Raw genomic sequence first — 56,350 nt, 5'->3', positions numbered from 1 at the left:
AACTCGATGACGTCGACCTCTACAGACCAACCCTCGAAATGTACATGTCGGCAATCAAACTGCCCTGACCCTCCGACATACACCATGACGGCGACCGACGAGCCAGATCGAGAACCCGCGTGATGGTCTCGCGAGACCGGTTCCGGCAGGAAGCCGCGGCAGCTCCGCCGGTCTGCCAGCAGCCGGGTCATGAAGGTCATCATCGGCCAGACAATCGGAGTGTGAAACGCCGCTGCGGTCGGTTTCCGCTAGCGGATCGATGAGCCGATACCCAAGCCTCCGTCGACGTCCAGTACTACTCCGCTGACGTATCCGGCGGCCGGTGAGCACAGGTAGGCGGCGGCCTCGGCGATGTCTTGGGGCTGTCCGGTCGTGCGTTGGGGCACTTTGGCGATCAGCTTTTCGCGGGCCGCGGTGTTCATCGAAGCGAGCATGGGTGTTTCGATGAGGCCGGGGGCGATGGCATTGGCGGTAATGCCCTGGCGGGCGGTTTCGAGTGCGAGGGTGCGGGTGAGTCCGACGATGCCGGCTTTGGCGGCGACGTAGTTGGCTTGGCCGAAGTTGCCGCGCCAGCTCATCGAGGAGAACGAGACGATCCGGCCGTAGTTGCGTGATCGCATGTGCGGCAATACCGCTCGGGCGCAGAAGAAGGCCCCCGAAAGGGAGACATCCAATACCGAGTGCCAGTCGGTGTCGTCGATGTCCTCGATCCGGTTGTCGCGGATGATTCCAGCGTTGTTGACCAGGACATCGATACGGCCGTGCGCACGGACGACGGCTTCGATCCAGGCGTTGACATCTTCCGAGGAGGTGACGTCGACCGGATTGGCCAGGCAGGTGCGTCCGAATTCCTTTTCCAGGCGGTCAGCGAGGTCGCGGGCAGCGACGTCGTTGACGTCGCCGATGGCTACGATCGCCCCTTCGGCCGCGAATCGCTCGGCCATACCCGCGCCGAGCCCTTGGGCTCCGCCGGTCACGAGGACGACTTGATCGGTGTAGCGGTTCATTGCACTCCCAGGAATGTGATGGTGGCTCGGCATGCCTTCAGGCCGATCGGCGTTGCAGGAATGCGGTCAGCGAGGCCGGTACGTCGTTGGTGTTCCAGTGCTGTTCGAAGTCGGCGAGTTCTCGGGCCAGTCCTTGGTTTTCGTCCATGGTGGTCAGGGTGTGCAGGAGGGCCTTGAACGCGGTTTGGGCCGGGCCGCCGGCTTCGGCCAGTTCGACCGCGGCGGCTTGTGCGCAGGCGTGCACTTCCTCGGCTGGCACCACCGCGTGCAGCCAGCCGGTGGTGGCGAGCCGCTGGGCGGGGACCAGTTGTCCGGTCAGGGCCAGCCACCGTGCCGTGGAGTCGCCGATTTTGCGTGGCAGTCGCACGCTCGAGCCCGCGGCCGGGAGCAGGTTGTTGCGGATGTGCCCGTCGCCGATCAGTGTCGTGTCGGCGGCGACGACCACGTCACAGGCCAGTGCCAGCTCCAGACCACCGGCCACAGCGTGGCCGTGCAAGGCGGCCACCACCGGCAGGCGGCTGGTCTCGAGCCGCGTGACCACGGCCGAAACCCGGCGCAGAAACCGCGTCGGCCCACCCGGGGTATCGGCCAGGCTCAGAAAGTACCGCAGGTCGGCGCCAGCGCAGAAGCTCTTGCCCGCTCCGGCGAGGACAAGGCACCGGGTGTGCGGATCGTGTTCGGCCTCGGTCACCGCGGCAGCCAGAGCATCGATCAGCTCGGGGTCCAAGGCGTTGCGGCGGTGGGGGCGGTTGAGTGTCAGGGTGCGGATCGGACCGGTACGGGTAACCAGGACCGGTGCGGGCAGGTTCATCGGGCACCCGCGCCCAGGCCGGCATCCTCGCGGCGCCGCTGCCGCAGCTGTGCGCGCTGGATCTTGCCGCTCGGCGTCTTGGGCAGGCTCTGCACGAAATGGATACGCCGCGGGTAGGCATGCGCGGCGTAGTTCTTCTTGACCCATTGCTGTAGCTGCTGGACGAGATCGTCGGAGACGGCGGCGCCGGGCGTGAGGACCACGAACGCCTCCACGACCTCGCCGCGCACGTCATCGGGACCAGCGACCACTGCGGCTTCGCTGATAGCGGGGTGCTGCAGGAGCGTGGACTCGATGTCGAACGGGCCGATGCGGTAGCCGGCCATGATGATGACGTCGTCGTCGCGCGCGGAGAACCGGACGATCCCGTCGGCGTCGATCGAGGCGATGTCACCAGTCAGGAAATAGGCGCCCCCGGCGCGGAATCGGTCGCTGCCGCACCCTCCGACATAGCCACGGAAGGTCATCAACGGACTGCTCGCGACCACGATCGCCAGCCGCCCGGTCTGACCGGACTCGACCGGTGCGTCGTCGTCCTCGCCCAGGACGGTGATCTCCCAGCCCGGCAGCGAAGTTCCCATCGCACCGGCCAGCACCGGCCGTCGCAGGCTGGGGTGGTGTGGGAAACCGATCGGCATGCCGAGTTCGGTCTGGCCGTAGTGATCGTGCACCTCGAGCCCGAGTGTGTCGCGGGCCCAGTCGTTGACCTCCGGGGTCAGCGGCTCCCCCGCGCTCGACAACCGGCGCAGCGCGAGCCCCTGGGGAACTGGCAGGCCGGAGGCGCGCAGGCCGCGGTAGACCGTGGGCGCAGCGGTGTAATCGGTGACCGCGCGATCCTTCAACACCGTCCAGGTGTCGGCGGCCGAGAATCCGCCGCGCAGCAGCAGCGTCGGCACACCGGCCGCCAGCGGAGCCACGATCGCGGTGTAGAGCCCGTAAGCCCATCCTGGGTCGGCGCCGCACCAGAAAACGCTGTCGGGCCCGACGCCCAGACCGAACTCGAGGTAGCTTTGCCACCCGGCGGCATAGCGCACCGGATGCACCACACCCTTGGGTTTGCCGGTGGTACCGGAGGTGAACATGTGCACCAGCGCCCCGTCTCCACCGACCGGCGTCGAGCCGATGTCTTGCCACGAGGCCGCGACGAGGCGGGCGCTCAACCCGTCGGGGGAATCGGTACCAGCGACGATCAGCGTCCAGTCACCTGCGGGCACTTTCGTCCGCTGATCCTCATCGGCCACGACGAGCCCGACCTCTGCGTCGGTGAGGCGGGATCGGATCGCATCCTCGGCGAACGCGGTGAACAACGGCACGTAGACCGCGCCCAAGCGCCAAATACCGAGCACGACCGCGACCAATTCGGCGCTCTTGCCCATCACGGTCGCGACCCGATCCCCGCGCCCCACACCGGCCGCGGACAGAACCGCGGCCGCTCGTCGTGACGCTTCGGCGAGCTCGCCGTAGGTGTATTCGATCGCGGCCAAGTGCTCATCGACGATCATCAGCGCTCGAGCCGATGCCGGATGACGGTCGCACAGCAACCAGGCCACATCCGCATCCGGCGTCCCGAATTGTTCGAGGAACTCACCGACACGTATTGCATAGTCAGGACTCACTACCGCTCCAGTTGGGTACGTTAAACAGTTCGATTGTACCCAAAAGAGTACTGTAGGAACGGTGACGAATAAAGCCCGCTGCTCGCAGCTGCCCGAGGACGGGTGTGAAACACTCGATCTCATGCCTCGTACGGCCTCGGCGCGTCAAACGACGGTCAACACTCCCCGTAAGCGACGCGTTGATGTGGCGCGGCGTGACGACCTGCTGCGTCAGGTCCAGGAGATCTTTCTCAGCGAGGGTTTCACCACCATCACCATCGGCGAACTCACCGAGCGCCTGCATTGCTCCAAGGCCACCCTCTACAGCGTGGCCGCAACCAAGGAACAGCTGGTGGTACTGGCGACCAAACACTTCTTCGGCGAATCGGCCGAACACATCGAAGCCGATGTGGCCACCCAGACCGACCCGCAGGCCAAGATCCTCGCGTACCTCGGCGGTATCGCGAATGCCATGCGGCGCAACTCGAATGCCTTCTACCAGGACATGGTCGCTTTCGCTCCCACCGCCGAGATCTACGCGCGCAACACCGCCCGCGCGGCCGAACGCGTCCATGAACTGATCGACGATGGGATACGGACAGGTCGTTTCCGCGCCACCGACGGCAGGTTCGCCTCCCAACTCGTCGCACTCGCCATCGAGGGAGTCCAGTCCGGCGTCCTGCTCGAGCGCACCGGTCTGTCGGCCGCGGACGCCTTCAACGAACTGGCGTCCCTACTGTTGAACGGGTTGCTCCACAGCCCCGACTGACCCGTTGCGGTGCCCGTCTGCCGGTATGGGTGCCCTCGCCGGGCAACACGAGACCCGTAGCCACGCCGACTCGGTCCCGCGTGCCGCGAAGATCTGGGGCTGACCGCAGACCTTCGCGGCGGCATTCTAGGCGGCGGGGATCACCGGCAGGAGCAGCCGGGAGGGCCGCGCGGAGTCGTGGAAGATCTTCTGGTGGGCGACACGGTGCTCGATGGCCACGGTCGGATCCTCTCCGGTGTTGAGGTTGCGGTCCCAGCGCGGGAAGTTGCTGGAGGTGACCTGGACCCGGAGCCGATGCCCTGCCTTGATCACGATGCTGGTCGACCACAGGTCGATGTCGTGCTCATCGGCGCGTCCGGGCTCGGTGGTGACGCGGGTGATGCCGTCGACGATGTTGAGCGAGATTCCTCGTTCGTCGACCTCGCACAGCCGCACGACCCAGTCCGTAGCGGGCCCGTCGGTGGCGGCGAACAGGGTCGCGGTGACCCGGCCGGTGATCTCGAGGTCCTCAGGGAGCGGGTCGCTGGTGAACACCAGCACATCCGCACGGGACTCCACTGCCTGCTGGTCGAGGGCTCCGGGGCGGAAATCACTCGCCATGATGAGCGCGCCGCCGGTGGTCGGCACAGGGTCGGCGGGATCGTAGACGTAGGACGAAGGCGCCTCGTTCTCTGCCGGGGCAGAAGTCGACAGATGACCGCCGGGATGGAGGAAGAACTCGGTGTCGCGGGCACGGGCGAGGGGCCATTGCGGCTCGTGTCGCCACTGATTCAGACCCATGACGAAGATGTCCACGCCCGGGTCCGGTTCCGCGTCGACCGGTTCGCCGGGCAGGAACTGGTCGAACCAGTCCAGCTGGATACCGGTCATGGTCCCGTCACAACTCGGTGGCGCCACCGAGGCCAGCCCGTAGTTCACCGCACCGACCTGCTCTGGCCTGGGGCTGAGGAGACTCAGATGCTCCCATGGCCCGACGATCAGTCGAGTCGTGTGGCCCTGTTCGCGTGCGGCGATGTAATTGTCGATCGAGCCCTGCGAGAACACGTCGTACCAGCCCGCGACGTTCAAGGACGGGACATTGACCTCACCGTGCCTGCCCGCGACCCTGGCCTCGGCCATCGAGGCGGGATCACGCAAGCCGCGCCGCACGCCGATATCCGGCAGGTTCGTGCGCACCAATGCCGGCGACGCGCCTGAGGGCAACTCCCGATATGTCACCTCGGCGAGCCGGTCGAAGTCTCGAATCGTGGTACCCAGCTTGGCGAACAGCTCCTCGGTATCCGCCGCCACCTTCGCATACTGGCCCGCCGAGACCATCAGCGACCACCACAGATTCAATCCGTGTTCGATCGCTCCACCACGGAAGAAGATTCCGTCGGCGGGCTCGCACCAGGTGATCTGCGGCGCGATGGCGCGCAGGTGCGGCGCCCCCGCGATGGCCGCGGCCCATTGGGTGTTGCCGGTGTAGCTTGCACCGAACATTCCCACATTGCCGTTGCTACCGGGCAGCGCAGCGGCCCACTCGATGGTGTCGTAACCGTCTTGCTGCTCATACGCCCACGGCAGCCACTCGCCGTCGGAAGCGAACCTTCCTCGCGTGTCCTGCTGCACCACGATGTAACCGCGCCGAACAGCTTTGAGCGTGTCGAGCTGGGCGGTCCCCTGCGGCGATGCCTTGTCGTAGGGGGTGCGCTGCACGAGAACCGGCCACGGCCCCACACCGACGGGCCGGTAGACGTCGGCCCGCAGAATCACCCCGTCACGCATGGGTACGGACACGTCGAACTCGATAGCCACTTGACTCATTGGATCCTCACTGATCACTCGGACACTCCATCACGACAGCCCGAAAGAAACTTAACTGGGTACCAGCGTATTCGATATAGTACCCATCGTGACCAGACACACAACCCTTACGCAACTCATCATGAGTAGCGGGGTCGTATCGCGCCGTGAGCCTACGAGTGCGAGGGTTCGGCTACCGGTCCGCATGCGGGTCATTGCGCGTTCGGGTGAATGGCCTCCTCCGTCGGGTTCTCCGGCGGACGGCTCGTTGCGAACTTCAGAAGATGCGCTCGGCTACCTTCACCCGTTCGCTCGCCTGCAACGCGGCGCGCAGTTCGTCGGCCGAGAGCGGCGCGGCCGGAGCTTCGAGCATGCGCTCGACCGGCACGCTGGGGTCGGCAAGGTAGATCCGGGTGTACGCACCGGCCTCGGGCTCGAAACGCCAAGTCTCACCTGGTGTTCCGGCGTCGACGGTATCGAATCCGAGCCGGTCGATCAGCTCGGCCGCCCGAGTCTTCGCCTCTTGGTCCGCGCCCGCGATGGGTAGAGCGCTGCGATCCGGCGCCCCGGCTGGGCGGGCGAGCTGCGGGATATGGTGGGCCAGGATGTTGTTGAATGCCTTGACCAGCAGGGCGCCCGGCAAGAGCTGCTGGGCCAATTCAGCCGTGGTCATCTTTTCGGCGTCGAGTTCGCCGATCCGACCGTCGCGGTGAGGATAGTAGTTGCCGGTATCCAGCACGGTCCGGCCCCGCAGTAGTTCAGCAGGCAGAGACCTGTACGCGGTCAGCGGGATGCTGAGCAGGATTGTCTCCCCGGCGCTGGCAGCCTGCTCCACGGTGCCTGCCGTGGCTCGCGAACCCAGTTCCTCGACGAGATCGGCCAGGCTCTGCGGCCCCCGCGAGTTGGCGATCACGACATCGATGTCCGCCGCGACCGCCAGCCGCGCGACCGCGGACCCAATATTTCCGCTTCCGATAATTCCCAGTGTCGGCATCGCATTTCCTCTTCCTTGTTGCGGGTCACCCAGAGCCATACGCCCCGTGGGCAGATAGGCCACCGGGCAGACGCTAAGACGTGACATCAGTGTCAGGGGCAAGTCGTTGACGCGTGAGGTGCGTCAAGGCAGACGAACTCGTCGACCGCCTGACCACCGGTCGCGACCACTGATCGGAGGTCGGAATCCGACGCCGACATCCGCTCGTCGGCTACTCGCGAGAATGGCGATAGGACCAGCGAGTAGCACGTGCACTGCCGGGGGTGCGCCCTCTCCAGGGTGGTCGAATGCCTTCCGAAAGATGATGTCGCGCATCGAGAGTTTCATCATCCTTTTGTCCTTGCTGCCGGTCGAGTTGCAGGTCTGGCGGGCAGTGCTCGAGGTGGACGGCCCGCCCGGCACCGGAAGCGCCCGACGGAGGCCGGTCAGGCTGGGCCGATCTCGGCCGCGGCGGACACCTCGGCCCACTCCTGCCAGCCCTTGACCCGGTCGGCGTAGAGCTGCGGGACCACCTGGAGAGGGAAGGTGCCGAAGAAGATCCGGGACGGTGGGTTGTCGGCGTCGACGACCTTCAGCAGCGCGGGGCCGACGCCCGCCGGGTCGGGATTCGGGAGGGTGGCGAAGCTGGCGTTGACCGCCTTCCGGAAGTCGTCGTAGGCGGACAGCGGTGCGGAATAGGCGGAGGACGTATTGAACTCGGTGCCGAAGGGGCCGGGCTCGACGACAGTGACCTTGATGCCGAAGGCCGCGACTTCCTGGGCGAGGGAGTCGGAGAGTACCTCGACGGCTGCCTTGGTGGCGCTGTAGCCGCCCGTGGTGGGGTAGGCGGCGAGGCCGATCAGGCTGGAGACGTTAATGATGTGGCCGCTGCCCTGCGCGCGAAGGTAGGGCAGTGCCGCCTGGACGACCCACAGGGTGCCGAACAGGTTCGTCTCGAACTGGGCGCGGACGTCGTGCTCGGTCAGTTCTTCGACCATGCCGAACAGCCCGTAGCCGGCGTTGTTGACGACGACGTCCAGACGTCCGAAATGCTCGTGGGCACGCTGGACGGACTCTGTCACGGCGGTTTTGTCCGTGACGTCCAGGGGCAGCGGCAGTATCGCGTCGCCATGGGCGGCGACCAGGTCGGCCAGTGCGTCGGTGTTGCGGGCGGTCGCTGCGACCTTGTCGCCGCGCGATAGCGCGGCCTCGGTGAACCGGCGGCCCAGGCCGCGCGAGGAACCAGTGATGAACCAGATCTTGCTCATAGGAAGCACTCCTCAAAAAGGGAAACGAAGACAACATAAGAGACCATATACCTATATGGGACTGAGTATCATATAGGGTCTGTGTACTACACTCATGGCATGGCTGAGACATCCAGGACCATGGCCTCCACGCTGCGGGAGCGGACACGAGCCGCGATGCGCGATGAGGTCAGCGAGGTCGCGTTCCGGCTGTTCTCCGAGCAGGGCTTCGCCAACACGACGGTCGAACAGATCGCCGCCGAGGCGGGCTTGTCGCGCACCACCTTCTTCCGGTACTTCGGCACCAAGGAGGAGCTCGTCCTCGGCAGGATGGGTGAGTTCGGCCATAAGATGGCCGCCGCGCTCGCCGCCCGGCCCGCCGACGAGCGGTCCTGGGAAGCGTTGCGCCGCTCGTTCGACGTGATCACCGAGGCGAATGCCGACGAGCCTCAGCCATTTCTGAACCTGATGCGGTTGCTCGACGACGCCTGCGCCCTGATGACCCGTCAGTGGGAGAAGACGCAGGGCTGGCAGAGTCTCCTGGTTCCGGAGATCTCCCGTCGGCTCGGCGGTGACCCGGAGTCCACGAACAACCTCCGCGCCCAGGCCCTTGTGGCGTCGGCGATTTCCTGCCTCGACGCCGCAACCGATGCTTGGAGGGCAGCCGACGGGACCACTCCGTTGTCCGAACTCCTCGACGAAGCCATGGACGTACTGGTCGAGCCGACTGCATAGCCACAGGGCGAGGTCCCCTCGACCGACCGTATTCGACGCGTTGTCGCTTCATCCAGGGGCGGCTGACGGCTGTTCCGTGGAATCGCCGAGACGGGCAGCCACTATTCAGTAGAGGTAGATGGCGAGCATGGTGATCCAGATGACAGCCAGCCAAGTATCGGTGGTGACTTTCAGCCAGGTCGGGGCGTGTCGGATTTCCATGAAGTAGCGGATGATCAGGCGGCATTTGATCAGTCCGAGGACAACCACGGCGATGATGAGTCCGGTATCGAGCCCGGTGGTGTCGGCGTGGCCGGGGGCGAGTCGCCAGGCGAGAAGGGTGATCGCCGTGAGTGCGATCCATGCGTAGATGATGCTGCGTTTGTCGTGTCGGATTCGGTCGGCGGCGGTTCGGGTCGTCATTGGGTTACCTCATGAGGTAGATGATGGCGAAGATGACGACCCAGAGCAGATCGATCATGTGCCAGAACAGGGCGCCTTGTTCGACGATGCTCACCCGTTGTCTGCGGGGGTTGCGTAGCTCTTGGACGACGATTCCGAGGATGAGCATGCCGAGTAGCAGGTGTGCGAGGTGGATGCCGGTGAGGACGTAGTAGAAGCTGAAGAATTCGTTGGCGACGGTATAGCCGTTGGTTAGCTCGTGGTGCCATTCATAGATTTTCAGGGCGATGAATACCAGTCCGCATGCGCCTGCGGCGAATACAAGTCGTCGCGCTGTCCGGATTGCTCCCTGTCGGGTCGAGATGACGGCCAGGGCGACGAACATGGAGCTGGTGAGCAGCACGACGGTGTTGGTGACACCGATGCCGATGTCGAGGTGTTGCTGGGCGGTGGAGAACTCTTGGGCCGATCTCGCCCGGAAGACCATGTAGACGATGAAGTAGCAGCCGAAGAAGAACAGGTCGCCCAGGATCATCACCCACATGTCGATATCGCCCGGCATGTGTCGTGCGCGTTCAGCTTCGGCCGAGAGTGGTTCGGTCTCCGGGGAGATGCCTCGATCGGAGATGGTCATCGCGTGGCCCCGGCGGGGTAGAGGGGTGGGGTGTGGGTGGTCTCGGCTTTTGTGGCGTTGCGCAGGATTGGTAGCAGGCACACGACCCACAGTCCGAAGACGACTACCGCGATGTAGAAGGTGATCATCCCGTTCCAGGAGAACGCCCCGGAGCGGAAGACCCACATCTGGGTGGCGAGGACTTCGGTGACGATCTGCCAGATGGAGATGTAGGCGAACCATTTGGGGAAGATGTGGTTGCGGTCGTAGAGGATCGCGATCGCCAGCACGGTGTAGGCAGCGGTGAAGCAGCCCAGGGATCCGTTGTAGGACAGCATGCCCAGGTCGTAGAGCAGGTGTTGGATCCCGGGATCGCGGTCGGGGCGGAAAGTCGCGGTGAGCCAGCAGATGAGCAGCACGTGGAACCCGGGGATTGCGCCGACTCCCATTCCAGCGATGTAGGCGTAGGCCAGCAGCGATCCCGAGGACATGCGTTTCATGAAGTAGCCGATGATGCCGTTGGAGACCGCCGCTCCGCCCGCGAGAACCAGTAGCGCCGCGAAACCGGCCTGGATTCCCCACTGATGCTTCTCGAACCACAGCGCCACTTGCAGATCGGTCACGTCCGGGCGCGGTGGTGGTGTTGCCCTGCCGAAGAATACGACCCCTACCGACAGGGCGGTGTAGAAGGCGGCGAACAGCCAGTAGGTGATCCAGACATCGAGCCCCGCTCCACTTTTCGGGGTGGCGCTTCTTGCTGTACCAGAGGTGTTGGTCACGGCGGTCACGACGCGATCCCCTCCTGCTGGATCTGGCGTCGGAGCGCGGATCGCACGAGGAAGAACATCACCGCGACGAACAGAGCCAAGGCGCCGTTGCGGAGCCAGAACGACACGAAGCCGTCCCACGCCAGCGGCCCGTCCCGGAACACCGCGGCACCGGCCGAGGGGGCCATGGCCAGCGCCGTCAGAAGTGAGTAGGGCGAGACCCATTTCGGGAAGACCGGTTGCGGTTGTTCATCGAAATACACTGCCAGAGCGAGCAATACGAATTGGGCGACCAGCATCCCGATCGGCGCGATGAAGATGATCCAGGCGAGGTCGTTGAGTACCTGAACCAGTTCCGCGCCCCGGTCGGGGCGGAAAGCGGCGACGGCGAAGAAGATGTTCGACAACGCGAACAAGGTCACTCCGGCGACGATCGCGGTGAGGTAGGAGAAGGCGAAGATGTGGCTCTGGCCCCTCATGCGCAGCATCTGACCCATGATCAGCACGAAGAACGGCACGATCATGACCCCGCACAGGTTGAAACCGACCATGCTGAATCGGATCAGCGGTGTGTTGTCGGCGTAGAACTGCGCTACCTCCGTCGCTGTCATGTTCGGCGACATCGGTGGGAAAAAGCCGGGAAACGCAACGAACAGCGCGAGCAGCACCAGCGCGACCACCGGGGTCGACCACAGGATCACCTGTTGGGCTCTCAGATTCGTGGCAGTCGATTGCTCCTCGTCCTCGGTGAGCGTCTGCATGTCGTGGACTCCCGTCGGATGAATGGGTTGTCGAGGTCGGACCGGCCACCTGGCGGATGACTGCACCGCTAGGGCTCATAGGGAGGAGCATCGCAAGTTTTCTGACTATGGTCAATAATTGTGGTGCGGTAAAATACCTGCTATGACGAAAGATTCACACAGGACAAGAGGTGACGATCGTCAGAAAAGGGCGACACCGCTGCGGGCCCGATCCCATGCCAGCCGGGAAGCGATCATGCAGGCGGCCATGGCGTTGTGGCGCACCAAGGGTTTCGCCGAGACCACGGTCACCGACATCTGCAAAGCCGCCGGTGTGTCGAAAGCGCTGTTTTACGTGTACTTCTCACGCCGAGAGGACGTACTCCTCGCAGTGGAGGTGTTCACCATGCGCGACGCGCATCTGGCCGCCGAAGCTGTCTTCTCGAGCCCTTACGAACTGGTCGACGTGATCACCGCGGTCATCGGCACCCTCGAACAGCGTGCCCACCACTACCCTCCAGAGCTGGTCTTCGAAGCGGTCTTGGAAACCTACCGGCTCGAACGACAGGCCCTCGCCGAGGGCGCCACCCAGGCCGACATCGCCTACCTGTTTCTCGAACCCTTCCGGCAAGCCCACCGCGACGGCCGCATCGCCGCCGAGGTCGATGTCGTGCGCACGGCCCGCATCGCGCAGATGCTGGTGGCCGACGGTATCCGCTGCTGGGCGGCCGCAGGCTTCGATGACCCCGCGCTCACCGAAACCCTCGCCGCCGAGATCAGCACCCTGCTCACGGCGGCCCCCACCACCATTCGCGTGCCGAGCCCGGGCGCATAGCCGGGGCTGCAGCTCGGCAGCCGCGGCGCGGCTCCACCGCCTTGGGAGTAACCCCGGATGCCAGCGGGCGACGGCGGCGAACGCGTGCTGCGGCGGCGAGTTGGGAATGGTGAACTGTCGGCTGAACACGAAGTCGGTGAACGAGCCGGTCGCCGGGTAAACGGCAGCGGCGATGCCGCCGACGCCGTAGGTGCGGCCGGTTGCGGCCGCGATTTTGCCCTGCATGGACTTTGCGATCTGGTCATGCTTGTCGGCATGGGCGGCAACGGCACCGACGAACCGGCGCTGGTTGCAGCAGCCACCGAAATGCGCGATCGCCACCTGCCGCCGCTACCGACGCGAGCACGGCCTTTGTCATTCCCACGCACACCGCTGGCAGCAACAGGGCCGCGTCGACCTCACCGCTTGGATCGCCGAAGGCGGCGGTCCACCACTTCCGGACTTTCATGCAGCGCGGAATGCCTGCGACCGCTCGATAAGCGGCTATGAGCGTGCATGCTAGGCCGCAATGAGCGACTGTGCAGTCCGACGCTCAGGTCTGCCCTCGGGGTGACGGATGAACAGACGGTCAGCAGGCGCGAGTGGAGGTGGTCAAGCATCGCGGGAATGCTGTCTCGGTGCGGCCCGCCGGCGGCCGTCGCGTCTAGGCGGGCACACCAGGGCTGGCCAGCGTGGCGTGTGGCGCAATTGCGAGCGCGCCGTGGCAGTCATGCCGGGTGTCGCCCATCGGGTGAGGTGGTCCCATGCCGAGGCCATGTCGGGTTCCAGGATGAACAGCCGGCCATCACAGCGGGCGAGTTGCGTTTCGTATCGGTCGTTGCGGAACTCCAGCTGCCAACCCGGCCACAGCCGCGGCCAGTCGGAGCGCAGACCGGCAAGTTCGCGAATGGTCCACACCATCGCATGCCGCGCACCCAAGTCCAAGTGCAGTCCACTGGCGGGTGGATATGGCAGCTCGGTCACCAGACCGGTGGGGGGCAGTGCGGTCGCCAACGTCGCACCGATCCCGAAGGCGGAGTTTTCGTCGTTGTACAGGTGGTACGCCCGTAACGGCGCACCAGGCTCGACAGCATGCGTGACGAGCAGGGAGTCACCCGGATTGTCCGATTCAGAGTCGACGTAGACCGGTGACCTGTCGTACCAAGGCTCGCTTAATGTTGGCCCTCGACCGTAGTTGTCACCGCGGTACCGATCTCCGAGATACCGCACAATGTCGTCCATACCTTCGTAGGCCCATTGGAGCACCCATCCCGGCCATGCTTGTGCAAGCAACGCATAGTATGCGGCGCGGTAGGCATACTGCAGCTCGAATGTACTCGGAGTCAGCACGCCCTCGAACCACGACATGCCCAACTCCCCGTACAGCGCGAGCACCCGATGCCGCACATCGATCAGCACCACGGCTTCGCACCAGGGGTCGAAGTCCTCGACCGACTCCTCAGCCCGAGCCCACTGAATCGTGTTGTCCGGCCCCACAAGCAGGATCTGACCTATATGCCCGGCAGCGTGCGACCCGCAGTACATCGTCGCTGTAGGTCCGTCGACAATCACGAAGTCGGCGGGGTCTCTCATCCATCTGATGATATGGGATCTATGCCACACCAGCACAAGGCAATTCACGATAATCGGCTATGAGCGCATGTCGAGTTGTCATGCGCTCAGAAGGCTGCGCACGCGCGACGAGAACGTAGTTCAGACGCCGGTCCAGGCTGGTGCGGGGGTGGTCGTAGTGCATGGCGGTGCGGCGTGGCGAGCGGCGATCTAGACGTCCACGGGCAACTGACCCCACTGCGCACACGAAGCGCAACCAAATTCACGGACACTCGATCTTGAAACCAGCCCTCATTGCCGTTGGAATCTATGGATAAGCATCGTCAGTGTCCATGGACCCAGCCAAACACCGGCCGCTCAAACCTCCCCGAGCGGTCGCGCTAGTGTCGACGCTCTTCTAATGACCCCTACGATGGCATCCGAATTATGAGCGCCCGGCGAAAGATTCGATCGTGGTCGCGGTCCAAACCCCACCCTGATCGCTTTTCCGCAAGAGGACCGAGAGCGATCGAGGATTGGCCGGGGGTGCGCCGCATCCAAGTCGGGCCGGTGTCGAGGCATCCGGCCATGCCCGCTGCGCCGGAAGGCGTGTGCTCTGATCCGCCACCTCCGCCGAGTCAGAGCACACGCACACACTCAGTCGATAGTGCAGCCGGCGACCGGTTTGTCGGCGAGCCGATCGAGCAGGTACGTGATCGCGTTATCGGGTCCGAATCCGTCGATGATCTCGGGTCCGAAATGGTTGGGGATCGTTGCGCCGGAGAAGATCGGCGGCAGATCGTTGGTGCGGAAGGTAACCGCCGCCCCCTTCGCGCACCATTCCTCGGCCAGCCGACGAGCCTGCCCGTACGGCACCGTGTCGTCATTGAGGCCGCTGGTGATCAGAACCGGCGTCCTCGGGGTCAGACTGCCGACATGCATGTCGGCCAACGCGGACGCCGCTTCCGGAATCGCGTCGAGATGCTCTGTCAGCGAACGGCCATCGATGGTCAGCGTGCTCGTTTTCAGGAAGGGCTGACCGGTGATGACATCCCCGATGCATTCGGTGCTCAGCGTCTCGAGCATGGCGCGTCCAGCGGGGCTGGTCACTCGGTCGACCGCTTTGTGCAGTTCGGGATAGCGAGCGAGCAGTCCGTTGATCGCGAAGCCAATCGCGCCGCCGATAAGTGCGCCGTCGATGCGCTGCAGGATCGCGGCCAGGTCAGCGACCGGCCCACCTGCCCAGGTGCCCTTGAGGTCCAGCTCCGGCGCATAGTCCGGTTGCATCTCCGCCGCCCCCGCTGTCGCGCCCCCACCCTGGGAGTAACCCCAAAACACCACCGGGGTCTCCGGTCCGACACCGCCCAGGTGCTGCGCAGCGCGGGCGCCGTCAAGGATGGCGTGAGCGCCTTCGATCCGGTTGGCGAACGTGTGCATACCCGGTGTCCCGAGTCCGATGTAGTCGGTCACCAGGACACGTGCGCCGAGAGAACTCCACACCGCGGCCGACGGCGCTTCCTGATTCGCCGACAGCGACACCGACGGATCGGCGGTGATGGTCACGCCGGTCGAGAATGCCACCGACATCGCGCAGTGATCGGCCTGACCGGCAGTCCCGGGACCGATCACCACGATCGGGCGCGGACCCGAGCCCCGCCACGGGTTGGTCGGCTCCACATAGGTGCCGGTCACCGCGGCCGGGGAACCATCCTGGTATCGCGTGGTGTACATGACGCGCTGGGCCCGAACCGGCCAACCGGTAACACCGGGAGGGGCCGCGAACACGGCCATCGGCTCGGTCTTGATCACCGCGCCCGGCTCCGACGAGAACTGCTCGGGCGGAGTGTAGAACGCGCTCACCGGCGCCGCCGCCGCCGCCTGCGGCGCGCTCGTTTCCGCCCCTGCCACCACAGTCCCGCAGACCACCGCCGCCACCAGCGCCAGCCGTCCGATGTGTGTAGACAATCCCAGCGCGGGACGCCGCCAACCCTGCTGCTGCATCAATAACCCTCTTCAACTCCCACCCTGGCGCCGTCGCCAGAGTGCCCTAGGCCGCATAACACTCGACGGAATGAGACCCGCCACAGCTGCGCGCTACGGGACAGTAACATAGTTACTGAACACTCCACAGCACGCCAGATAGGCGAGGCGGCCGTAGTCCAACACGTCCCGACTGCTGCCGTTCGGCTACGCCACCGGTCTCTGCGTCAAAGGTGTTGCGGCGTGCGGGAATCGACTGTCGAGTGCGCTGCCTGGTGGTGCCGATCGCTGTAAGGTGGTGACCGGCACTATGTTTCACTGCTGTGGTGACTTGTCGATCGGCGGCGTCCGAGCGGTCGCGGCGTCAGTCTGGTTGCTGCCCAATGTTTGGAGTCGGCGACTGCGGGGCGGAGCCGAGTTCGCGTCCGGCGCGGCGTTGCGCCCAGGACAGCACCGGCATGATCACCAAACTGGTCGCGGCCAAACCGGTTCCGATCGGTGAATGCGCGGCTTCGCCGAGACCGAGCAGCCCGCCCGAACTTGGTTGAAATGGTTGGATACGGGGATGGACGGCGGCCACCTGGAATCGGGTCTTTCCAAAAGCGTCTGGACCGACGCCGACTTCTCGGAGATGGGCTGGCACGACGCCACCATCCACGGCCTGTGTGTACAGCCGACCGACGGCGTCCTGCCGCGGCTTCTCCTCGATCTCGACTACATCGTCCGCTGGGTCCATCCGGTCCCACCGGCGACATATTTCTCCTTCTGGATGGCCCCGGCCACGCTCGTCTTCGAAGACGTTTGGGACCTCGAGGGGGACCTCGATTTCAAGGGCACGACCCCGGACCTGGAGATCGATGACCTACACCGACTGGTACCCGACGATCGACGCGACGACCTTCCGCTCTGGCACATCGAAGGTCATGCGTTCGATCTGAAGTTCCGCGCAACCGGTTACCACCAATACTTCCGAAAGGCCCCGACACTCGCTTCTCGACATGCGCTCTCTCCCGCAGAACGGGGTGGGTGCACCTTCGCCGAGGTCGGCTTTTGCTGACCGCCGATTCGGCCGGTTGCGTTCGTCGGCGGCCGGTTGTGGGAGCCGTAGCGCAACGGGACTCTTGTTTACCGGTGCCGTTGTTGTGCGGTGAGGTAGTCCTCGTCGGTAACGTGTTCGAGCCAGGTGACGTCGTCGCCCTCCCAGAGGGCGAGGTGAGTCATGAAGGCGTCGGAGATTGCGCCGTGCCAGTGTTCCTCGCCCGGTGGGGTCCAGACCGTGTCGCCGGGGCGCATGTGGATGGCGTGTCCGTCGCGGGTGACGACCAAGCCGGTGCCTTCGGTGACGTGCAGGGTTTGGCCGAGACCGTGGCTGTGCCATGCGGTGCGTGCGCAGGGAGCGAAGCGGACCGTATTGAGCCGGGCGCGGGAGGGGTTCTCGCCACGGAAGAGCGTGTCGAACCACACCTGGCCGGTGAACATCTGCGCTGGTCCCTGGGTGGTGCGTGTGCGGGGGACGAGTTCCATGATCGGGGGCCTTTCCAGGTAGTCGGTCAGGTGGTGGGTTCTCCGCCGGTCGTGGTGGCGGGCTGATCGGCGGGCGCGGGCAGGTGGATGTTGGTGGCGGCCCAGGTACCGAGCAGGGTCATCGCATCAGCCGATGGGGTGGCCGGTTGCACGGTGTAGAAGTTGACAACCAGGCCCGGATCGGCGGGCAGCGGCATCGTTTCGTAGCCGATGCTGATGTCGCCGACGACGGGGTGGTGGAAGGACTTGGTGCCGGTGTAGTGCAGGCGCACATTGTGCTTGGCCCACCGGACCCGGAATTCCTCACTGCGGGTGGACAGTTCACCGACCAGGTCCGAGATGCCACGGTCGTAGGGGTCACGTCCGGCGTCGGTGCGCAGCAGGTTGACCGCACTGTCGGCCATGTGGTCCCAGTCGGGGTAGAAGTCGTGGGCGCGGGGATCCAGGAAGCAGAAGCGCACGAAATTGACCGGCTTGGACACATCCGGTGCTAGCGGGTCGAGGTACAGGGGGCTGTAGAAGGCGTAGCCGAGCGGGTTGGCCGCGACCAGGTCGTGGCGGGCGTTGCGGATGAAGGCGGGCCCACTGTAGGTGTCGAGCAGGTTCTGCACGCCCGGCCGGACCGTCTTCGTGGCGCGGCGCGGGCGTCGTTGCGGGCTGATCAGGGCGTTGCGGTGCAGGTCGAACAGGTGTGAGCGTTCGGCGTCGTCGAGTTCCAGCGCGCGGGCGATGGCGTCGAGCACCGACTCGGAGACGCTGTTGACCTTGCCGCGTTCGATTTGGGTGTAGTAGTCCACCGACAACCCGGCCAGGGTGGCGACTTCCTGGCGACGCAGGCCCGGGACGCGGCGCTTGGCCGCATCGTAGACCGGCAGCCCGACCCGGTCGGGGGTGATCTTGGCGCGGCGTGAGGCCAGAAACTGGCCGATTTCGGCGGCGCGGTTGCTCGACTCCATGGTGATCGAGGCTAGGCCCGCGTCCTGCGTGTTTGCCAGGTGCTGCGAGGGGGGTGTTGCCAGCACCCCTCTGATCTGCACCTCCCACAGCCGCGCTGCGCCGCGTTGCATGGATCGCGGAGCCGATAGCTCCGAGTTCCGCAATTCTTCGACATCGACGAGGTGAGATGAGCACACCGACCTTCAACCGCCCGAGCACCCGGTTGCCTGTGCTGGTGTACGTGCTGGCCTCCGGGATCTTCCTGATGGGCACGACCGAGTTCATGATCGCCGGCCTGTTGCCCGATGTGGCCGCCGATCTCGGGGTCGACATCGCCCGCGCCGGGATGCTGGTCACCGCGTTCGCGGTCGGGATGATCATCGGTCCGCCGGTCATGGCGCTGGCCACCCTGCGGCTGCCCGCCCGGGCCACACTGGTCGGTGCGTTGGTGGTGTTTGCGGCTGGGCACGTGGTGGCCGCGGTCAGCGACTCGTTCACCGTCGTCACCGTCTCCCGGGTGGTGACGGCGCTGGCGACCGGCACGTTCTGGGCCACCGGCGCGGTCGTCGCGGCGGCGGCCGCGGGACCGGGGGCGCGCGCGCGGGCGCTGGCGGTGATGTCGGGCGGGTTGAGCCTGGCGGTGGTCGCCGGCGTGCCGTTGGGTACCTTCGCCGGGCAGCTCACCGGATGGCGTGGTCCGTTCTGGATCCTGGCCGCACTGGCTGTCCCCGCGATCGTCGCCGGGCTGCGCTTTGCCCCGGCGACCTCCCACCGCGTCACGGGCGAGGTGTCGGTGCGGGCCGAGGTCGCCGCGGTACGTCAGTGGCGGGTGTGGGCGGTGCTGGCGGCGATCACACTGGCCCAGGCGGGGTTCCTCGGCGCCTACAGCTTCATCAGCCCACTGCTGACCGACCGCGCCGGCATCCCCACCGCGCTGGTCCCGCTGGTACTGGTCGGATTCGGAATCGGCGCGCTGGCCGGGACCGCGCTGGGCGGGCAGATCGGTGACCGGTGGCCGCTGGGCACCCTCTCCACCGCGATCGCCGCCACGTCGATCCTGCTGATCGTTCTCGCTGCGACGGCGAGCCACGCGACGGTCGTCGTCGCCCTGGTCGTCGTGCTGGGTGCGTCGGGTTTGGGGGCGAATCCGGTTCTGATCGCCCAGACCATGCGGTTCGCCGGGCGCGGCTCCCGGCTGTCGTCTTCCCTGGCGACCGCGGCGTTCAACCTCGGCACGGCTGCCGGTTCGGCACTGGCCGCGACCACGCTGTCCACCGTGCTCGATGTGACCGGGCCCGCGGTGCTGGGTGCGGCGATCACCGCGACCGCGCTGGTCCCGATCGCTGTCCTCGCCGCGAACCGAACTGGTCCGCGCAGCGACAACGCGCCGACGCCACCTGGCCAGCAGCCGCAGCGGGTCCTGACCGGAGTGAGCTGAGCCATGCGCCGCACTGCAACCGACGGGAGCCACCGACCCATGCGACTGAGAACCAGCCTGATAGCGGTGAGCCTGATAGCGGCCGCGGCGGCGATCACCGCCTGCTCGAGCTCCTCGCAGACACCGACCCCGAACCCGCCCGCCGGCGCCCCGCAACCCACGACACCGCCCGGTCAGGAGGAGACGTTCATGCAGATCCGACTGCGCATCGGCACCACCGAAGTCACCGCACGGCTCTACGACAACCCCACCGCCCACGACTTCGCCTCCCTGCTACCGCTCACCCTCGCCATGCACGACCTCGGCGGCCGGGAGATAGCCGGCACGCTGCCACGCGAACTCACCGACGGGCAGGGCCAATCCAGCTACCGCGCAGGACAACTCGGCTACTGGGCACCCAGCCACGACCTGGCCATCTACTACCGCCAAGACGGTTTCCGCATCCCGAACCGCGGGATCGTGATGATCGGCGAAATCGAGACCGGCCTCGACGCGGTCACCGCCGGCGACGTCGGCACCACCCGCACCATCACTGCCGTCTGAGCACCCGACACGAAAGGACATTGCTGGTGAACCCCACCTACGACTTCACTGGGCAGGTCGCCTTCGTCACCGGCGCCGCCTCGGGCATGGGCCTGGCCACCGCGACCGCGTTCGCCCGAGCCGCAGCCGCAGCCGCAGTCACCCTGACCGACGTCGACGACGACGCGCTCGAGGCCGCGGCCGCCCAGCTGCGCGCCGCCGGGCACCAGGTAATGGCGGTCGGCGTCGCACTGCCCGTCGACGGCGGCTATGCCGCCCACCCTTAACCGCAGAGAGGACACCCCAATGCGTGGAGTAGTCATGTATGCCCCCGGCGACGTGCGCGTCGTCGACCGCGAGGACCCCAAGATCATCGAACCCACCGACGCGATAATCCGGCTCACCGCCACCTGCATCTGCGGCTCCGACCTGTGGCCCTTCCGCGGGGTCGAACCGGTCGACCACACCCTCATGGGACACGAATACGTCGGTGTCGTCGAAGAAATCGGCTCCGACGTGCACACCCTCAATGTCGGTGACTTCGTGGTCGGGTCGTTCTGCATCTCCGACAACACCTGCGAGATCTGCCGCTCGGGCTTCCAATCCCGGTGCGTGCAAGGCTCGTTCGTCGCGGGTGCCATCGGCACTCAGTCCGAACTCGCCCGCATCCCTTACGCCGACGGCACCCTCGTCGCCACGCCCGCCCTGCCCGAGCCCGAGCTGATCCCGTCGCTGCTGGCCGCCTCCGACGTGCTGGGCACCGGCTGGTTCGCCGCGGTCGCCGCCGCGGCTGGACCCGGCAAGACCATCACGGTCGTCGGCGACGGCGCGGTCGGGCTGATGGGCGTGCTCGCCGCGAAACAGCTGGGCGCCGAGCGCATCATCGCCATGTCCCGCCATGCCGACCGCCAAGCCCTGGCACGCGAATTCGGCGCCACCGACATCATCGAGACCCGCGGCGACGAAGGGGTGGCCGCGATCAAGGACCTCACCGGAGGGCTCGGCGCGCACGGCGTCATCGAAGCCGTCGGCACCCAGGAATCGATGATGCAGGCCATCAACTCCACCCGCCCCGGCGGGCACGTCGGCTACGTCGGTGTCGCCCACGAAGGCGTCGCCCTGCCCGCCGACCAGCTGTTCTTCGCCGAAGTCCACCTCCTCGGCGGCCCCGCCCCGGTCCGCCGGTTCCTCCCTGACCTCATCGACCGCATCTGGAACCGGACCATCGACCCCGGCAAGGTCTTCGACCTCGCCCTGCCGCTGGACCACGTCGCCGAAGGCTACAAGGCGATGGACGAACGCCGCGCGATCAAAACCCTGCTCACCATCTGATCAACCCCACAATCCGACCCGATCAACCCGCGCCAGGAGCACCACCATGAAGACCACGACCACCACGCTGCGACGACATCCCCGCCGCTGGGCCCGCCTCCCCGGAGTCGGTATCGCCACCCTCGCGGTGTTGGCTGCCTCGGCCTGCTCCGGCGCGGATTCGGCCACGACCTCGGCCGCCCCCGTGACACCGATCGCGGGCCTGGCCTCCGGCGACCTCTCCCACGGTGCGGACAACTTCTACACCAGCGCCCAGGTCACCATGGCCCCGGTCAAGTTCAAAAACCAGTACCAGATGGACGTCACCGGGACCCTGTTCGTCCCTGAGAACCTCGCCCCCGGCACACGGGCCGCCGCCATGGTGGTCGGGCACCCGATGGGCGCGGTCAAGGAACAGTCGGCCAACCTCTACGCCACCAAGATGGCCGAACAGGGCTTCGTCACTCTCGCCCTGGACCTGGCCTTCTGGGGCGGCAGCGACGGCCAACCCCGCAACGCCGTCGCCCCCGACCTCTACACCGAAACCTTCTCCGCCGGCGTCGACTACCTCCGCACCCAGAACACCGTCGACCCCGAACGCATCGGCGCGCTGGGCATCTGCGGCAGCGGCAGCTTCGTCATCTCCGCCGCCAAGATCGACCCCCGCATCAAAGCCGTCGCCACGGTGAGCATGTACGACATGGGCGCAGCCAACCGCAACGGACTCAACCACTCCGTCACCGCCGCCCAGCGCCAAGCCATCATCGCCCAGGCCGCCGCCCAACGCGATGCCGAATTCCGAGGCGGGCAGATCGAATACACCGGCGGAACCGTGCACGAACTGACCGCGGACTCCACCCCGGTCGAGCGCGAGTTCTACGACTTCTATCGCACCCAGCGCGGCGCGGTCACCCCCGAAGGCGCCACCGCCGACACCACCACCCATCCGACGCTGTCGAGCAACACCAAGTTCATGAACTTCTATCCCTTCAACGACATCGAGACCATCTCACCCCGCCCCATGCTGTTCATCACCGGCGAGAACGCCCACTCCCGCGAATTCAGCGAAGAGGCCTACCGTCTCGCCGGTGACCGCAAGGAACTGGTCATCGTGCCCGGTGCCGGTCACGTCGACCTCTACGACCGCACCGAACTGATCCCCTTCGACAAGCTGACCAGCTTCTTCACCCAGAACCTGCCCTGACCGGCACTCGTTCACCGGATGGGTCCGGCGTGTGAGATGGCACGCCGGACCCACCCGTATCCGCGAGGGCAGCAACCACGACTCGCCGATGCCGACCCGGGGACATCAATCCTGCGCAATCCCACATTCGGACCGCGAACATCCAGCTCTGGCGCATGTCCGCAGCGATGGAACAGCGAGAACCGGCCAGGTTCTCGAATTGGCGTTGTCCCTAGAGTCGGCGGCTGGCCGCACGGCGGCAGTACGTTGTCGAAGTCGGACCGGCGCACGCACTGCACCACGGCTATCGGCATTCCCTGAATGCACCACTGCGCGCAGAACATGTTGCACCGCAGCATGTTCCAAGCATGAACATCGTCCGCGAGCTGGTCGGCACATGACGGGTAGGGGCCGCCGCGCGCCTGACATCCGACGACCCGGGCCGCCTTGCTCAACGGATCGGCGCCGTTCCAGACAGAGCCACCCCACACGCAGCCGCCATTGCGGGCAGAGGCTGCCACGATGAAGCGATGAACGACGAGGGAAAGCCCGTCCTGTACGCCATCGTCACCGGATCGCCGGCCGCTCACGATGTCGGCACGCTAGTCGAGTTGGCCCAAGCCGACGGGTGGGATGTATGCGTCATCGCATCCCCGTACGGCCTTCGATTCATCGACGCCGACGCCCTGGCCGCGAAGACGGGACACACCGTGCGCAGCCAATACAAAGACCCCGGCACGCCCGACGTGCTCCCACCCGCTGATGCCATGATCGCAGCACCGATCACCGCCAATTCGTTGGCCAAATGGGCGGCCGGAATTGCCGACACCCTCGTACTCGGCCTGCTCGTAGAAGCTGTCGGCAAAGGGCTGCCCGTCGTTGCTGTGCCGTTCTCCAATCGAGCTCACCTCGGCTTTCCCGCAATCCAGGACGCGATCGCGAAGTTGTCCGGATGGGGCGTGACCATGGTGACCAGCCAACCCCACAAGCCAGGGAACGGCGCTAGCCAGATCCCGCTCTTCCCATGGGGATCAGCCTGGCAGGCTCTGCTGGATCATCCGAGGACCTCACTCACGAGCTAGCGGCCCGCCGTCGCCAATCCCTCGGACACAGGGCCTCAGGCTGTTATCACCCCGACGATGACGCAAAAGCGGATTTGGCCGGGCTCCCTCAGCGCGATATGCGGCTGCTTGACCGGTAGCGGCTATGCGGATGGGGGTCGGAGCTGGCCGCTGAGGATGGGCCGTTGGATGAGATCTTCCTCAGGGACGCCGACGCCGAGCGGCATAACCAAGTAGGGCCGACCAGTATCGGTGATATCGGCTGAGAGCACCTGGACGATATGGGGATGATTGCTGAATCGGCCCAATGCTCGTTGTTCCCGGAGAAAGCGCGCCCGCTCGTCGTCACCGGACCCGCATTGAGAACCTTTGCCGCGACCAACCGTTCCAGCGCGTGCTCGACACACCGGTAGACAACGCCGAAACCACCGCGGCCGATCTCGTGCGCATCGTCGAAACCCGCCGCAGCAAGTTCCCCGGCGATACCGATCGCCAGATCGCGCTGCGTACTCTCACCATCCCGGTTTTCCATGGCAAACTCATCCGCTCGGCGGGATTCGCAAACCACTGCCCACGCCGTGTGATGACGCCGGGAACGCGTCCGATTGTCCGTTGTCGTAGCCACTCATGCCATCACCTCTCGATGTGAGTAATTGGCCCCGACGTCCCGATCGTAACCGTGAGCGCATCTCTGCGGGTCTTGTCGATCAGTGGCCGCAACTCGACTCCGAGCGATCCGTGATCTGTGTGAGTTCGAGTCCCGACGCACTCACTGGCCACGACGGATACGCAGCCCCTCGACCACGACGTCGGACACCAGCTGGGTGTGTTCCTCGACAGCAGCGGGGTCGGACGGGGATGTCGTGTCGAATTTCGTCGCCAGCGGCAGCAGGCTGTAAGGGGCGGTGGCGCCGTGGGCGATGAGGAAATGAAAGTTGCGCAATGAGATCGGCCGGATCACTCCCTCGTCAGCGAGGTGGATCAGCAGCCGGCCCAGGTCGGCGAGCGCCGGCTCGATATAAGTGTCGTATATATACGCGAGGCGTTCAGTGTCCTGTCGCCCCTCGATGTTCATCAATGCCACCAGCTCCGGACGATCCGCGGAGAACACCACGTAGCGACGTATCGCCAAGCGGAGCTGCTCGAGTGGGTCACTCAGTGTCGGGTCGAACACACCTTTCAGCAGCTGCAGCACCTGACCGAAACCGAAGTCGACCGCAGCACGCCACGCTCGTCCTTGGTGCCCCCGAACTCACTGCCCTCTACGACCACCGCCTGATTCTCGTACGTCCAGATCTACACATCGCCTGGAGTGGCACCGACGCCGTGAATGCGGCGGAAATCATTGCGCGCGTTCGCGGAATGATCACGATGAACGCGGTGCCGAGATAATGCCCATCGACGTGTAGTCGGCCATCGGCAGCGCAATCTCCCCGATCGCTGCCGTCTGCCTAGTCCTCCCCGTGATCGGCGCACTCGTCACTCACGCACGGAACGAGAATTCGCTCAATCCCGACTCGTCAGCCCGTGGGGCTGACAGGTCGTCCCGCGTCGAAGGTTCACGCCGGGGATTGTTTGCCGGATCGTTCTACTGACGGGGCCGGATGATGATCGCCGCGCGCCTGTACCAGAAATTGGCCGTGTTTCCTTCATTGCCCATGTAACCCTCGATTTCCGATGCGAACGGCTCCAGCGTCGACTTCGATGCGCCCGTACACAACTCCTCATCCCAAACCTCCCGCACAGCGGGCTCATCGGCCGCCCCTGACCGATCGATCAGCCACGTCAATGTGATGGTCGACCAGCGCAGCTCGCCGAGATCTTCCGATCCCGGGACCAAAGGAAGGCTCGAGCACACCGGAAGGCTCGCGGGGTCATCGCGCACAGGCTCCACCATTTCCCCGTCTTCATCGAACTCCACGTCAGCGTTTTCGACGCATTTCCACCCGTCCTCAACACGCTCCCAACGCTGACGATAGATCCCCATCCACGAGGTGTAGTCCTCCTCGTAGGAGTCCTCGACCTCCGCAAGCGCCAGCGACGTGTCGTATCCCGCGATGTCCGCCGCCGCGAGCATCATCCCAGCACGGGCAGCATCGCCGGCCTTGAGCTGATCCCACCCGAATCCGTGCTGGGAATACTGATGATCCAGCAGGTAGACGAGTTTATGAGGTGGGCGTTTCGCCGGCTCGCGGTGGAAAGGCCACGTCGACAATTCCATCGGTGTGGTGAAATGCGCGCGTAACTGCTCGGCCAGTAACGTGACCGACGGATGCATGGCGAACGCGGCGGCGTCCGGGCCGGTACGCCCCTTCGCCACCAGGTTGTAGGTCAGCGTGATCCGGAAACCGGCCGTGACCGGCAGCACCTCATGCTCGCAGTCGCCATAGAACGCGACGAAGGACAGCTCCTCCGGCGAACCCTGGTCGGTGACCTTCGTCCCCTGCTGCTCGATCACCAGCTCCCCGCCGGTGAACGCCGAAGGCAGAGTCACCACCAACGTGCCGATCATGCCGTCGGCCTTCTCCGAATCCTGATGGCGCTGAAAGAATTGTCCCGCCTCATACACCAGCATCGAATGCAGCTCCGCCGACAACTCGCAGTCCGGCGCCAGACCTAGCTCGGCCCGCAGTATGTCCAGCATTGGCAGCAACGTCTCGCGCCACTGCCGCTCGTCGACCCTTACCCGGTCCCGCGGAACCTCCCATGTGTCGCGCACATTCGCGTCCAATAAGGTCTGCTCGCGCAGACCATACCGCGCCGGCCGCGCGACCTCGCACAGTCGCCGCGCCTGAGCCGGCGTCACCGGCAACCGGATCGGCCCTACCCCATCTACCTCGATCACCAGGTTCTCCGCCGAACCCGTCCGACGCGCAGCAAATGAACCCGCTGGCGGCACCGAACCCATGAGCTCGCCGATCACCCGTAAAGTCTTGTCCGTCATGCACTTCTCCCGCTCGACAACGTTCGCGGGCATCCTCTCAGCTTGTCTTTTAACCCCCACCAGCTGTGCTGGTGGGGGTTGTGGCGTTTTTGCCTACTGGTTGGTGTGGGGCGGGTTGCTTGTTTTTGGAGCCGGGTGGGCGTCCCGGGCCGGGGCGGGAGGGTTTCGGTGCTCTGGCGGGTAGGGCTGTTGTCGGGCGGAGGTTCCGAAACCCTCGGCGGACTCGTGCGGGGGTGAGCCGGTCGGGTCGGGAGGCTGGTTTCTCCCAGGGGCGACGCAGGTCGTGGGTGAGGTTGCGGGCCAGCCGTAGTTGGGTGTGGGCAGCGATTACCAGCCAGGTCCAGCGGTCGGCGGCGTGGGGATCGCGCAGATGGGGGCGGGTCCAGCCGAGGGTTTGTTTGAAGAATCTGAACGTGTGCTCAATGTCGAAGCGGCGCAGGAACGTTCGCCAGTATCGGTCCACCTCTGTAGCGGTGGCGTCAGGGTTGGAACACCACAGCCAGACCGGTTTCGGGTTGCGGTCGCCGGGCAGGTACTGCACCCGCAGCCGCAGCAGGGTGCCCTCGATCGTCGGCAGCGGGCCGGCGTGGTCGGCCCAGTTGCCGCGATGCTTGAGCATGGGGTGCAGTCGGTGCCAGGCGCTGGCTTCGGCCAAGCCGTAACGGTCGGTGTCGGTGTGGGTCGACACTTGCGGTTTGGGGTAGGTGGTGGCGTCGGCGAGCACGAATTCGGGTCCGTGTTTGGCTGGACGTCCGGTCCTGGCCGCTGGACGGGCCGCGGCAGGCAACGCCAGGACCCGGTCGCTGCGGATTCTGCCGACCAGTTCCACGGGCAGGTCAACCAGCAAATATGCCAGGCGGGTGATGTCGTAGCCGGCGTCGAATACGATCAGGATCGCCGGGTCGTGGGGCTGGTGCTGCCCGGCCAGACGGAGTCTGTCGACAACCTCACGAATTTGTGTGGAGGTCACCGTGGTCAGGTCGTCGTCGGGATCGATGCGCACCGCGTCAAGCATCGCGGTCCATGATGTGCGGCCGGGCTCGAGCGCCGCCACGAACGAGTAGGGCCACCCAGGAATCATTTGCGCTTGGCCTTTTCCGCGTCCGTAGACGTGGCAGAACGCCCGATCGGGACTGGTCGCGGCGTCCGGGCGCAGCCACGGACTGACATCGACGGCCAGCAAGATCCGGCCGTCGCCGTCACGCGGCACCGGCAGCCCAGCCACGGATCGCCGCAGCCTTGCGAAGTCGATACGGCCACTACCCAGACCGTCATATAGCGCGCCATGTCCGCGGCGGTGCTCGGCGGCCAACGACAATCCGACCAAGGTATGCACGGGACCATCGCTGCACAGCACCGCCTCGGTCAGCTCGAACAGTGCGTCGGACCGCCGCTCGAGGCAGTCATAGAACGAATTACGAAACACCGCAAGACAATCCAGATCGAACGAGCGCGTTGACTCGACCGAACTCATCGCTTGAGGCACACTGGCACCCACGGCCACCGCGTCTCTTTTCAGGCTCTTTGGACAGAACCCGACGATGATGATGCGGTGGCCGCCCAGAGTCACGCCGACACGCTGCCGAACGAGAACGAAATCTCCACGGCACCAACAATTCTCGCCTAAACAACTTCTGCCTGTCGCAGCCGATCACTTCGGCTGCGACAGGCAGAGGTTAAAAGAAAAGCTCAGGGCCCACCGACGATCCAGCCCCGATGTCGCACCTTCGGAACATCGGGAACTGTGAGTCGGCCGGGCCCCGGCCGGTCTACGCCGTACGCAGGTAAGCCCGGCAGCTCAACAACGCGCAGCACCCAGGAATCCACATACCGAGTACCGAAGGGAGAAAGCACAATTGGGGCGGCAGACTTCCCAAGCCCGTAGGAACCTTCGGCACACCGACGAAGCCGAAGAAGCAGAAGAACGGACGCTGGCGCACCACCGTGTACTTCTACAGGGCCGCAGGGCGCACCCAGCTGCAACGCATGGGTGCCAGCGCCGACGAGGCGCGCAACCGGCTCGTCGAAGCGATACGTGGCCATCGGAACAACTGGGATCTCGGCGCATCGCCGACCATCAGACGAGCGCACGCCATCAGAGGGGTACTCGAATATGGATTCGGATTCGCATACACGATGCCTTTGAACCAATCATGTTTACTCGGGTGGCAGAAAGTTCGCACCGAGGGTCGACCCGAAGTGGACCGCCTGCTCGATGATGGCTTCAGGGTCGAGATCGACCAGTCCAGCACGCCACGCGATCACGAGCTCGCCGAACCCGCCAACAGCCATGAGTGCGGTGTGACGAAGTTCTGCGCGGTTCACATCGGCCCGCAGGTACGGCTGCATGCCGCCGGTGATCTTGTCGGTCGACACGAGGGTCAGCTCATGGCGGCGCCTCTCCAGAACGGCACTGCCCGCATGGTCACCGAACAAGATCTGCGCGCGGCGGGGATCTCGGGTTAATCCGTCGACCACGCCAGTGATCATGTGCCGGAGTACAGCCAGAGGATCGGACTCGGCATGTTCAGCGATCGCCGCCGAGATCGCCTCGGTCACGTGAGTTCGGACCCGATCCCACACCGCCGCAAGCAACTTGATGCACGTGCCGAGCTGGGGAGTATGCGCTGCGGATCATGACCTCGTCCAGGCCAGGGGCCCGGAACACGAAGGGCTCATCCAATCCAACCGCGAGGCACCCGATCGCCGTCGAGTGCGGGTCGGTGCTCGGCGCGGCGCCGACGAACCCGGCAAACCCCGGACCGATCCAGACCTGAGGCGGCACTGCCACATCGCCCGACGTCGGAACCTCGACGGTAGCCATCCTGTGAGGTTACCCCTCCGCTGCAGACCTATGTGTCCGTGAGACCGCCACCCGGCTCACACCGGACAAGGTGAGATGAGGTTGTCGGCGGTGCGTTTGGTTGATCTCGACCAGCCGGAACCGTTGGCGAGCTTCTCGTGGGGTGGTGCGGCGAGCACGGCCTTCTGGATCGATCCGGTCGAGCGCATCACCGCCATGTCCTTTACTCAGCTGATGCCATCCAGTACGTCGAACCTGATGAGGCAATATCACCAGCGGTACGGCGGGTGGCGGTAATAATCTACTGGCACGTCGAACGCCGCAACGTCTGCATCTACTCCCAGCTCAAATCGTGCTCGAGTTCCGAGGTGGCGGCCATGATCGAAGGGCTGCTGCGGCAACGCACCGACGCCGGTGTTGCGGGCTAGAGAATTCCTGTACGTCGGAAGTGGCCGCGAAGCTGGACCAGCAGTGGACGCTATGTCACTGCAACGGGACGTCCGCAGTCAGCCGGTCCACGAGAAAGGCGAGGATCTCGTCGCGGGCCGCGGTGGTCGGCTCCCCCGCCGTATCGACCAGATGCGCGGTGACCACACTGTGCGGGCAGCCGACGATCTGCGAGAAAAACGGCGGCGGAGAGGGATTCGCCGCGTCGGCGGGCAGCACTCGCGGCTCGAAACGCGGACCCAGCGCTGCGGCGTAGGCGGCGAAACGCTGCGCGGTGCAGAAGCGGTCGCCCTCGAAGCGATAGGCGCGCACCACGAGATCATCGCGATCGAGTCGCTCCCGCACGGCCGCGAGCTCACCGGGCGAAATCTCTAGTCCGCCAGGCTCATCCAGTGGCAGCGACGGCTGGCACAGCACCGGCGCCAGCATCGCGGGCTCGAGCATCATGGTGAGCGCGAAATTCCCGGTGAAGCACATACCCAGCGCGCCGACGCCGAGACCGCCGCATTCGCGATGGGCCAGGGCTGCCAGCGCCCGCAGCCACACCGCGACCGGGCTGGACTTGCCCGCGCCGAAGGCCCGGAATTCCGCACTGACACAGGCGCGTTTGAAGACCTCCACACCGGCCTCTGCCTCCGGATAGGCACCGTCGCGGCCGAACAGTGACGGCAGGTAGACGGTGAGCCCGGCGTCGCGCACCCAGCGGGCGAAGCGAGCCACATCGGGACTGATGCCGGGCATTTCCGCCATGACGATGACCGCCGGTCCGTTGCCGCTGACGTACACCGTGCGGGCTACCCCGTCGAGCGTGATCGACCGGGGCGCGAAATCGGCGAGGTCGTCGTCGAGAGAATCCTGCGGGAGAGATTGCTGCACACCCCAAACCCTGCCGCAGCAGGTCAGCACACCGCCATTGGCAAGATCGCCACTCTTCGGTCTAGTCTCGCCATATATGATTACCCACCTCGCGCTGGACGGTGTGCTCGAAGGTGCACTCGGCCTCGGTATCGACATCGTCGACACGGCAGCCGGGATCGCCGGTGACACGACGGGCGGGCGACTGCGGCAGCGCGTCGCATCACTCAATGGGCTACCGGTCCGATCCAGCGGTGGGCGGCTGATCAGCGTCGATACCGAAACCCCGCTCGACGCGGCGGAGTTCGAACCCGGCGATATTCTGGTGCTGCCGGGGCCGTCCGCGTCCAGCGAAGCGCGTGTCGCGGAACTGCTGACCCGACCCCAGACCATGCAGGCCGTCGAAATCATCCGGCGTGCCGCTGATTCCGGCGCTACGGTAGCTGCCTCCTGCTCGGCTGTCTTCGTGCTCGCGGCCTCGGGGCTGTTGTCGGGCCGGGCCGCCACCACTACTTGGTGGCTGGCGCCGCTGTTGGCCCGCCGCTTCCCCGATGTCACCGTGCACTCCGATCGCATGGTGGTCGACAGCGGCGCAATACTCACCGCCGGTGCGGCTTTCGCCCACACAGATCTGCTGCTGGCGCTGGTCGCCCGCCTCGGCGGCGGTGCACTGGCCGAGCAGGTTGCTCACTACCTGGTGCTCGATGCCCGCATGTCGCAGTCGCGCTACATGGTGCTCGAGCATCTACGGGCCACCGACCCGGTGCTGCGCGCCGTGCAACAGCACGTGCACGCCAATCTGCACCGGCAACTATCGCTGGACGAATTGGCCAGTGCCGCAGCGGTTTCTCCGCGCACCCTGACCCGCCGCATCCGCGACCACATCGGCGTCTCACCCACCCAATACGTCCATCGCCTCCGAGTCGGACAGGCGACCACCCTACTCACAACCACGCGCGAACCCATCGACGCGATCGCGGGCGCGGTGGGTTACGCCGATCCGGCGGCCTTCCGGCGCATCTACCGCAGGCACACTGGCGAGACACCGACCGCCACCCGCACCCGCGCGGCCGAATCGACCTAATAGGCCTATGCGGGCCGATCACCCGCGCAAACGCTCGTGTCCGCTCGCGTGACTCGGGGTTGAGCGTCGACATGGCACAACCGGTGGACACGAGAACAAGACCGGACGCACCGTGGCCATATACGATGGCGAAAGCTGAACGCCCTAGCACTTCTCGCAATATTCGAGCAGTTCATCGCCAATAATCGCGCGGGTGGCTGGCGTCAGCTGAAACGCGAAAGTTGAACTCCCGCACCGGACATCGGTGCGGGAGCATCCGGTCAATATCCGGTTGTGAAGCGGCGCTGGATGAACCGCGGCAGTTCAGCCTCGTCGAGTAGCGCGACCGCGGCGTCCTCGATGGATATGCGGCTGTGGCCGTCGATATCGCGGACCGGCTGGTCGCCGCCGACGCGGTAGCGGCCGGTGCGTTCGCCCGGGGCTATCAATTCCGCCGGGCTGAGATAGACAGCCGATTCGAGGTGCTACTCCGACACTTTCCAGCGACTACGGGACCGCACCGGACTCCGCCGCATCCACTGAAGGGCCTGCGGAACACGAGCGTGAGCCTGTTCGTCGGCGACCGCGTCCTGCTGATCGGGCACTGCGGCCATCGGCGGCTGGTCCTGCATCCGCCAGCAGCGCTCGACGAACGACTTCGCGCCAGCCTTGATGCGGCGGTGATCCATGGCAACATCGTCTGGCCCGCTGCTGCACCCAATGCCGAGGCCTTTGCCGCTGCCCGCGCTGATGCACTCCCTGGCGCGCCGACACGCCGAATGTCAAAGAATTTCACCGCCATGGCGATCGACCAGCAATCACCGTGCGCGGATTCGATGCCGTGCTCGCTCAACGGAACTCCTGGCCTCAGGCGGGTGTGTGAACGGGTCGGCCACTCTCGGGAAGGACCTCCCGCGACCTACAGCCGCCCTGCCAGCGGGTTTCCAGCACGGGATGAATATGCGACAACAAGAAACTTACGGTTTCAACGTTCGTTGACATCCGTGTTCGGTGGTGGTTGCATCAGCGGTAGCAGGGGGTTTGCCATGAATCGTCCGATATGAAGCCGGCGCGGACGCAGACATGCGATGTGTGCGTTATAGGGGCCGGGATAGCAGGGCTGAATGCCTTATTCGTCGCGAGCCGTTACCTGAGCCGCGACCAAAAAGTCATCCTTGTCGACCGGCACACGCGGGCTGGCGGGATGTGGGTCGATACGTATCCGTACGTCAGGCTGCATCAGCCACATCCGCTGTTCACAGCGGGCAACATCAAGTGGACGATCCGGAAGGACCGTGCCTACCTCGCGACGAAGAGCGAGGTCCTGGAGCATTTGGAGCACTGCCTGCAGGTCATCGAACAACGCGTCCAGGTCGAGGAGTACTTCGGCTGGGATTACCAGTCGCACGAGGAAACCGGTGGCGGCGTGCGCGTCACCTGCACCGGCCCCGACGGCGCCACGCTCGTGATCACGGCAACCAGGCTGATCAAAGCGTTCGGCACCAATGTCGTGCCGAAGAAACCGCTACGAGTGTCGAGCAGCCGGGTGCGGTCGGTGTCACCCAACTACTGCGACGTGCGGGCCGGCGAAATAGCCCGCAGTGACACACCGGTGTGGATTATCGGCGGCGGTAAAACCGCGATGGACACCGCTTTAGCACTGATCAAGACCTGCCCGGGCCGGGAAGTGAACCTCGTTGCCGGGCCCGGGACCGTCTTTATCGATCGCGAGCAGATCATGCCGCCCGGGGTACGCCGCTGGTGGGCCGGTGTCATGCCGAACCGCCTGTTCACCGACATCACGCGCCATTTCGACGGAACCAACGAGTCCGAGGTCCAGGATTGGCTGCTGGCCACCGCCGGACTGTCGTTGACCCCGGAAGCGGGTAACTTCTTCGCCGGCCTGCTGTCGCAGACAGAGCAGAGGACCATTCAGCAGGGCCTGAACAGGGTCGTCATGGATCACTTCCAGGATGCGGTCGCCCGCGACGGCGCCGTCGAGTTGCTGTTCCGTAGCGGCGATATCGCGGCGACCCGGGCTGGCAGCTGGATCGTCAACTGTACCGGCTACCTGCTGCAGGCGAGCACACCCTATGAGCCCTACGTGTCCCCCAGCGGCTCGGTGCTGTCGATTCAGACACGCTCGGGGACATTCGGGTTCCTCTCGTTCGGCGGTTATTTCCTCACCCACCTGATGTTCCGGGACAAGCTCCGGGAGCTGCCGTTGTATGCCCTCGACGCAGAAGAGATGCGGACGAAGACAGCGACGGCAGCCGCAATCGCATACACCGCTCTGACGCTGCACTTACACAATCTGAGCATCATTTACGACGCGCTCGGGCCGTCGGTGTTCCTGCAGTGCGGACTCGATTTCGACCGGTGGTATCCGATACACCGGCGCCTGGGCAACACCGCGCATTTCATGCGGACGCATCGGCGCGACCGGGAACACAATCGCCAGACCCTCGATACCATCCGGGAACGATTCAACGTCCACTGCGGCCCGGTCATCGGCGTCTGAGGAGGTCAGTCCCGCACCGACCTCACGCGGCGGGTGATGATCTCGGCAAGTTCAGCTGGTTTCTGGTCGGAAATCCGTTGGGACCAGATCCAGTGGAAGCAGTCTTGCACAGGCAGCGCAGAATTCAGCGGGTGGTCGATACGTGCAGCCGTAGCTGTTTCCAACGTCCCAGATGCTCAGGTACTGCAGGCCAGCCTGACAGGTTTCGCGTCAGCTCGTCCAGCATCTCCCTAATGGTCCTAACTTGGGTGAAATCCCAATTCACCTGCCTGCGTGCAGTACATCGAATCAGCGCGTAACCATATCTGTGGGTGGGGATGGCGCCTTGGGCCGCGCGCCCGCCCGAAAGCGGAACTTCTTCACTCCGCTCACCGGACTGCTTAGGAGAAGTCCGCGGCGGTGATGCCGTCGGGGTGTCGAGGCGGCCACTGCACCAACTCGATCCGGTAGCCATCCGGGTCGGTGAGCCACGACGTCTTCGGGCCGCCAGGCCCGCCCGGGTACTGAACAGGTCCGGGCTGCAGGCCGGCGTCGGTCAGCCGCTGCAGGGTGGCGGCAAGTGCGTCCACCTGGATCGCGAGGTGGTCGAAACCGCTACCCACGTCGACGCGTCCGCCGGCGGGGCGGTGGACCAGTTCCAGTGAGGCCGCCGGTTCGCCGGGGAACGCGAGGATCACCAGGTGACTGCCATCGCCGGGGTCGACCCTGCCCAGCTCGGCGTAGCCCAGGGCGGTGTAGAAATCGAGCGATCGGTCCAGGTCGGTGACGCGGTAGGAGACGAACAGCGTCTTCACGCGGGCTCCCCGGTCCGGCGCACCTGGTAGCGCAGGTGGGTGACGTCTCGGTCCTCGAGCCGTCGGACGAGATCGAGTTCGATGTGATCGCCACCGAGGTGGTCGAACAGTCGTCGGCCCTGCCCGAGCAGGACCGGAACCAGGTGGATCTCCATCTCGTCGATCTGCCCGGCCCGCAGGAGCGCTTGGGCCGCGCCTGCGCCGTGGACCATGACCGGCCGGTCCCCGGCGCCCGCGCGAGCCTGACGGGCGCAGTCCTCGACGTCGGTGACGAATCGCGCGTGGCCGGGCGGCACGTCCCCGTCATCCACATGGTGGGTGAGGACGAAAATCGGCACACCATCGTGATGGTCGCCCTGCCAACGCTTGGCGAGCTCGAAGGTCCGACGGCCGGAGATCAGCGCGCCGGTCGCCAGCGCCTCGCGATAAACCTGTCCGCTGGGACCATCGGATTCCCGGTCGTCGAGCCAGTTGAAAAGGCGTCCACCGGCACGTCCGAGTTCCTGGCCCGGTCGATCGTCCGGGCCGGCGATGTAGCCGTCGAGCGACATCGACATGTACAGCCGAATCGGGTTGCTCATTCTGTCCTCCCTAATGTGGCGTCGATGGGGAAGACTCCAGACAGCAGGCAAACTCATCGGCTTGGCGAGGGGTAAATCCAGAGCAGTCGATCAGTGGCGGTGATTTCGGGCTGCGTGAGCCTCGGGGCGTTCGGCGAGCCGACCGCGTTCGAACAAGCTGCGGCCCGCGGGAGGTGCCGGGTGCACGGCCTGCCAGCAGGTATGGGCGGGCTCGATCAGCTTGTAGGCCATGGCGATTCCCGCGGCGCGGGCGCCCGGCCCCTTGGTGAGCTTGGTCGGCAACCGTACCGACGCGAAGGTCGACTCGATGGGATTCATGGTTCTCAAATGGATCCAGTGCTCGGCCGGATACCGGTAGAACTCGACCAACACGTCGAGGTCATCGACGATCTTCGCGACACTTTTGGGATACTTTGCGCCGTAATCGATTTCGAAGGCTTGCACCGCCAGTTGCGCGCGGTCGATGTCCTCGGCCATGTAGATGTCCTTCATCGCAGCGATCGCGCAGGGGTGCACCGACTTGGGTTGCGCGGCAAGGACATTCGCCGATTTATGGAACCAGTTGTCCGCCAACGGATCTCGGATACTGCCAGCGCCAGCTCCGGCGACGCAGGCACATGCCGAATTGAGTGTGTGGCACTAGTACGCATCGGTCCGCCCCCGCACGAGCCCGTACCGGCCTGGTATGAGCAGGTACGGGCACGTGCCGTTCAGCCGCAGTGCACTTTGAATACCTGCCACTCGTCATTACCGATGAGGCCGCCCCAGTCGATGCATGCGCCCTTTGCCTCGACCTTCACCGGACCCGCGAACTCGGTGTATTCGGCGTCGTCGACAACTACGGCGCGACTATCCCCTGACCGCCGGAGCCCGGCGCCCATCCGCACGGGTTTCCCCGGCTGGTCCCGAACGGTGACAACGCAATTGTTCTTACCGTTGAAGGTCAAAAAGGCGGTGCCACCGACGATATCGTGCGAATCGATCACGTCATACCCCTTACCGCACTGACCACCGTAGGTTGCCGCGGATGCCGTCGCGGGGAGGAATACCGCCATCCCGGCAGTGATTCCGATTACGCTCGCACACACGGCAATTGTCTTCTTGGCGTTGATCACGTAGAAACCTCTTCTTCTCGACGTGCAGTCTCGCGTACGCGGGTAGCGCAAGATCTCCGAACGGCGCTCGACGCTATTGACACACCGTCGAGGGCTTACGAGAAGGAACGCGGTGCACCACATGATGGTTCACTCGGTTTCGAAATTTCCCGTTCCCCTCTGGCTGTCCGTGGAAGCATCGGACGACCGCAACCGACTCGCACCGCCCGAGAGTGATTCCATCCGCGTCAGTAGTTTGTCGTCGCGATCTGCGATCCCAGCAGGGATGCTGTCACCATCCGCCGTGCGGGCCGACCGACGATCTGTCTCGGCGCGGACCTGATCAAGGAGGGGTTGAGCAGGGCTGGACAGAGTGGGCAGGAGCGGATGAATCGCTCCGGTGAGTCCGGAGAAATTCGGCGCGAGCGGTCATGCACCTCAGTCAAACGACATCTCGGGAAGATCTTCGGCGACATCTTCTCCGCTATCGAGGTTTGCGCATTGCGCCTCGCCATTTACGTGTCAGTGAGCTGCTCAGGGGCGCACCCGAATGACGGTCTTGCCCTTTCGTCGCTCGGTCGGGTTGAGTACAGGGACGGCGTCGTCGAGGGTCGTGATGGTTCCGATGTGCGGGCGAAGACGCCCGTCGCGCACCCGGTCGACGATCTCCACCAGCTGACTCGGGACGGACTCGACGACGAAGTCGACCGCGAGGCCCTCGACAGGGCGAGCCTCAACAGGTCCGACCACCGTCACCAGCGTCCCGCCGGGCCGGATAATGCTCGCCGAGCGCCTTTGGATGTCACCGCCGATGACATCGAAGACGAGGTCAACCCCGCCGATGTCTTCGAGATCCTCGCCGCCGAGATCGAGGAACTCGTTCGCGCCGAAGTCGAGCACCGCATGGCGGTCCGCCGCCCGCCCGGTACCGATGACGTAAGCGCCGAACTCTCGGGCGAGCTGCGTCACCACAGAACCGACCGCACCGGCGGCGCCGTGCGCGAGGACGCTCTGTCCAGCCTGAAGACGACCGTGCTGGAACAGGCCCTGCCATGCGGTCAGCCCGGAGATCGGCAGGCTCGCACCCACTGTGAAGTCGACGTCCCCGGGCAGCGGTGCAAGGTTGCGTGCCTCCACGGCCACGTACTCGGCCAGGGTTCCATCTCGGTGCCAGTCCGTGATCCCGAACACCCGCTGTCCCAGCGAGAGTCCCGTCGTGCCGTAACCGAGGGAACAGACCACTCCGGCGAACTCGTGGCCGATGATCGCCTGGGCCCGATCGTGACCGGAGCGATCGACCCACGTCGAGGGCCACTCCCACTCGGCAGGGACGAAGCCCGACGCATGGACTTCGACAACGACGTCGTTGATCGCCGGCGTCGGCTCAGGCCGCTCCGACAGTGTGATCCCGGCGGCTTGCGCGGCCTGATCTGTTGTGATGATTGCCTTCATCGGTGCCTCCGTTCTCTCATACTCGCCAGCTCTACGTGTTTCAGTGCTCAATCCTGCAGCCACAAGCCCAACGAACTGCGTTGTTTCTTGCGCGAGTCACGAACCCCGAAAACCCTGCCCGGCATCCGCGCCGACGAACACAGCCTCATCCTGGACCTGCCCTCGCCCCCTCGCCGAAGACCAGCGCTGCAACATCGCCAACAAGACCAGCAACGGCCTTGGTCGTCGACGACGACAACCGCGCGATCCCGACCCGCACGCCGAGGGACCAATCGTTGCGCGCGATCGCCCGCGAGGTCGGGGTCAGCCTGGCGATAGCGCCCGGCGAGGTGAAGACAGCGAGGCTGCGGAGTCGACAGATCAGCTCTAACCTCCTCGCGCGGCGTGCACTGACATGTCGGTGGAGAAAACTACTGACACCGAGCGGCGAAACCGCTGGTCAGCTACCGCCATGGCCGCTCAGGTGTTCATGGACGAGGGCTGGGCGGCGTTGCGGCGGTTCCCGGAAATCAGGATGTGGCCGTCAGCCCCGTGATCCGGCGGGGGCTGACGGCCACGTCGGTTCAGGCAGCGCGGTAGCGCGTGGCGAGCTCGGGGCTCTGCGCCCCGAAGGCGGCGAGGTCGGCCTGGAAGACAGCGTCCAGAAGGCCGGCGTCCTCAACGCCCGGGGCGCAGACGGTCTCGCCCAGCTCCAGGCCGCGCAGGCTGGCGGTGACGACATCGTCGGCCGTCATGCGAGGCACCCTGCTCATGTCGAGGCCCTGGCGCTCGTGGAACTCGGTGGCCACCACGCCCGGGCACACGACCTGCACGTTGACTCCCGTGCCCTCGAGCTCCGCGCTGAGGGTCTGGGACATCGCGACCAGGTAGGCCAGGCTTCCGCCGTAGACGACGCGGCGGGGCATCTGGGAGTGCGGGGCGGGGCCGCTGAAGGCGATCATGCCGGCCACGTTGATGATTGTGCCTTTGCCGCGTTCCTGCATGCCGGCGACCACGGCGCGGGTGAGCATCGTGGGGGCGAGGACCTTGACGTTCACGAGCTCCGTGGCCTTGTCGGTGGGGAGTTCGGCGAGCGGCATGTAGTGGGCGACCCCGGCGTTGTTGACGAGCATAGTCAGCGGTTCGGTCGCGCAGATCTCGGCGACCGTGTCGACGCCCGCGCCGGTGGACAGGTCGGCGGCTACGGTGCGGACCTTGACCTCGGGGTGGGATTCGGCGAACTCTTCCAGGCGCTCCTTTCGCCGGCCGACGATCACGAGGTCGTAGCCGTCGGTGGCCAGGCGCTCGGCGAAGGCCTTGCCGATACCGGAGGTGGCGCCAGTGACGAGTGCGAGCTTGCTCATTGCTGTTTCCTTTCAGTGCCGGCCGTGGCGGCCGGGGTGCGGCTCTCGTGGAGCCAGGTCATTTCCGCCTGGTACTGGCGTGCGACGGATCCTGGTCGGTCGTCGCCGAGGTGGTCGGGTCCGACCTGGTAGCCGTTGCGGTTGAGGTACCAGGCAAGGCATCGGTAGGACGGGCGGCAGGCCGTCAGTTCGTGCGGGTCGATGTCGAGGCGGGTGCATGGCAGGGCCGGGGTGAGTGTGTCCTTCTCGCAGATCGAGGTGATCCGCGTGATGCGCCACACGCCGTCGCGGCCGCGCTGGGTCCGGTACTGCGACCGGCAGGCGGAGGCGAGATCGGCTTCGCCACCGTCGATGTCGATGCGCCACTCGATGATCAGGGGTAGTTCGGCCAGCGCACGGTCCCGTCGATGTGGACCGCCGGCGGGCTGAGACGATGCACTGCGTAATCGCCGCGGCCGACCATGTCGCGGGTGGCGCGCACGAAGTCCGCCCCGCTGCCCCTGGAACCAGCTCATCTCGACGACGGAGTCTTCAGCGAAGCAATCGGCCATCTGGCCATACCAGCCGCGGTCGCGGCTCTGCCGCTCGCGCAGAACCAGCTGCACGATCTCGTCGGCACTCATGACCGTCATCCCTTCCTTCCTCGTGTCTGGGTGCCAGAGGTGTCATGGGTTCAGCCGGTGCAGCAGCCCGGGCAGCCCGTGGGCGCCTGCCATCCCGCGTGCGGTGACCGAGCCGGCGTCCACGTCGGCGTCACGCATCGCCGTGTCGAACAGCTCCATGTCCAGTGCCTCGACACTTGAGAGGTGCTCGACGTTGTCGAGGGTGACCATCGTGTTCAGCAGGGTCAGGGCGGCGCTGGAGGCGCTGCCGAGCTTCAGCACGTCGACCAGCCGCGTCGGGTCCATGCCCAGCTTGGCGGCCAGGTCGACGATCTCGGCGATGCCGGCCTGGTTCATCATCAGCAGCGCATTGTTGAACAGCTTGGCGGTCTGTCCGGCACCCACCGCGCCCAGGTACACGACGTGGCGGGAGAAGGAGGAGAACACGGGCTCGTAGCGTTCCGCGACGGGCTGCGGTCCGCCGACCATGGTGGTCAGCCGCCGTTCTTCGGCGGCCGGCCGCCCTCCGCTGACCGGTGCGTCCAGGACCTCGACGCCGGGCGGCGCGCAGACCTCGGTGAGCCGCACGGCGTTGGCGGGGATGCCGGTGCCGTGGTTGACCACGACCGAACCGGGCCCCAGGCCCTCCAGCAGCCCGCCGGCGACCAGTTCCAGGACGTCCTCGTCGGTGCTGACGCACAGCCCGACGATGTCGCATGCCGCAGCCATGTCCTGGATGGTGTCGTGGCGAATGTGCGGTACACCGCGCAGGCCGTCCAGGGAAGTGGGCCGTCTCGCCCAGGCGTGCGGAGGGAAACCGGCATCGGCGATGGCCGTCGCCATCGGCAGGCCCTGGTCCCCCAGGCCGATGAAACCGACCGCCGGACGCCTGGTCGCCCCGGTCATCGCTTGCACCCATTTCGGTCGACGCGCGCAAAGAAGCGGCCCTTCCGCTCCACGCCCCCCAGGCCCGGCAAATCCGCGGTAGAAGTTGCCTGCCCTGAGGGAAGTGATCGTTGTTTGCCCATGCCTCAAGACTGCGAGATGGCCGTGTGACCAGCCAGATGTCCCGTCTTCCTGGGACCGCTGGTACCAGGCAGGCCGGAAACGGAGCAGGCACACTGGCAGTCATGGCAACAACGGAGTTCGGGCAGGCAGTGCGCCGGTGGCGCGACCGGGTCTCGCCGGAAGCCGCCGGACTGCCCCTCGGCGGCCATCGGCGTGCCCCAGGGCTTCGACGCGAGGAGCTGGCCCTGCTGGCCGGGATCTCAGTGGACTACATCACCCGCCTGGAGCAGGGCCGTGCCACCAACCCGTCGGAGCAGATCATCGAAGCCCTTGCCAGGGCCCTGCGGCTGTCGAGTGCCGAGCGCGCGCACCTGTTCCAGCTGGGCGGACTCCAGCCGCCGGGGCCGGGCAGCGTGCCCGCCAATCTCACGCCGAGTGTGCAGCGCCTACTGGACCGGCTGACCAGCACTCCTGCCGCGGTTTTCGACGCTACCTGGACGCTACTACTGGCCAATCCGCCCTACGCCGCCCTCATGGGCGACCCGTCCGGCTGGCGCGGCCACCAGCGCAACGCGGTCTGGCGCAACTTCCTCGGCCCGAGCGATCGAGTGCGGCACACCCCGCAGTCACGACGCGCCCTGCAGACCGCGCTGGTCGCTGACCTGCGCATAGCCACCGCGCGTTACCCGGCCGACCAACGGCTCAAGCGGCTGGTCGCCGAACTGCTCGTGCAAAGTGGCCGGTTCGCCGAACTGTGGGAAACCGGCATCGCCGGTCACCACGAGGCCGCCCGCAAGACGATCGATCATCCGCATGCAGGCGCGGTAACACTCGACTGCGACGTGCTCACTGTGGCGGGCAGCGACCTGCGCATCATGGTCTACACAGCCGAGCCCGGCACCGAGGACGCCGAGGGTCTCGCACTGATCACCGTCCTCGGCACCCAATCACTCGTCGGCTAGCTGCCCCACCACACGTCACCCTCGCTGGGTTCTCCGTGAACTGAGAGAACCTCATCGTGTTCTCACGACCTCGCCAACAAGCCAGCAGGGCAACCGAGTGCAGAGGAGTACGGACATCCGTGCAGCCGACTTCGGACATCGACAAACCGCCAGGACGGCGGTGCCGGAGCGGTGCCCAACAAACGTGTTGAAAACGGTTGGTGTTCAACAAGTCTTGTTAGCCCTTTCTCCGACACCCGCACCACGAATCTGTCGGTGCCGCATGTCAGTCTGTGGCTCCCGGGCTGACGCCCCTACATGCGAGTTCCCACGAGATTGTCAGTGGGTTGATCTGCGGTTTTCCCATTGCATTCAGTAGGTTTTCCCGCTTGATGTCAGTGGTGTGCTGTTTGAAAGTGTTGCGTTGATCTGGGGATTCGTCGTCACGGGGATGTTGGGTGGGATGCCTGGTCGTGGTCGCGGAGCATCCGCACAAGTGCCGAATCAGGCGGGATGAGTGGGCCACCGGGCTGCCTCGGCAGGACTATCGGCGGTGGTAGGCCTCACGGGACCGTCGACGAAGAGTGAGTAGACCTTTCCCGGATTGACCTACGGCCGTCGGATCGATGCTTGGTCGCTCGGTAGGGCCGGGATTTCGGTGAAGAGGACTTCCACGAGTGGGCTGCCGGTCATCCAGTCCTCGACGTGTTGGGGCTGATGGACGTTGGCCGCGTTGCGGGGTTGGTTGAGGTCCTCGACGATGTATTCGATGATGGGGCGCTTGTGCGCGGGATCGGTGATGGGCACGGCGGTTGCTGGCAGGTCGGCGTGGATTCCGTTCTTGAGGTGGAACACGAACTGCGGGTTCGCGATCAGGTTGGAGTACCAGCTCCGACGGGCGGGGGTACTGCTGAGGTACCAGTGGCCGTTGATGTGATGGAACCAGATCTCGATTCGTCGCGGTGTACCCGAGCGCGCCCATGGTGGTGATATCGATGGTGCGTTGCCGAGCCGTCGAGGCGGGGCTCAGGGTCAATGCGTTCATGATCGCGGTGTGGTCGGGCACGATATCTCCGGTTCGATGGGGTGGGGTCGCGTTCATCACGACAGGTTCTTCGGAGTGGGGGCAGTGGGGCGTTGTGAGGCAGGAGCCTCATTTCCGATTCCGTGGAACAGGTTGTCGATGAGGTGGTCGGCGAAGGTGATGGTGATCGGTTGGTCGGGCAGCAGTAAGCGGTGGTAGCACGCTCCCCAGAGTTGGTCGATGACGCTTTCGCTGTCGAGGTTCTCGCGGAGTTGTCCGCGTGAGCGGGCAGCGTCGAGTCGTTGGATCGCCAGAGCGCGCCGGGGCGACGAATACGAGGACAGATACGCCGAGAGCAGCTCCGGGTCGGTTTGCGCGGCCCCGATGAGTTCACGCAGTACTGCCCCGGCCGGCGTTTCGGTCAGAAGCGTCACGAACGCGTGCAGCTGGGCACGCAGGTCGGCTTCGATATCTCCGGTGTCGGGAAACGCGAGAGTCTGGGAGACCGCGGTGAAGTATCCCGCCAGCGCCAGAGCGCCCTTGGAGGGCCAGAACTTGTAGATCGTCACCTTGCTCGCGCCGCTGAGCGCGGCGACCTTCTCGATGGTGAACCCGGCCATACCCGCCTCGAGCAGCAGCTTTCCTGCCGTCTCGACGATCTCGGCGCGTACTTCCTCGGTGGGTCTGCGGCCTCGCCCCATGATGTCTGTCTCCTGATTATCGCGCTGTCGACGCACCAACGAACCCATATATGGACAGTGCGTTCACATCCATGCTTTAATGAACTCATCGTACACATAAGGCCAACGGGCGCCATGACCCATCGAAGGAGCATCAGATGACCGACACCACAGCACCCCGCACCGACCCCGCCGTGACCGGCGCACGCGTCGCCTTGGTCACCGGAGCATCGGGTGGAATCGGCCGCGCCATCGCCGCCCGCCTCGGCGCGCAGGGCATGGCGGTGGGCGTGCACTACGCCGGTAACCGCGACCGCGCCCAGGACAGCGCCGACGCCGTCATCGCCGCAGGCGGTCAGGCGATCCTGGTCTCGGGGGATGTCGCCGACGAGAACGCGGTAGGACAGATGTTCGATGAGCTCGACGCGGCTTTCGGCGGGGTCGACGTCGTCGTCCACACCGCGGGGGTGATGCTGCTGTCTCCCCTGGTCGATCTGTCGTTCGACGACTTCGATCGCATGCACCGCACGAATGTGCGTGGCGCGTTCGTGGTCTCGCAGCAGGCTGCCCGACGAGTCCGCGACGGCGGCGCGATCATCAACTTCTCCAGCTCGGTCGTCAAACTCGCCCTCCCCGGCTACGGCGCCTACGCGGCGACCAAGAGCGCGGTCGATGCCCTGACGCTGATCCTGGCCAAGGAACTGCGCGGACGCAACATCACTGTCAACGCCGTCGCCCCCGGCCCTACCGCCACGCCGCTGTTCCTCGACGGCAAACCTCAGCAGGCCATCGACGCCCTGAAGAACATGACACCCCTCGAGCGACTCGGCCGGCCCGAGGACATCGCCGAGACCGTCGCCCATCTCGCCGGACCGGCCCGATGGATCAACGGCCAGATCCTCTACGCCAACGGCGGAATCATCTGAACGCCTCCTGCGCGCGCACGACTGCACGCCTTCGCACCGAACCACTCACCCGCCCACACCCGAAGGAACAACGATCATGAGCAAGACCATCATCATCACCGGCGCATCCAGCGGATTCGGCGCCATGACCGCACGCCACCTCGCCGACGCCGGGCACACCGTCTACGCCGGCATGCGCAACACCACCACCCGCAACACCGGCGCGGTCGAGGATGCCCGTAGTTACGCTGCCGACCACCACGTCGATTTGCGCCCCATCGAAATGGACGTCTCCGACCAGCAATCCGTCGACGCCGCCGTCGCTGCTGTCATCGCCGAGACGGGCCGACTCGATGTCGTCGTGCACAACGCGGGGCACATGGTCCTGGGCCCCAGCGAAGCATTCACCCCCGACCAGTTGGCCGAGGTATACGACACCAATGTCGTGTCCACCCAACGGGTCAACCGAGCAGCCCTGCCGCATCTGCGGGCCCAACACGACGGTCTGCTCGTGTGGGTCGGCTCCTCCAGCGCACGCGGCGGCACACCGCCCTACCTCGGCCCCTACTTCGCGGCCAAAGCGGCGATGGACTCCCTCGCGGTCTCCTACGCCGCCGAAGTGGCCCGCTTCGGCATCGAGACCACGATCATCGTCCCCGGCTCCTTCACCACCGGCACCAACCACTTCGCACACGCCGGTCACGCCGCCGACGCCACCGTCACCACCGACTACGACCAGCAGTACGCCGGTCTGATGGACCAGGTCTCGCAGAGACTGGCCGAACTCGCACCCGCCGACCAGGACCCCACCGAGGTCGCCCGCGCGATCACTCGTGTCGTCGACACCACCGAAGGACAGCGGCCCTTCCGAGTCCACATCGATCCCGCCCACGACGGAGCCGAAGAAGTCTTCGAACTCGGCGACAAGATCCGCGAAAACTTCTACCACCGCATCCAACTCGCCGACCTGCTCCATCCCACCGCACACTGACCCCGTCACCAGCGCGCCCACGCCGCTACGCACTGCCTCAGGAGCTGTCCCATGTCGCGCACCACAACAATTCTGGTCATCGGGCTCGTGCTCGTCACCGTCTTTCTCACCCTCGGAGCCACGGTCAAGGCGGTCGGGATCCGGCGGGCCGCCGAGGACTTCGTCCTCGTCTGGTTCGCGCTGACGACGGGGAACATGGCTGTCGGGGTGATCGGAAACGTTTCGCGGCGAGGCCTTTCGGCGTCAGGTGAGGCCGATTCTCTGTCGGAGTTCGGGACCGTGATACGTCTCGTCGGTGTTGGCGGGCAGGGAGGTCTTGAAGTCGGAAGGGACGAGACGACGACCGATCGCCTTCTCCAGGCAGCGGAAGCAGACCCGGCCCTTCAGCCCTGAGCTTGCCCACAGCTCGTCGTGAACCATGTACAGGTTCGAGTCGGGGCTGCGGCATTGATCGCAGCGCAGATCCATCTCGTAGGGCGCCCATTCGTACCGGTGCCGTGCACCGTTGTCCCACTCGATCTCGCGCCAACCGTGGTCACCACGAATACGTATGGGGCGCGCCCCGTGCATCTCGCTGTAGTCGACCGTGAGGTCGTGGATGGCCGATTCCACGTCGATGAGGTCATCGTCGGGCAGATCGAGGTCTCCGTCGAGGTCGTCGTAGCCGGAGACGGTCAGGCTCCAGAGGTTCAGGACGCCGTCCTGTAGATGAAAGTCGAAGCCGGTCACGGGCAGACAGTATCGCGAGGCGCCGACAGGGATGGTCGCGCACGGGCGGTGCGCGGTGGAACTGTCACCGGTGGGGTTCGGGAGGAAACCGGCGCTCCGATGCTTGCTGCTCCTCGGTCGGCCGTGCGACGGCCCGACCTCGTTCGGCGGGCGGTATCCGCTCGGCGCGGGGGACTCTTTCTTCGATGACACCACCGCCACCGAAAGGGTTGGGGTGGCGTCGCCGGAAGGTGAGCGGGTCCGGCCGCCGGGTGGGTTTCTTGATCTGCGGAGGGCGCGGTTGGTGGCCCAGCCACAGCATGCCTGTCTGCCACATCCAGCCCCGATTCCAGGGGTGGCGTGCGGGGGCGGGCACCGCGGTGGCTCTGATGGTCTCGGCCAGGATCTGCCCCGTCGACCCCACACCGCCGGTGAGCAGGCGCGCGAAGGGCTCCGGTGCCGAGCGGCCGAAGGTGATCGCGGCGTCGATGACCGGGCGCGCGATCGGTGGCACCGTCCATACGCACACGTCGGCGAACTTGTTGATGCTCGTGGGAGCGAAGATCAGTGCGTCACCGGTGAATCCGGCGTGCGGTATCAGGTTCAGCTCGGTGTATCCGGCGCCGGTGAACAGTCCGATGACGACGGCGGCGGCGTGGACGGGATTGGCCACCCGTGCTCGGATCGTCTCGACGAGTGCGGTGGTCAGCGGGGTGGAACTCATCGCGTAGCCGACCATGTAGGCCAGATTCGGCGGGAGCTGTAGGTCGATCCCGTGCTCGCCCAACGCCGTTTGCGCCCCACGCAGCCGGGTGATGGTGGTCTGCATACCCGGGCTGTCCACGACCACATGCCCCAACAGTCGATACAGGCCGATGATCTCGTGCCAGGCGGTGAGATCGTTGTCCCCGCCTCGGGAGCGCAGGATCGCGATCGGTGATTTCGCGGCCTGGGTCCGGGCGATCGTCCCCAACATCCGTTCGGCCAGGATGTGGTCCTGCTCGCCGCGCCACGGCGTCGGCGCCCCGCTACGGTGCGCGCATTCGAGGCCGGTGTGCTCACCGATCCAGGCACAGGCCCGTTCACCGCCGGTGACGAACTCCGCGCGTACCGCGGCGAACTGTTCACCGGGCATTCGTGATTCGGCGTCGGCGAGGAACTTCTCGGCGTCACTGTCGGGCACCGCCGCCAGGTCCCGGCTGGGCTGTGCCGGGTTCGGCACGGGGCGGGGTAGTCGGTCGATCAGCAGTGAGAGCGGTACGAGGCGGTGCGGCAGGGCCGCGGCCTCGATTCCACTCCAGCGGATCTGCTTGCCGCTGTGCCAGATCAGGGCCAGGTGCACGGGGGTGGCGCGGCGCAGCCACAACAGCCAGGCGAGCTGGGCGCCGGTCAGCAGGTGCGCGCGCAGCACGATCAGGTAGGCGACGTTGTCGGCCAGGATCCACGATCGCACGGCTCGCCCGCCGGCCTCGTTGCCGCCGACGTGTTCGTGGGAGGCGCGCTCCACACCGCATCCCAGGGCGGCCATCACATCGGCGATCAACGTCGACACCGACACCGAACCCGGTGTCGGGTGCACCGTCACCACCCCGGCTCTCGGTGCGTGCGCGGCCAGCAACGCCGAGGTCACCCCGGCGCCGTCGCCAGGGTCGGCCACGATCGTGATCGGGCGTAGCCGGCGGCCACGGTCGACCTCCTCGCCCAGCGTCCCGAGTAGCGGCACACGCAACCGCGGTGTCATCCGGACCCACCGCCCAGTTTGGAGAACACCCAGCCCAGGACTTCCTCGTCGACCCCGTCACGGCCGAGGCGTCCCAGCGTCCGCACGGTGTGGGAGGTGATCTTGGCCCAGGCCCGGAAATTGCCGTGCCCGGCGTGGGAATCGGCGAAAGCGATGACCTGCGGGTCGGTGTTCTCCCACACCGGATGAAACGCCGGGATCACCCGGAGCACCTGCTCCGGTGTCATGCGCCGGAACTCCTGCCACACATACACTCTCGAACTCAGCATCGGTTCGCGGCGCAGCACCTGGTAGCAGTCCCCGCCGCCGACGAACACGATCGCGATGTCGGTGCGCTGGTCGTCCCACAGGTGCCGCCAGTACTCGAAGCACTCCCTCGACATCCATTGCGCCTCGTCACACACCAGCACCCGGAACCGTTCGGCGAGAACGTCCTTGAGTATCCGGTCGAACTCGATCGGCTTGCGCGGGGGCGCGCCCCCGATCGCGAGGGCGTCGAACAGGGTGTGGCGGATGTCGCGCGGGGTCGGCCGCGCCCGGAACTGCACCCGGCACACCATGTCCGGCGCCAGCTCGCGCAGCGTCGCGTCGACCGAGAGCGTCTTGCCCAACCCGGCGTCGCCATGCACGCACATCATCGCCTTGGCCTCGATCACATCGGCCAGGTTGTCCTTCATCAACAACAGCGCCGGAGTCGCCACGATGTGCGCACCGGCCAGGCCGAGGAAGTGATCGGCCGCGGCCGTGATGGCGCTGCGCGGCGTGGATGCTCGGTTCATCAGTGCTGCTCCGTGCTGGGCTCGTCGCGGCGGTGGGCGGTCTCGTCGAGGTCGATCGGCATCACCCAGCCCGGCGCGGGCGGCGGCAGAGGGATCAGGTCCGGGCGCGCCCAGCGCGCCATGTCGGCGTCCCGTTCGGCCACACGTTCGTGATCGGCTTCGGTGGTGGTCATCGCGTCCAGTCGCCGCGCCGGTGCCGGGGTGGTCACCGCGGCGTAGCGGGTGCGGCGGGCGCGTTCGGCCTTGCCCAGGTCGGTGCGCAACCGGGCGGCCCGCCGGTCGCGCGCGCGTCGCACCGCGGCCTTGGTGGCCTCCGAGGCCCGGTCTGCGAGTTCGGCACGGCCCAGATGCGCACCCGACGTCGCGTCGAACACCTCCACCTCGTGGTCGTGATGGGGCATGTACCGCAACCGCACCGACGCCCCGACCCACCATCCAGTCCGCCACGTAGTGGCGGCCGCGCCCGAACGCCACACCCTTGGTGGTGATCTTGCGTCGGCGGCGGTCGTCCTCGAGGGTGAACATCCACAGCTTCTTCTCGTCGGCCTCGTGGACCGGAGTCGGATCGGCCAGCCACGAATCCAACGGCGTACGTCCGTCGAGCTCGTCGATGACATGGACCCGGTTCCACCAGTCCACCCACCCCAGCAACTCGGCCACGAACGCCGCGAACGTCAACGCCGGTTGATCCGGATCCACCGGCACCCCGTTGGCCAGGGTCGGACGGTGGGTGTAGCGCGGCAGCCCCGCGAGCAACATCTCCTCCACCGCGCCGTTGACCATCTCCACCGTGCCCTTCAAAAACGGGGTGTAACCAGGCAGATCGACCACCCGCACCGCGAACGCCCCCAACGCATCCCCCACCGTGCGCGACAAGAAATCCTTTCCCCGATCCACCCGCACCACCTCCGGCAGACCACCCGCGGGCCCGTACGGCTCACTACAGGAGATCGCCGACCGCAACGCCGCCAGAATGGCCTCCCGACTCGGGGTATGCGGCGTCACCGCCACCCCCAGGATCACATCGTGCGCGGCGTCGACGAACCACGTCACCCACGGCTTGACCAACCGGCCATCCACCTCGACCTGCACCGGAGCCTCGACATGATCGCCCTCCCACGCCGCATTCCGATACGACGCAGGCCGTTTGAGGAACACGTCATACCGACGCCGAGCCCGCTCACCGCCCCGCAACCCGGCCCGATCGCCACTGCTCACATCCGCGGCGACCGCCCGATACAACGCCGACTTACTCGGCGCCGCAGGCCCACCGGCCAACTCCGCAGCGACCAACTCCCGATGCAACGCCATCACGTTGCCCCGCCAATACGCCAACCGGACACGCAACTCGTCATCGATCCGTGCCCGCGACCGCGGCAGCGAGCCACCCCCATCGCGCCGCGCCGCCAGCCACCGCCACACCGTCCGCTCGGCCACTCCCAGCGTTTCCGCACTCAACCGGACATGGGCGCTGGTCAACGCCCCCCGGCGATCCAACGCCGACAACCGCTCCACAGCCGCCTGCCGAAGAGCACGAGCATCGACGTCGACCACCACCGACCTCCCGCCGAGCCGTCACACCACAATCACAAAATTGCACCACGAAACCGACAGCACAGCATCAGAACTCACCTCATCACGGCGTCAACACCACTGACATCGAAGTGGGAATCAACCACTGACATTTCAGTGGGAACTCGCACCTACAGGTCGAGCCCGAGATCGACCGCCCGTACATGAATCCGAATCCCTTTTCTCCGGATTGGTTCGCAGAGCCTCGAGCTTGTTGCGATGCCGGTAGTGGCGTTACTTGCACGCGTCGTCGCAGTGCTTCCTGGACCGACCCTTCGTGTCGGGGCAGCGGCGCGGTGGCAATGCCTCGCACATCTTGCAGAATCGTCCGACGTCCGGCATGTCGCCGTAGAAGGTAGGGCGCTGCCTGGCAGATCGTCTGCCCCGCGGGAATGGCCCCGACCGCTGTGGTGTCGGCATGGGCCGGCTGGCCTTCCGAGCTTCCTCGGCCGAATTCGGCTACACCGCCGAGGAGATCGCCGGGCCGAACGATCAGGTGGTGGACACGCTCGTCGCACGGTGCACCGGACTCGAGCGCGCAGAAGGTGCACGCACACCTGGCCGCCGGGGCCGACCACGTCACCCTACTGCTCCCGATCGGCACCGAATTCGCTCCTGGCATCGACCATCTCGTCCACCTCGCTCCGGCCCCTGACGGCCCTCGGCTGAGGACCCCTGCACGCCCATGGTCGAAATATCCAGCGTGGCCGCCCCGCTGGGACTCCGTAGCGGACCAGTACGAAAGCACTCAGGTTGCCGGGCGGCCGAACCACCTTGCCAGATGGGTATCCAACTCCGACTGCGCGTCGCCGACCCATGCCACATGGCCGTCTGGAAGAGATCAAGCGCCGCACCGCTTGGGGCCCCGCTTCGGTGGAAATCAACTCCGCCTGTGCACGCGTGTTGTCCAGCACGTCGGCGGCCACCGGACGCCGCTCGGATTCGTAGCTGTCGAGCAGGTTGTGCGGTGCCCAGCCGTTGATCGCGGCGGCGAGCTTCCAGCCGAGGTTGAACGCGTCCTGGACGCCGAGGTTGAGACCCTGTCCTCCCATCGGCGGGTGGATGTGTGCGGCGTCGCCGGCGAGCAGCACCCGGCCGCGACGGTAATGCTCGGCCAAACGGGTGGCGTCACCGAAGCGCGATAGCCAACGCGGTGAGTGCCCCGCCTCTGGCATAGAACCTGTTGAGCCCCCAGAGGCGGGCAGTGGTGGCCTCAGGAGGTCTTGGTGAGCGATCCGATGCTCAGCAGGTAGCCGGTCCCTTGCGCGTCGATGCCGTTCACGACGGCGAATTCATGATGGCCGTCGCTGGCGATCGACCAGAAATTCACTGTCTGGGAGCCACACTGCTGCGGCGTGGAAGCGAGTTCGGCGGTGTTGCCGTCCGCTGCCAACGTCCACACACATCCATCGTCGGTTCGGGCCTTGACCTGGCCGCGATCACCGGGAGTGAAGGTCACCGATCCCGTTTTCGAGACTCGCTGCGGGTTCAGGAGATTGATCCCGCGCGCAGGATCGGCCGGGTCGAAGGTCCACGTCCCGATGAAGTGTTCGAGTGTTTCGTGGGGCTTCTCGATTCCGGCTCTGGTACGACTGGCGTTGTCGAGTACGAACGGATACTGGCCGCCGTTGAAATCGCTTGTCGCATGGACCGTTTCCCTTTCTCGGTTGCCGCGGACGGTGACATGCCAGGTGTCGACGTTGTAGCCGGAGCCGATCACCTTGTTGAAGCAGTACTGGTCCTTGGAGGTCAGGTCGAGACCGTCGGACCCGAGCGCGAAGTGCCAGGTGCAACCCTGATCGCTACGACCGACCACACCGCCGGGCTCTCGTTCGAAGACGACCGTTCCGATCTGTGGGATCTTGTATTCCGAGGCCGGCAGCTGCATCACCGCTATGTTGGTTCCGCTGGAGAAGTCGGGCTGATCGTAATTCCAGGTGCCGAGATACTGATCGACATCGTGGTTGTCCGCATCGGCGGTTGCTGGCCCCGGCGAGAGGGCCAAAGCCGTACCGACCGCTGCCGCCATGGCGGCCAGCAGCCGAGTGAACGCGTGTGGACGGTGTGTCGTGATGAGTGTCATTGCCTCTCCTGGTTCCCGAATCGGATCCGCTGATGCGGATCCATGTACGCGAGCAATAGGACGAGGCGGCGATCGGGAAAGTTACAACAGCTCCAGGGCGCCTGCGCGTAACTTTTATCGAGGTCATTTCGTCCTCGAAGTATGGAAATGACTTCGCACGACCGTGGCACCGCGTTCGACCAGGCCTGGCAGGGCAATCGGGCGTACCTGGTCGATCTGGCGTTCCGGATGCTGGGCGACATCGGTGACGCGGAAGACGTTGTGCAGGAAGCCTTCACGCGGCTCGATCACATTGATATCGGCGTACTGGCGGACGTGCGCGGATGGCTCACCGTCGTCACCAGCAGGATATGCCTGGACATGCTGCGGTCGGCGCGCGTCCGCCATGAATGGCCAGGCGACCCGATGCGGATGGAAGCACTCGACTCCCCTTACCGAGCCGCCGCGGCCGATCCGGCCGATCGGATCACTCTCGACGAGGACGTCCAATTTGCACTGCTGGTGGTGCTGCAGCGGTTACGCCCCGCCGAGCGGGTCGCCTTCGTCCTGCACGATGTCTTCGCCATGCCGTTCGACACCATCGCCGAGACGCTCGGACAACCGATCGGAACCTGCCGCCAACTGGCTCGTCGCGCGCGGCTCAAACTAGCCGGCACCCGGCCCGACACCGCCGCGCTCGCCCCCGAATACCGAACAGTCACAGCGAAATTCATCGATGCATGCGCGACCGGCGACCTCACCACGTTGCTCACCGTTCTGCACCCCGAGGCGTGGGGCATCGCCACATTCCTCGGCGGCTCGATCGGTCCTCAGATCTCCCACGGACGGACCCAGGTCGGCCAGAATCTACTGACCTACTACACCAACCGGGCAGTCCTCGTGTCCCATTCGGTACTCGACCAGCCGGCCATCCTCGCCTTCATCGATCACCGCTTCTTCGCACTGCTCGTACTCACCGTCGAAGACGGCCTCGTCCGCAAGATCGAAGCGACGGTCAACCCCACCCGTCGATGAGGCGATACATCGGGGACTCGCGAGTACGGATATCCCTGCCGCCGCCGCGATTGAGTCTGCGGCGCTTGGTCTATGCCGCACGAAAGCCCCCATTGAAGACCGAAAACGGATGGCGCCGAATCCTGTTGCCGCCACACACCATCGAGTCGATCCGCGTGGCCATCGAGCACCTGAAGACCTCACGGCAGCCGGACCCGATGGGATTGCTGTTCCCGTCCCGAGTCGGGACGCTGCGCAATCCGAGCAACTTCGGCCGGACCTGGCGCGCCGCCCGCGGCGACACCTTCGCGTGGATCACTCCGCGAACCTTCCGCAAGGGCGCCGCCACCGAGGTCGACCGCGAGTACGAGGCTCCGGAACGCGCGGCCCGCCAACTGGGAAACACCACGGCGGTGGCCAAGGGCCATTACATCGACATCCCCAGAGACCGTGCCGGACAATCGAGACGTCCTCGAACGGTGGGCACGAGGCGAATAGGCCCGAAAGTGTGAGATTTTGGTGAAACGGATCGAATGACGAATTGGCAATCAAGCCATGATTCGGCTCCCGATGTAGACAACCAAGGCCCGACTCCGCGCTCCAGCCCGCACGATAGGACGCGAGTGCGTCGGCGACCCGCAACGACTTTGGCGCGTCAGAATCCAACACACCGAAGCTATTTCAGCAGCAGCAATATTTCAGCAAATTGCCATCGAATCCGGCGTCGGCGCGACGAATACCGTTGCGCCGAGGCGTACTGCTGATGCTCGACGGCGGTCTGCGCACCGGCGAAGTCCTGCGGCTGCCCGAAGAAGGTCCCTGCGAATGCGACCTCTACCTCACATGCACCAAATTCCTCACCACCACCGAATACGCCCCCCGCCTGAAAGATCGACTCTGTCTGGAACACACCCTCGCCGAGGACGCCACCGACTGCGGGTGCCCCGAGAAGCTGAGCGGCACAACGCAATTGCCGCCCGCCTCGAAACTCTTCTGACCGAACTCGAATCCGAAGCTGACAGCAGCCAGTTGGAGCATCTCCCCGCGCGCGACAACGACTGCGATGAATAGCGGGGCAGTTCTTGTCCGGCAACTCCACGCCCAGAACCCGTCAGGTCCTCCAAACCGGCCTGCCACCGATCATCCGCGAGGCTGTGCGCGACGGCCACGGCGAATGTGGTTGTATTACAAACAAATTCGACAGGCGTGTGGGTGTCAACGCCGAGGGAGGGTTCGCTCGGCATTGACGGCGCGGTGCCAGCCTTTCACCGGCGGCGACACGCCGACACCCACGATCTCAGGCTGGAGTCTAGGCTCCCGGCATGAGCATGGCCCACACCGAGAAAAGCCGACCGGGGAACCGACCATTGCGGTCATTGCTTCGCAGGTATCTTCTGCTCGTCTGCACCATCATGGCCTGCCTTGCGATACTCGTCTCGGCAAGCGAGCCGGCCAGCGCCGAGCTGATGTCGTTGTCGCCGTTGCTGATCCTCGGGGGACATTCGTGGTGGTTGTGGTGTGGACCGTGGTCATCGTCTACCCGATCCTGGCAGTCCGATCCCGGCGGCTTCGGGTACCCGAGCTCGACCCCCTGGCTGCTCCCGCACTGATAATCGCGCTCACGGCCATTCTATGGAGCGCAGACCTGCCAATGGCTGTGCGCTGGCACTTCTCGGCGCACGCCTTCGACGATGCGGCACAGCAGGTGAGTGCCGGGATCGATCCACGGACGTTCGAAGGTGACCAGCTCGGCCTTTATCGCATTCGCGGTGTGCAACCCTACGGCGATCGCGGCGTGGAACGCCGCAACGACGGCATCTACTTCAGGACTGGCCCGATGGCGGCCCATTGCTCGATGGGAAGCGGCTTTGCCAATCTTTCTGGCCACCGGCCCGCGACAGGCGCATTCCATCACCTCAGCGGCGACTGGTATTGGTTCTGTTTCAACAGCGCGAGGGTTGTAGTGCCCGACCACCCCATCGGCGGAGTGTCCTAGCCGGTGACGAAACCGCCAGCCTGAAGCGACGAAGGCCAACAGGCCTGAGACGGTCGGCAGTTGCGCCCGAAGGTGATTCGATACGCTAGCCTGCCTCCCCAGACCAACACGCCCATCTGACCCGAGCAGGTCCGCATCACCACCTGGTTCCAGGTGCTGAGATAAATTCAGTGTGTTCCGGAAACCGTCGAAGCCCTCTACAACGGACCTCCGGTCATCGACGCGGCGCTGGCGGCCCGACTGGAGCGCCAGACCGTTCCGTAGCAGGGACGGCGCCGCTTCCACTTCCGCATCGGCCACAATGAATTATTTGCTGTTCACCGTCCCATCCCGTGTGGGCCGCACCGGGCCCAGAAATCAACCCGAACCCGGCCTGACCAGCAGTATCCTCCTCGCGCGCGCAGCGACGACGGATAGCCGAATACACCTATGCGCCGCAATAGCGCGCTGCCGAATGCGGCTGCGCCTGCCGGGTCGATTCTGGTGGCCGGTTTCGTCCCGCCAGGCCGGTACGCAGGCGGGTGGGCCAATGGCACCGTGTAGGGCAGACCGGTGAGACCGCACGGAGTGAAACAGGTCGAAAAGGACGCTCGCCGACCAACGGACCTCCGAGCGGACGCGGCCAGGCCCCCGGCGGCTACTGTCGGCCGTTGATATTTGGTGACGATCGGAACTCATGTGTCGAGT

At 65.6% G+C, this 56,350-nt stretch carries 54 protein-coding genes and 6 pseudogenes (1 of these 60 only partly in view); 22 read left to right on the top strand and 38 right to left on the bottom strand.

Features of this window, described 5'->3' with window-relative positions:
* Nucleotides 1-68, top strand: the 3' end of a protein-coding gene (locus tag ACQP2U_RS14080; protein WP_433715045.1) for a TetR/AcrR family transcriptional regulator. The gene continues 535 nt to the left of window position 1, outside the view; the window shows 68 of its 603 coding nt (coding positions 536-603); its start codon lies beyond the left edge, outside the window; it ends in the stop codon at nt 66-68.
* A 180-nt stretch (nt 69-248) separates the two neighbouring features.
* Here the strand turns inward: ACQP2U_RS14080 and ACQP2U_RS14075 are convergent, their stop codons facing one another.
* Genes ACQP2U_RS14075 through ACQP2U_RS14065 form a run of 3 tightly spaced genes read right to left on the bottom strand, consistent with a single transcriptional unit; the run spans nt 249 to nt 3,434 of the window.
* A complete protein-coding gene (locus tag ACQP2U_RS14075) occupies nt 249-1,007 on the bottom strand; it encodes an SDR family NAD(P)-dependent oxidoreductase (RefSeq protein WP_433715044.1) in 759 nt (252 codons plus the stop codon).
* 37 nt (nt 1,008-1,044) lie between these two features.
* Nucleotides 1,045-1,818, bottom strand: coding sequence for an enoyl-CoA hydratase/isomerase family protein (locus ACQP2U_RS14070; RefSeq protein ID WP_433715043.1), 774 nt, complete (start codon nt 1,816-1,818; stop codon nt 1,045-1,047).
* Nucleotides 1,815-3,434 (bottom strand): AMP-binding protein, encoded by a 1,620-nt coding sequence (locus tag ACQP2U_RS14065; RefSeq protein ID WP_433715042.1) that lies wholly within the window; start codon nt 3,432-3,434, stop codon nt 1,815-1,817. The genes ACQP2U_RS14070 and ACQP2U_RS14065 overlap by 4 nt, the downstream gene beginning before the upstream one ends.
* Nucleotides 3,435-3,495: 61 nt before the next feature.
* On the opposite strand from ACQP2U_RS14065, the gene ACQP2U_RS14060 reads away from it, so the two are divergent.
* A complete protein-coding gene (locus ACQP2U_RS14060) occupies nt 3,496-4,182 on the top strand; it encodes a TetR/AcrR family transcriptional regulator (protein WP_433715041.1) in 687 nt (228 codons plus the stop codon).
* Nucleotides 4,183-4,308: 126 nt separating this feature from the next.
* On the opposite strand, the gene ACQP2U_RS14055 is transcribed toward ACQP2U_RS14060, so the two are convergent.
* The 3 genes from ACQP2U_RS14055 to ACQP2U_RS14045 all read right to left on the bottom strand — a co-directional run bounded on the left by ACQP2U_RS14055 (nt 4,309) and on the right by ACQP2U_RS14045 (nt 8,208).
* Nucleotides 4,309-5,988, bottom strand: a complete 1,680-nt coding sequence (locus ACQP2U_RS14055; protein ID WP_433715040.1) for a CocE/NonD family hydrolase — start codon at nt 5,986-5,988, stop codon at nt 4,309-4,311.
* A 256-nt stretch (nt 5,989-6,244) separates the two neighbouring features.
* A complete protein-coding gene (locus ACQP2U_RS14050) occupies nt 6,245-7,000 on the bottom strand; it encodes an NADPH-dependent F420 reductase (RefSeq protein WP_433716464.1) in 756 nt (251 codons plus the stop codon).
* Nucleotides 7,001-7,386: 386 nt separating this feature from the next.
* Nucleotides 7,387-8,208, bottom strand: a complete 822-nt coding sequence (locus tag ACQP2U_RS14045) for an SDR family NAD(P)-dependent oxidoreductase (RefSeq protein ID WP_433715039.1) — start codon at nt 8,206-8,208, stop codon at nt 7,387-7,389.
* Nucleotides 8,209-8,307: 99 nt separating this feature from the next.
* Here ACQP2U_RS14045 and ACQP2U_RS14040 point away from each other — a divergent pair, with 99 nt between their 5' ends.
* Entirely contained in the window at nt 8,308-8,922 is a 615-nt protein-coding gene (locus ACQP2U_RS14040; protein ID WP_433715038.1) for a TetR family transcriptional regulator, read from the top strand.
* A 105-nt stretch (nt 8,923-9,027) separates the two neighbouring features.
* Here ACQP2U_RS14040 and ACQP2U_RS14035 read toward each other — a convergent pair whose 3' ends face one another.
* Genes ACQP2U_RS14035 through ACQP2U_RS14020 form a run of 4 tightly spaced genes read right to left on the bottom strand, consistent with a single transcriptional unit; the run spans nt 9,028 to nt 11,444 of the window.
* Entirely contained in the window at nt 9,028-9,324 is a 297-nt protein-coding gene (locus ACQP2U_RS14035; RefSeq protein ID WP_433715037.1) for a cytochrome C oxidase subunit IV family protein, read from the bottom strand.
* A gap of 4 nt (nt 9,325-9,328) precedes the next feature.
* On the bottom strand, nt 9,329-9,937 hold the full coding sequence (locus tag ACQP2U_RS14030; protein ID WP_433715036.1) for a cytochrome c oxidase subunit 3: 609 nt from the start codon (nt 9,935-9,937) through the stop codon (nt 9,329-9,331).
* On the bottom strand, nt 9,934-10,704 hold the full coding sequence (locus ACQP2U_RS14025) for a hypothetical protein (RefSeq protein ID WP_433715035.1): 771 nt from the start codon (nt 10,702-10,704) through the stop codon (nt 9,934-9,936). The genes ACQP2U_RS14030 and ACQP2U_RS14025 overlap by 4 nt, the downstream gene beginning before the upstream one ends.
* The gene (locus ACQP2U_RS14020) at nt 10,701-11,444 is read right to left on the bottom strand and encodes a hypothetical protein (RefSeq protein WP_433715034.1); all 744 of its coding nucleotides are present in this window, start codon (nt 11,442-11,444) and stop codon (nt 10,701-10,703) included. Before ACQP2U_RS14020 ends, ACQP2U_RS14025 begins: the two co-directional genes overlap by 4 nt.
* 142 nt (nt 11,445-11,586) lie before the next feature.
* On the opposite strand from ACQP2U_RS14020, the gene ACQP2U_RS14015 reads away from it, so the two are divergent.
* Entirely contained in the window at nt 11,587-12,258 is a 672-nt protein-coding gene (locus tag ACQP2U_RS14015) for a TetR/AcrR family transcriptional regulator (protein WP_433715033.1), read from the top strand.
* Between the two features lie 591 nt (nt 12,259-12,849).
* On the opposite strand, the gene ACQP2U_RS14010 is transcribed toward ACQP2U_RS14015, so the two are convergent.
* The 3 genes and pseudogenes from ACQP2U_RS14010 to ACQP2U_RS14000 all read right to left on the bottom strand — a co-directional run.
* Nucleotides 12,850-13,830, bottom strand: a complete 981-nt coding sequence (locus ACQP2U_RS14010) for a hypothetical protein (protein ID WP_433715032.1) — start codon at nt 13,828-13,830, stop codon at nt 12,850-12,852.
* Nucleotides 13,831-14,445: 615 nt separating this feature from the next.
* Entirely contained in the window at nt 14,446-15,789 is a 1,344-nt protein-coding gene (locus ACQP2U_RS14005; protein WP_433715031.1) for a lipase family protein, read from the bottom strand.
* Between the two features lie 365 nt (nt 15,790-16,154).
* Nucleotides 16,155-16,297, bottom strand: a pseudogene (locus tag ACQP2U_RS14000) (cation transporter); the annotation flags it as partial.
* Here ACQP2U_RS14000 and ACQP2U_RS13995 point away from each other — a divergent pair.
* Nucleotides 16,271-16,825, top strand: a complete 555-nt coding sequence (locus ACQP2U_RS13995) for a hypothetical protein (RefSeq protein ID WP_433716825.1) — start codon at nt 16,271-16,273, stop codon at nt 16,823-16,825. The pseudogene ACQP2U_RS14000 and the gene ACQP2U_RS13995 sit on opposite strands and share 27 nt — an antisense overlap.
* Nucleotides 16,826-16,893: 68 nt before the next feature.
* On the opposite strand, the gene ACQP2U_RS13990 is transcribed toward ACQP2U_RS13995, so the two are convergent.
* On the bottom strand, nt 16,894-17,292 hold the full coding sequence (locus tag ACQP2U_RS13990) for a (R)-mandelonitrile lyase (RefSeq protein ID WP_433715030.1): 399 nt from the start codon (nt 17,290-17,292) through the stop codon (nt 16,894-16,896).
* 26 nt (nt 17,293-17,318) lie between these two features.
* On the bottom strand, nt 17,319-18,248 hold the full coding sequence (locus ACQP2U_RS13985; RefSeq protein WP_433715029.1) for a helix-turn-helix transcriptional regulator: 930 nt from the start codon (nt 18,246-18,248) through the stop codon (nt 17,319-17,321).
* A 167-nt stretch (nt 18,249-18,415) separates the two neighbouring features.
* On the opposite strand from ACQP2U_RS13985, the gene ACQP2U_RS13980 reads away from it, so the two are divergent.
* From ACQP2U_RS13980 to ACQP2U_RS13955, 6 genes are all read left to right on the top strand, one after another.
* Nucleotides 18,416-19,666 (top strand): MFS transporter, encoded by a 1,251-nt coding sequence (locus tag ACQP2U_RS13980; RefSeq protein ID WP_433715028.1) that lies wholly within the window; start codon nt 18,416-18,418, stop codon nt 19,664-19,666.
* 39 nt (nt 19,667-19,705) lie between these two features.
* Nucleotides 19,706-20,209, top strand: coding sequence for a cyclophilin-like fold protein (locus tag ACQP2U_RS13975; RefSeq protein ID WP_433715027.1), 504 nt, complete (start codon nt 19,706-19,708; stop codon nt 20,207-20,209).
* Nucleotides 20,210-20,235: 26 nt separating this feature from the next.
* Nucleotides 20,236-20,475: an SDR family NAD(P)-dependent oxidoreductase gene (locus tag ACQP2U_RS13970; RefSeq protein ID WP_433715026.1), complete on the top strand. Its 240-nt coding sequence runs from the start codon at nt 20,236-20,238 to the stop codon at nt 20,473-20,475.
* 19 nt (nt 20,476-20,494) lie between these two features.
* Nucleotides 20,495-21,520 (top strand): zinc-dependent alcohol dehydrogenase family protein, encoded by a 1,026-nt coding sequence (locus tag ACQP2U_RS13965; RefSeq protein ID WP_433715025.1) that lies wholly within the window; start codon nt 20,495-20,497, stop codon nt 21,518-21,520.
* Nucleotides 21,521-21,566: 46 nt separating this feature from the next.
* A complete protein-coding gene (locus tag ACQP2U_RS13960) occupies nt 21,567-22,703 on the top strand; it encodes an alpha/beta hydrolase (RefSeq protein ID WP_433715024.1) in 1,137 nt (378 codons plus the stop codon).
* A gap of 509 nt (nt 22,704-23,212) precedes the next feature.
* A complete protein-coding gene (locus ACQP2U_RS13955; RefSeq protein WP_433715023.1) occupies nt 23,213-23,764 on the top strand; it encodes a flavoprotein in 552 nt (183 codons plus the stop codon).
* A 200-nt stretch (nt 23,765-23,964) separates the two neighbouring features.
* On the opposite strand, the pseudogene ACQP2U_RS13950 reads toward ACQP2U_RS13955, so the two are convergent.
* The 5 genes and pseudogenes from ACQP2U_RS13950 to ACQP2U_RS13930 form a co-directional block, all read right to left on the bottom strand.
* Nucleotides 23,965-24,275: pseudogene (locus ACQP2U_RS13950) on the bottom strand (protein kinase domain-containing protein); the annotation flags it as partial.
* A gap of 237 nt (nt 24,276-24,512) precedes the next feature.
* Complete coding sequence (locus ACQP2U_RS13945) at nt 24,513-24,917, bottom strand: hypothetical protein (protein ID WP_433716463.1); 405 nt, start codon at nt 24,915-24,917, stop codon at nt 24,513-24,515.
* 414 nt (nt 24,918-25,331) lie between these two features.
* On the bottom strand, nt 25,332-26,687 hold the full coding sequence (locus ACQP2U_RS13940; RefSeq protein ID WP_433715022.1) for a 2OG-Fe(II) oxygenase: 1,356 nt from the start codon (nt 26,685-26,687) through the stop codon (nt 25,332-25,334).
* A 49-nt stretch (nt 26,688-26,736) separates the two neighbouring features.
* Complete coding sequence (locus ACQP2U_RS13935; RefSeq protein ID WP_433712418.1) at nt 26,737-28,161, bottom strand: NF041680 family putative transposase; 1,425 nt, start codon at nt 28,159-28,161, stop codon at nt 26,737-26,739.
* Between the two features lie 683 nt (nt 28,162-28,844).
* Nucleotides 28,845-29,246, bottom strand: coding sequence for a TetR/AcrR family transcriptional regulator (locus ACQP2U_RS13930; protein WP_433715021.1), 402 nt, complete (start codon nt 29,244-29,246; stop codon nt 28,845-28,847).
* Nucleotides 29,247-29,742: 496 nt separating this feature from the next.
* On the opposite strand from ACQP2U_RS13930, the pseudogene ACQP2U_RS13925 reads away from it, so the two are divergent.
* Nucleotides 29,743-29,909, top strand: a pseudogene (locus ACQP2U_RS13925) (Tn3 family transposase); the annotation flags it as partial.
* A 64-nt stretch (nt 29,910-29,973) separates the two neighbouring features.
* Here the strand turns inward: ACQP2U_RS13925 and ACQP2U_RS13920 are convergent.
* Entirely contained in the window at nt 29,974-30,813 is an 840-nt protein-coding gene (locus tag ACQP2U_RS13920; protein ID WP_433715020.1) for a dienelactone hydrolase family protein, read from the bottom strand.
* Between the two features lie 76 nt (nt 30,814-30,889).
* On the opposite strand from ACQP2U_RS13920, the gene ACQP2U_RS13915 reads away from it, so the two are divergent.
* The gene (locus tag ACQP2U_RS13915; protein WP_433715019.1) at nt 30,890-31,876 is read left to right on the top strand and encodes a GlxA family transcriptional regulator; all 987 of its coding nucleotides are present in this window, start codon (nt 30,890-30,892) and stop codon (nt 31,874-31,876) included.
* Between the two features lie 260 nt (nt 31,877-32,136).
* Here the strand turns inward: ACQP2U_RS13915 and ACQP2U_RS13910 are convergent, their stop codons facing one another.
* Complete coding sequence (locus ACQP2U_RS13910) at nt 32,137-32,304, bottom strand: hypothetical protein (protein ID WP_433715018.1); 168 nt, start codon at nt 32,302-32,304, stop codon at nt 32,137-32,139.
* A gap of 114 nt (nt 32,305-32,418) precedes the next feature.
* On the opposite strand from ACQP2U_RS13910, the gene ACQP2U_RS13905 reads away from it, so the two are divergent.
* Complete coding sequence (locus tag ACQP2U_RS13905; protein WP_433715017.1) at nt 32,419-32,919, top strand: hypothetical protein; 501 nt, start codon at nt 32,419-32,421, stop codon at nt 32,917-32,919.
* On the top strand, nt 32,916-34,376 hold the full coding sequence (locus ACQP2U_RS13900) for an FAD-dependent oxidoreductase (protein WP_433715016.1): 1,461 nt from the start codon (nt 32,916-32,918) through the stop codon (nt 34,374-34,376). The genes ACQP2U_RS13905 and ACQP2U_RS13900 overlap by 4 nt, the downstream gene beginning before the upstream one ends.
* Before the next feature lie 380 nt (nt 34,377-34,756).
* Here ACQP2U_RS13900 and ACQP2U_RS13895 read toward each other — a convergent pair whose 3' ends face one another.
* From ACQP2U_RS13895 to ACQP2U_RS13860, 8 genes and pseudogenes are all read right to left on the bottom strand, one after another.
* Complete coding sequence (locus tag ACQP2U_RS13895) at nt 34,757-35,170, bottom strand: VOC family protein (RefSeq protein ID WP_433715015.1); 414 nt, start codon at nt 35,168-35,170, stop codon at nt 34,757-34,759.
* Nucleotides 35,167-35,751 carry a dihydrofolate reductase family protein gene (locus tag ACQP2U_RS13890; protein WP_433715014.1) on the bottom strand — a complete coding sequence of 195 codons (585 nt, stop codon included), beginning with the start codon at nt 35,749-35,751 and terminating at the stop codon, nt 35,167-35,169. Before ACQP2U_RS13890 ends, ACQP2U_RS13895 begins: the two co-directional genes overlap by 4 nt.
* Nucleotides 35,752-35,841: 90 nt before the next feature.
* Nucleotides 35,842-36,312: pseudogene (locus ACQP2U_RS13885) on the bottom strand (transposase); the annotation flags it as partial.
* A 149-nt stretch (nt 36,313-36,461) separates the two neighbouring features.
* Nucleotides 36,462-36,866, bottom strand: coding sequence for a hypothetical protein (locus tag ACQP2U_RS13880; RefSeq protein ID WP_433715013.1), 405 nt, complete (start codon nt 36,864-36,866; stop codon nt 36,462-36,464).
* Between the two features lie 513 nt (nt 36,867-37,379).
* Nucleotides 37,380-38,297, bottom strand: coding sequence for an NADP-dependent oxidoreductase (locus tag ACQP2U_RS13875; RefSeq protein ID WP_433715012.1), 918 nt, complete (start codon nt 38,295-38,297; stop codon nt 37,380-37,382).
* Between the two features lie 563 nt (nt 38,298-38,860).
* A complete protein-coding gene (locus ACQP2U_RS13870; protein WP_433715011.1) occupies nt 38,861-39,640 on the bottom strand; it encodes an SDR family NAD(P)-dependent oxidoreductase in 780 nt (259 codons plus the stop codon).
* Nucleotides 39,637-40,272, bottom strand: coding sequence for a nuclear transport factor 2 family protein (locus ACQP2U_RS13865; protein WP_433715010.1), 636 nt, complete (start codon nt 40,270-40,272; stop codon nt 39,637-39,639). The genes ACQP2U_RS13870 and ACQP2U_RS13865 overlap by 4 nt, the downstream gene beginning before the upstream one ends.
* A gap of 33 nt (nt 40,273-40,305) precedes the next feature.
* Complete coding sequence (locus tag ACQP2U_RS13860; protein ID WP_433715009.1) at nt 40,306-41,148, bottom strand: NAD(P)-dependent oxidoreductase; 843 nt, start codon at nt 41,146-41,148, stop codon at nt 40,306-40,308.
* A gap of 224 nt (nt 41,149-41,372) precedes the next feature.
* Here ACQP2U_RS13860 and ACQP2U_RS13855 point away from each other — a divergent pair, with 224 nt between their 5' ends.
* Nucleotides 41,373-42,212, top strand: coding sequence for a helix-turn-helix transcriptional regulator (locus ACQP2U_RS13855; RefSeq protein ID WP_433715008.1), 840 nt, complete (start codon nt 41,373-41,375; stop codon nt 42,210-42,212).
* Between the two features lie 588 nt (nt 42,213-42,800).
* On the opposite strand, the gene ACQP2U_RS13850 is transcribed toward ACQP2U_RS13855, so the two are convergent.
* Together ACQP2U_RS13850 and ACQP2U_RS13845 are read right to left on the bottom strand one after the other, a co-directional pair.
* Nucleotides 42,801-43,046 carry a hypothetical protein gene (locus tag ACQP2U_RS13850; protein WP_433715007.1) on the bottom strand — a complete coding sequence of 82 codons (246 nt, stop codon included), beginning with the start codon at nt 43,044-43,046 and terminating at the stop codon, nt 42,801-42,803.
* A 246-nt stretch (nt 43,047-43,292) separates the two neighbouring features.
* Nucleotides 43,293-43,916 (bottom strand): TetR/AcrR family transcriptional regulator, encoded by a 624-nt coding sequence (locus ACQP2U_RS13845; RefSeq protein WP_433716462.1) that lies wholly within the window; start codon nt 43,914-43,916, stop codon nt 43,293-43,295.
* Between the two features lie 137 nt (nt 43,917-44,053).
* Between ACQP2U_RS13845 and ACQP2U_RS13840 the strand changes: the two genes are divergently transcribed.
* Both ACQP2U_RS13840 and ACQP2U_RS13835 read left to right on the top strand, forming a co-directional pair.
* Nucleotides 44,054-44,821, top strand: coding sequence for an SDR family oxidoreductase (locus tag ACQP2U_RS13840; RefSeq protein ID WP_433715006.1), 768 nt, complete (start codon nt 44,054-44,056; stop codon nt 44,819-44,821).
* A gap of 76 nt (nt 44,822-44,897) precedes the next feature.
* A complete protein-coding gene (locus ACQP2U_RS13835) occupies nt 44,898-45,791 on the top strand; it encodes an SDR family oxidoreductase (RefSeq protein ID WP_433715005.1) in 894 nt (297 codons plus the stop codon).
* 243 nt (nt 45,792-46,034) lie between these two features.
* Here the strand turns inward: ACQP2U_RS13835 and ACQP2U_RS13830 are convergent, their stop codons facing one another.
* The 6 genes and pseudogenes from ACQP2U_RS13830 to ACQP2U_RS13805 form a co-directional block, all read right to left on the bottom strand.
* Nucleotides 46,035-46,520, bottom strand: a complete 486-nt coding sequence (locus tag ACQP2U_RS13830) for a hypothetical protein (protein ID WP_433715004.1) — start codon at nt 46,518-46,520, stop codon at nt 46,035-46,037.
* Nucleotides 46,521-46,584: 64 nt separating this feature from the next.
* Nucleotides 46,585-48,240 (bottom strand): hypothetical protein, encoded by a 1,656-nt coding sequence (locus ACQP2U_RS13825; protein ID WP_433715003.1) that lies wholly within the window; start codon nt 48,238-48,240, stop codon nt 46,585-46,587.
* A complete protein-coding gene (locus ACQP2U_RS13820; RefSeq protein WP_433716461.1) occupies nt 48,237-48,875 on the bottom strand; it encodes an AAA family ATPase in 639 nt (212 codons plus the stop codon). The genes ACQP2U_RS13825 and ACQP2U_RS13820 overlap by 4 nt, the downstream gene beginning before the upstream one ends.
* A gap of 143 nt (nt 48,876-49,018) precedes the next feature.
* A pseudogene (locus tag ACQP2U_RS13815) lies at nt 49,019-50,534 on the bottom strand (Mu transposase C-terminal domain-containing protein).
* 893 nt (nt 50,535-51,427) lie between these two features.
* A pseudogene (locus tag ACQP2U_RS13810) lies at nt 51,428-51,751 on the bottom strand (FAD-dependent monooxygenase); the annotation flags it as partial.
* A gap of 53 nt (nt 51,752-51,804) precedes the next feature.
* Nucleotides 51,805-52,674 (bottom strand): hypothetical protein, encoded by an 870-nt coding sequence (locus ACQP2U_RS13805; protein WP_433715002.1) that lies wholly within the window; start codon nt 52,672-52,674, stop codon nt 51,805-51,807.
* A gap of 147 nt (nt 52,675-52,821) precedes the next feature.
* On the opposite strand from ACQP2U_RS13805, the gene sigI reads away from it, so the two are divergent.
* The 4 genes from sigI (at nt 52,822) to ACQP2U_RS13785 (ending at nt 55,663) form a co-directional block, all read left to right on the top strand.
* A complete protein-coding gene (sigI, locus tag ACQP2U_RS13800) occupies nt 52,822-53,688 on the top strand; it encodes an RNA polymerase sigma factor SigI (RefSeq protein WP_433715001.1) in 867 nt (288 codons plus the stop codon).
* 92 nt (nt 53,689-53,780) lie between these two features.
* Nucleotides 53,781-54,179, top strand: coding sequence for a hypothetical protein (locus ACQP2U_RS13795; RefSeq protein WP_433715000.1), 399 nt, complete (start codon nt 53,781-53,783; stop codon nt 54,177-54,179).
* Nucleotides 54,180-54,373: 194 nt separating this feature from the next.
* Entirely contained in the window at nt 54,374-54,664 is a 291-nt protein-coding gene (locus ACQP2U_RS13790; protein ID WP_433714999.1) for a hypothetical protein, read from the top strand.
* 528 nt (nt 54,665-55,192) lie between these two features.
* Nucleotides 55,193-55,663 (top strand): hypothetical protein, encoded by a 471-nt coding sequence (locus ACQP2U_RS13785; protein ID WP_433714998.1) that lies wholly within the window; start codon nt 55,193-55,195, stop codon nt 55,661-55,663.
* Nucleotides 55,664-56,350: the final 687 nt, after the last annotated feature.

The sequence above is a fragment of the Nocardia sp. CA-084685 genome (genome assembly GCF_050955785.1).
In the GTDB taxonomy this organism is placed as follows: domain Bacteria; phylum Actinomycetota; class Actinomycetes; order Mycobacteriales; family Mycobacteriaceae; genus Nocardia.
The sequence above is the reverse complement of the archived record's forward strand: the minus strand, read 5'-3'. Positions and strand labels throughout refer to the sequence as shown.

Excerpts from the sequence above, each read along its gene's own strand:
- sigI (WP_433715001.1), top strand. The coding sequence starts at position 52,822 with ATGACTTCGCACGACCGTGGCACCGCGTTCGACCAGGCCTGGCAGGGC.
- ACQP2U_RS14010 (WP_433715032.1), bottom strand. The coding sequence starts at position 13,830 with ATGAGAGACCCCGCCGACTTCGTGATTGTCGACGGACCTACAGCGACG.
- ACQP2U_RS13995 (WP_433716825.1), top strand. The coding sequence starts at position 16,271 with ATGCGCGGCTTCGCCGAGACCGAGCAGCCCGCCCGAACTTGGTTGAAA.
- ACQP2U_RS13845 (WP_433716462.1), bottom strand. The coding sequence starts at position 43,916 with ATGGGGCGAGGCCGCAGACCCACCGAGGAAGTACGCGCCGAGATCGTC.
- ACQP2U_RS13870 (WP_433715011.1), bottom strand. The coding sequence starts at position 39,640 with ATGAGCAAGCTCGCACTCGTCACTGGCGCCACCTCCGGTATCGGCAAG.
- ACQP2U_RS14035 (WP_433715037.1), bottom strand. The coding sequence starts at position 9,324 with ATGACGACCCGAACCGCCGCCGACCGAATCCGACACGACAAACGCAGC.
- ACQP2U_RS14040 (WP_433715038.1), top strand. The coding sequence starts at position 8,308 with ATGGCTGAGACATCCAGGACCATGGCCTCCACGCTGCGGGAGCGGACA.
- ACQP2U_RS14015 (WP_433715033.1), top strand. The coding sequence starts at position 11,587 with ATGACGAAAGATTCACACAGGACAAGAGGTGACGATCGTCAGAAAAGG.
- ACQP2U_RS13980 (WP_433715028.1), top strand. The coding sequence starts at position 18,416 with ATGAGCACACCGACCTTCAACCGCCCGAGCACCCGGTTGCCTGTGCTG.
- ACQP2U_RS13805 (WP_433715002.1), bottom strand. The coding sequence starts at position 52,674 with ATGACACTCATCACGACACACCGTCCACACGCGTTCACTCGGCTGCTG.
- ACQP2U_RS13855 (WP_433715008.1), top strand. The coding sequence starts at position 41,373 with ATGGCAACAACGGAGTTCGGGCAGGCAGTGCGCCGGTGGCGCGACCGG.
- ACQP2U_RS13840 (WP_433715006.1), top strand. The coding sequence starts at position 44,054 with ATGACCGACACCACAGCACCCCGCACCGACCCCGCCGTGACCGGCGCA.
- ACQP2U_RS13985 (WP_433715029.1), bottom strand. The coding sequence starts at position 18,248 with ATGGAGTCGAGCAACCGCGCCGCCGAAATCGGCCAGTTTCTGGCCTCA.
- ACQP2U_RS14020 (WP_433715034.1), bottom strand. The coding sequence starts at position 11,444 with ATGCAGACGCTCACCGAGGACGAGGAGCAATCGACTGCCACGAATCTG.
- ACQP2U_RS13875 (WP_433715012.1), bottom strand. The coding sequence starts at position 38,297 with ATGAAGGCAATCATCACAACAGATCAGGCCGCGCAAGCCGCCGGGATC.
- ACQP2U_RS13890 (WP_433715014.1), bottom strand. The coding sequence starts at position 35,751 with ATGAGCAACCCGATTCGGCTGTACATGTCGATGTCGCTCGACGGCTAC.
- ACQP2U_RS14070 (WP_433715043.1), bottom strand. The coding sequence starts at position 1,818 with ATGAACCTGCCCGCACCGGTCCTGGTTACCCGTACCGGTCCGATCCGC.
- ACQP2U_RS13940 (WP_433715022.1), bottom strand. The coding sequence starts at position 26,687 with ATGACGGACAAGACTTTACGGGTGATCGGCGAGCTCATGGGTTCGGTG.
- ACQP2U_RS13955 (WP_433715023.1), top strand. The coding sequence starts at position 23,213 with ATGAACGACGAGGGAAAGCCCGTCCTGTACGCCATCGTCACCGGATCG.
- ACQP2U_RS13860 (WP_433715009.1), bottom strand. The coding sequence starts at position 41,148 with ATGACCGGGGCGACCAGGCGTCCGGCGGTCGGTTTCATCGGCCTGGGG.
- ACQP2U_RS13990 (WP_433715030.1), bottom strand. The coding sequence starts at position 17,292 with ATGGAACTCGTCCCCCGCACACGCACCACCCAGGGACCAGCGCAGATG.
- ACQP2U_RS13820 (WP_433716461.1), bottom strand. The coding sequence starts at position 48,875 with ATGTGCGTGCATGGCGACGCCGGGTTGGGCAAGACGCTCTCGGTCGAC.
- ACQP2U_RS13865 (WP_433715010.1), bottom strand. The coding sequence starts at position 40,272 with ATGACGGTCATGAGTGCCGACGAGATCGTGCAGCTGGTTCTGCGCGAG.
- ACQP2U_RS13965 (WP_433715025.1), top strand. The coding sequence starts at position 20,495 with ATGCGTGGAGTAGTCATGTATGCCCCCGGCGACGTGCGCGTCGTCGAC.
- ACQP2U_RS13975 (WP_433715027.1), top strand. The coding sequence starts at position 19,706 with ATGCGACTGAGAACCAGCCTGATAGCGGTGAGCCTGATAGCGGCCGCG.
- ACQP2U_RS14030 (WP_433715036.1), bottom strand. The coding sequence starts at position 9,937 with ATGACCATCTCCGATCGAGGCATCTCCCCGGAGACCGAACCACTCTCG.
- ACQP2U_RS13960 (WP_433715024.1), top strand. The coding sequence starts at position 21,567 with ATGAAGACCACGACCACCACGCTGCGACGACATCCCCGCCGCTGGGCC.
- ACQP2U_RS13915 (WP_433715019.1), top strand. The coding sequence starts at position 30,890 with ATGATTACCCACCTCGCGCTGGACGGTGTGCTCGAAGGTGCACTCGGC.
- ACQP2U_RS14045 (WP_433715039.1), bottom strand. The coding sequence starts at position 8,208 with ATGAGCAAGATCTGGTTCATCACTGGTTCCTCGCGCGGCCTGGGCCGC.
- ACQP2U_RS13900 (WP_433715016.1), top strand. The coding sequence starts at position 32,916 with ATGAAGCCGGCGCGGACGCAGACATGCGATGTGTGCGTTATAGGGGCC.
- ACQP2U_RS14005 (WP_433715031.1), bottom strand. The coding sequence starts at position 15,789 with ATGCAGCAGCAGGGTTGGCGGCGTCCCGCGCTGGGATTGTCTACACAC.
- ACQP2U_RS13935 (WP_433712418.1), bottom strand. The coding sequence starts at position 28,161 with ATGAGTTCGGTCGAGTCAACGCGCTCGTTCGATCTGGATTGTCTTGCG.
- ACQP2U_RS13835 (WP_433715005.1), top strand. The coding sequence starts at position 44,898 with ATGAGCAAGACCATCATCATCACCGGCGCATCCAGCGGATTCGGCGCC.
- ACQP2U_RS14075 (WP_433715044.1), bottom strand. The coding sequence starts at position 1,007 with ATGAACCGCTACACCGATCAAGTCGTCCTCGTGACCGGCGGAGCCCAA.
- ACQP2U_RS13825 (WP_433715003.1), bottom strand. The coding sequence starts at position 48,240 with ATGACACCGCGGTTGCGTGTGCCGCTACTCGGGACGCTGGGCGAGGAG.
- ACQP2U_RS14055 (WP_433715040.1), bottom strand. The coding sequence starts at position 5,988 with ATGAGTCAAGTGGCTATCGAGTTCGACGTGTCCGTACCCATGCGTGAC.
- ACQP2U_RS14050 (WP_433716464.1), bottom strand. The coding sequence starts at position 7,000 with ATGGCTCTGGGTGACCCGCAACAAGGAAGAGGAAATGCGATGCCGACA.